Below are 56,323 nucleotides of genomic sequence, written 5' to 3' on the forward strand. Positions count from 1 at the left end.
CACACCGCGCCTAGTGCGGTGGCAGCCCTTGAGCCGGCTTGCGCTGTGCCGCCGGCGTCCCACGTTACGGACGGGAGCGTACGCCCGCGCCCACCCACCGGCCGACAATCGTGCACGACTGTTGAGTGCCTGTTACCCCTACGTAACCCTTCGGTGGGGCAGATCACTCTTCGTGCCGGTAGAGGCGCGCCCAGGCGTGGCGAAACGTCCGGTTCTGCGGACGTCGCCGCAAGCCTGACGTTACCGCCAGAAGACCGCCACCGCCGCGTTGACCAGGGTCAACCCGACAATTGCGAGGAAGTGACCCCGGTTGACGTCGGCCCGCTTACGGGAGAAGAAGACCATTACGAAGATCAGCACCGCGATGACGAACTTGGTAACAAGCTTTGCCGGCGCTGGCTCGTCCCCGTCGCGCAGCGGCGCGCTGAGCCCGATACCGGTCAGCAGCTGGATCACGGCGCCCCAGAGCATGGCCGCGTTGATCCGCAGCCGGCCGCTCGCGTACTGGGCGATCGAACCGCCCAGCAGCAACGCGAACCCGATGAGATGGACGTAGAGAAGGATCAGCCTCAGTGCTTCCACGGGCACCATCCTCCCCTATCAACGACACTTTGTAGTAGGGGGGCGGCGGGCGCGGCGAGCCGCAGCCCCGCCGAGCAGGGCACACCGCCGCCCGGCCTGCGGCACCGGCCGGTCAGCCCGCGGGCACCGCGGCACGCTCGGCCGCGGCCGGACCGCCGACCGCCGGCGCCGATCCGGCCCGGCGGGCGAGCAGCACCAGGAGCAACCCCGCCACGGCGTACCCGGCGAGGATCGCCACCGCCTGGCCGGCGCCGGCGCCACCGAAGAAGGCGGCGGAGCGCAGCGCGGTGCCGCCCGCGCCGACCGGCAGCCACTGCCCGATCTCGCCCCAGGGCTGCGGCAGCAGCTCGGGGGCGGCGGAGACCGCCGAGAGCGGGTTACCGACCAGGAAAACCAGCAGTGCGCCCAGCCCGATCCCCGGCCGGCCGAGCGCCGCACCCAGCCCGGCGACCGTGGCCCCGGCGGCGAGCGCGAAGAGCCCGATCACGCCTCCCTCGGCGAGCCGGTTCCCGCCGATCACGCCCAGCCAGTCATGCAGCACGACGACACCCGCCGCGCCGGCGAGCACGGCGTAGGCCGCCAGCCCGGCCAGCCGGGCGGCCCGCCCGCGCACCAACAGGGTCAGCAGCGCGCCGGCCAGCAGGCTGGTCATCGCGAACGGCAGGAAGCCGGCGGCGAACCCGGCGCCCCGGGGGTCGTCCGGGTCGGCGGGGACCACCGGCACCACCGGCACCGGCCGGCCGGCGGAGAGCTGCCCGGCCGCCTCGGCGAGCAGGGCGGCGACCGTCGGGCTGGCGGCGGGCGCGGTGTGCAGGGTGACGCCGTCCAGGCCGGCAACGAAGGCCGCGTAGACCTCGCGGTCGCGCAGCGCCCGGTCGGCCGCCTCGGCGTCCGGCAGGGTGGTCACCGCGAACGCGCCGGGCTGGGCCGCGGCGAGCCGGCCGGCCAGATCCCCGGCCACGGGTGCCGGCCCGGCGACGGCGATCGGCAGGTCGCGGGGGGCGAGATTGGCCGCCGGGGCGGCGAAGAGCGGTACGAGCAACGCCTGCACCGCCACCGCCAGGGCGGCGACCAGGAGGGCGAGCTTCAACGGCGAGCGGCTGCGGGTGGGCGAGGAGGACACGGCAATCTCCTAAAACGAACGCTCGTTCTCTGATACGAGCGTGAGCCCTGAGCCGTCGATGTGTCAAGAACGAACGTTCGCTTTACACTGTGTGGCGTGCCACGAGTCTCCGAAGAACACCGCGCCGCCCGCCGCCGGCAGATCGTCGAGGCCGCTCGCCGGTGCTTTCTGCGGGAGGGCTTCCACCGCACCTCGATGCAGGACGTGATCGCCGAGGCCGATCTCTCGGTGGGCGCGGTCTACCGCTACTTCCCGAGCAAGACCGACCTGATCAACGCGATCGCGGAGCAGGCGATCGGCGGGGCGGGTCAGGTGCTCACCGAGCTGACCCGGCAGGACCCGCCGCTGCCGCTGCTGGCGGTGCTCGACCGGGTGCTGGCGTACATCGAGACCCAGCTTGAGGACGACGGCGCGCTGCGCATCGCGATCCAGGTCTGGGGCGAGTCGCAGCGCGACCCCGCGCTGGCCGCCTTCGTTGCCGAGAAGTACGCCGGCTTCCGCGAGCACTTCACGGCCCTGGTCCGGCGGGCCCAGCGCTCCGGCGAACTGCCCGCCGACGCCGACCCGGAGGCCGCCGGCGCGGCGCTGTTCGGCCTGGTCCCGGGCTGGTTCATCCAGCGACTGCTGACCGGCGTCCCGGACCGCGCGACCTACCTGACCGGGGTGGCCGCCCTGCTCGGCGCGACCCCGCGGTCGGTCTGACCCCCGCCGAGGGAGGTCCGCACCGGCCAGCCGGAGCGCGCGTCCGGGCTCAGCTCAGCCGCCAGACCTGGAAGGTGGGGCCGTCGCCCGGCAGCGTCATCGCGCCGTCCCGGTCGGGCCGCAGCGCGGGCGCGCCGCCGTACAGGTTCTCGCCGACCGGAAGCCCGGTCAGCCGGACCGGCCCGGCGGCCGACCGTCGGGCCAGCACCAGCACCGAGCCCGCCGGTGACTCGCGCAGGAAGATCAGAGTGTCCGGGTCGGAATGCAGCCACCGCAGGCCGCCGTGGCGCAGCGCGGGCTCGGCGCGACGCAGCGCGAGCAGCGACCGGTACGCGGCGAAGGTCCCCGCGTCCCAGCTCTCCGGCCGGTGCCACGGCATCGGGGTACGCGAACCCTCACCGTTGACGCCGGGAAGGCCGAGTTCGTCCCCGGCAAAGATCATCGGAGTGCCCGGCATGGTGGCGAGCAGCCCGGCCGCCACCTCTTGCCGGGCGGCGGCGTCGCCGACCACGGTCCGGATCCGGGCCGAGTCGTGCGAGCCGAGCAGCTGCCACGAGTGGGTGTACGAGCGCCAGGAGACCAGCGACCGGAAGGCGTGCATGGTGGACAGCACCGCCTCGGCGTCCCGACGGCGCACCCCGCCCGGGGTGCCGAGGAAGTTCGGCACCGGCTGATCGCCGTGGCGCAGCCAGGACCAGACCGGGTCGGTGAAGCCGACGTAGTTCATGGTCCCGTGCCAGCCGTCGCGGTCCAGGTCACCGGTGTGGTCGTGACCGTGCTCGGCCATCACCAGGCCGTCCGGCCGGGTCTGCGTCACCACGGCCCGCAGCAGCGCGGCCACCTCGTGGGTGTACGCGTCGGCGCCCCGCCGACCGGTCATGTTCGCCACGTCCACCCGCCAGCCGTCCAACCGGTACGGCTCGCGAAGCCAGCGGCGCAGCAGCGAGTCGGGCGCGGTGGCGAAGCGGCGGCGCAGCTCGGCGCTGCCCCAGTTCAGCTTCGGCAGCGACCTGACGCCGTTCCAGGACTCGTAGTCGCCGGTCACCTCGTCGAAGTAGTACAGCTCCCGCTCGGCAGCGCCGACGTCGGCGGTGGCTGCGGTGAACCAACGGTGCGCGTCGCCGGTGTGGTTGCTGGTGATGTCGCCGAGCAGCCGCCAACCGCGGGCGTGCACCGCGTCGGCGAGCCGGGCCAGCGCGGCGTCCCCGCCGAGCAACGGGTCGACGGTGTCGAAGCTCGCCGCGTCGTAGCGGTGGTTGGATCGGGCCGGGAAGATCGGGGTCAGGTAGACGGTGTTCACCCCGAGCCGGTCCAGGTGGTCCAGCCGCTCGACGACGCCGTCCAGGTCGCCGCCGTAGAACTGGTGTGGTGTCTCAGGGCCGCGCCCGATCACCGGCGTCTCCCAGTCGCACGGGATCGCCCAGTCCGGCGGCACCCGGCCGTCCGCGCTCGCGGAACGGGCGAACCGGTCCGGAAAGATCTGATAGATCACCGCGTCCCGCGCCCAGGCCGGCGGCGGGGCGTGACTGACCAGCTTGAAGTCGCCGTGGTCCGGGATGTCGTGGCCGACCACCCCGGCGGCGTTCAGCCAGCGGTGGCCGCGGCCGCCGGTGAGCAGGAAGCGGTAGTTGCTGACCGGGTTGCGAACCTCGACCGGAGCACGCCACCAGACCTCGTCGCCGTCGACCCGGTCCACCACCGCCTCGGTGAACCGGGGTTCGCCGTCACCAGTGGTGCGGACGTGCACCTGCCGGACGTCGGCACCGGCCGGCGCCCGGACGAAGACGTCGACGGTGTCGCCGAGCGAGGGCTCCTGCTCGGGGACGTGAAGAGCGGAGCCGTCGTGGTGCGCGAACACGGCAGGGATCCTTCCGTTGCGGGGTGGGCTGGGCGGTGCGCCGCGGGCCGGCGGCGGCGGGCGACAGCGCGGCGGCGACCCGACCGGGCCGAGGCCGGGCTGGGCCGGAGGCCGGGCCGGGGCCGAGGCCGGGCTGGGCCGCGGCCGGTCCCCGTCGGGCACCTTTGCTCTGCTTCAGCCGAGGCAACGGCGACCGTCCGGATATCGGACGGTGGCCGTTGCCGTCGTTGAAGCAGAGCAAAGGATGCGACGGACGGTGGCGCGCCGGAGGGGCAACCCGGTGCCGAGTGGCAATCTCTCAGCCACCACTCCGATTCACCCCTTCACCGCTCCGGAGGTCAGGCCGGAGACGATGTAGCGCTGCAGGAGCTGGAAGACCAGCACCGTGGGGATCGCGGTGAGCAGGGTGGCCGCCGCGAACATCCCGAAGTTGTTGTTCCGCTCGCCGGCCACCATGCCGTACATGCCGACCGCGAGAGTCTTCGAATCGGTGTCGGTGAGGAACACGTTGGCGAGCATGAACTCGTTGATCGTGCCGATGAAGGAGAGCAGCGCGGTCACCGCCAGGATCGGCGCGACCAGCGGCAGCATGATCCGGAAGAAGACCTGGGCGTGCGTCGCGCCGTCCATGGTGGCCGACTCGTCCAACTCCCTCGGCAGGGTGTCGAAGAAACCCTTCATCAGCCAGGTGTTCACGCCCAGCGCGCCGCCCATGTAGAGCAGGAACAACCCCCAGGGCGTGTTGAAGCCGATCCCCGGCCACAGGTCGGTGATCGTTGTGAAGATGAGGAAGATCGCCACGACCGCCAGGAACTGCGGAAACATCTGGATCAGCAGCAGCGCGAGCAGCCCGATCCGGCGGCCCGCGAAGCGCATCCGGGAGAAGGCGTACGCCGCCAGCGCGGAGAGGAAGATCGACACCAGCGCGGCGAGACCGGCGACGAGCAGGCTGTTGGCGAACCAGCGGGCGAACGCGAACTGCGCGAAGAGGTTGCCGAAGTTCTCCACCGACACCCCGTCGGTCGGCACCAGCTCGGTGGACGAGAGCGTGCCGCGCGGGTTGAGCGCCGCGGAGAGCACGAACACGATCGGGAAGAGGCTGAAAACCACCGCCAGCACCCCGACCAGGTGCCGCCAGCCGACCTGGCGGAACCACCGGCCCCTCGACCCGCCGCGCGAGTTGCGGTTGACGACCGACGCGCCGCCGGCCGTGTCGCCTGCGGCCCGGACCCCGCTGAGGGTGCTCATGCCGGCACTCCGCTGCGCTCCGTGCCGCCGAGAGGGTTTGCTCGCTGACGCTCGCTCATGCGTACACCTCCTCCTGCTTGCGGGTACGTCGGAAGCTGATCGCCGAGACCGTCGCGACGATCGCGAAGATGAAGATCGAGACCGCAGCGGCCGTGCCGTACTCGGCGCCCTGGGCGCCGAAGGCCAGCCGGTAGGTGTAGGTGATCAGCAGGTCCGTCGCCCCGTTGCGCGGGTTGTCCGCCGGGAACGGGCCGCCCTCGGTGGTCAGCCAGATCGCGTTGATGTTGTTGAAGTTGTACGCGAACGACGCGATCAGCAGCGGAGAGAGCGCGACCAGCAGCAGCGGCAGGGTCACCGCGCGGAACGACTGCCAGGGTGACGCCCCGTCGACCGACGTCGCCTCGGTCAGCTCCGCGGGGATGGCCTGCAACGCGCCGGTGGCCACCAGGAACATGTACGGGTAGCCGAGCCAGAGCTGCACCAGCAACACCGCGGCCCGGGCCGACCAGTCCTGGCCGAACCAGTCGACGCCGAGCCCGAACAGGTTGTTGACCAGGCCGAAGTCGGTGTTGAACATGTCCCGCCAGACCAGCAGCATCGCGAACGACGGCATGGCGTACGGGAGGATCAGCAGCACCCGGTAGAGGTTGGTGCCGCGCACCCGCGGTGAGTGCAGCGCCAGCGCGATGGCCATGCCGAGCAGGAAGGTGAGCCCGGTGGAGCCGATCGCGAAGCCGAAGTTCCAGATCAGGGTGCCGAAGAACGGCCCGGAGATGTTCGGGTCGGTCAGTACCCGGCTGAAGTTCGAGAGCCCGACATTGACCTTCCAACCCTGGGCCAGCCGCTCACCGTCGGCGGCGACGAAGGAGCCGGTCTCCTCGTCCGCCGACCAGGACTTGCCGGTCTCGCTGTCCCGCACGCAGTCGCAGCCGGCGTCGTACGCCCGGACCGCCTTGCCCTCGTAGGCGCGGGTCAGCCCGGTGGACCGGATCGCGCCGCCGGCGGTCGGCACGACCAGGTCGGTGATCTCCTGACCGCGGGCGCCGGCCTGGCCGAAGTTCAGCACGGTGTAGCCGTCGGCGGCGGTGACCTTGCCGCCCGGTGCGACGGTGACGTCGGCCGGGTCGAGCTGGCGCAGCCCCTCGGCGTCGCCGACCGAGACGGCGCCGGTGCTCGGGTCGCTGACCAGGAAGACCAGCGGACCGGTGGCCGGGTCGCCCTTCGTGGCGATGGAGAGGGCGTACTCGACGGAGCCGGGCACCTGCTTGACCGAGGCGGTCTGGATGGCGACGACCGCGTCGTCCTTGGTGCCGCGGTGCCCGTCACCGAAGTTCGTGAAGGCGGTGCTCGCCGTGTAGAGCACCGGGAACACCTGGAACGCGATCAGGAAGAGCGTTCCCGGAACCAGGTACTTCGCCGGGATGTGCCGGGGGGTGAGGTAGAGGTAGAACAGGCCGGCCGTGGTCGCCGCCAGCAGGGCCAGCCCGACCCACTTCTCCGCCTCGACCAGCGGGAAGGCGGCCCAGGTGGCGATGCCGGCGGTCAGGCCGAGCAGGACCACCTTGACCGCCAGTCCGGTCAGGGTGGTCGGCGCGTGGTCACGCGCGGCGCGTTGCCCCGGGGGCCGGGAGCCGACGGGCTCCCGGCCCGGGGCCTGCTGGGCAGACCCCTGGCCGGACAGCGGCGCGTTCATTACTTGATCTGGCCAGCGATCGTCTTACCGGCCGCGGTGATCGTCTTGGCCGGGTCGGCGCCGCCGATGACGGCGGCCTCCGCCTTGCCGAACGGGTCCCAGATGGCGGCCATCGCCGGGATCGCCGGGAGCACCTGGCCGTTCTTGCCGGCCTCGGTGAACTTGGCCAGGTCAGGGTCGGTGCCCTTGACCTGGTCGAGCGCGGCGGTCAGCGCCGGCGGGCGGGGCTCGGCGTTGTAGAGCGCGACGGCCAGGTCCGGCTTGGTCACGTAGTTGGCCACGAACTCCTGCGCCAGCGCCTTGTTCTTGCCCTTCGACGCGACGTAGAAGGCCTGGACGCCCACGAACGGCTGGGCCTCCTTGCCGCCGGCGAAGCCGGGGACCGGGGAGATGTCGTACTTGATGCCGGCCTTCTTGGCGTCCGCGATGGCCCACGGGCCGGAGACCAGGAAGGCGCACTTCTTGGCGCCGAAGGTGGCGATCGAGTTCTCGCCGGTGATGGAGCGCTTCAACGCCCCCTCACCCTTCTCGCCGAGCGCGCCGATCTTCTTGAACGCCTCGATCGACTCCGGCTTGCCCACGCCCAGGTCCTTCGGGTCGTAGTCGCCGTTGGCCGCGGTGCCGAAGAGGTAGCCGCCGGCCGAGGTGTAGAGCGGGTAGATGTGGTACGCGTCGCCGTTCTGGCCGGACTGGAGGCAGAGGATCTCGCTGGCCTTCTTGTCCGCCTTGAGCTTCTTGCCGGTGGCGACCAGGTCCTCGATGGTCTTGGGCGCCTCGGGAGCCAGCTCGGTGTTGCGGATCAGGGCGAGGTTCTCCATCGCGTACGGCGCGCCGTAGAGCTGGCCGTTGAAGGTGACCGCCTTGACCGCGGTCTCGTTGAACGCGCTCTTCTGCTCGGCGGCGAGCTGCACCGGGTCGATGGCGCCGTTCTGCACCAGGTTGCCGATCCAGTCGTGCGCGCCGACCACGACGTCGGGTCCGCTGCCCTGCTGCGAGGCGGTCACGAAGTTGGTCTGCAGGTCCTTGGAGACGGCCTGCACCTCGACGGTGACGCCGTTCTCCTGGCCGAACTTCTCGGCGAACGGCTTGAGGGCGGCGGTCCGCTTGTCGTCGGCCCAGATCACCAGCTTGCCGCCGGCGGCCTTGGGGGATTCGTTCGTGGCCGGCTCGTCGCTGTCGCCGCCACAGCCCGAGGCGGCGAGCGCCAGGGCGAAGACGGCGACCACACCCGCGGTACGGATGCGCATCGGTACTCCTGTCGTCGTGGCGGGTCCGCCGGGGGAAGGGCGCCCGCCAGTGGGAACCTGAGAAAGTTCTTGCCAACCGGCGCACGGTTACGGCGCCGCTGCTGTCGCGTGTTGCGGGGACGTTAGCAAGGGGTTTCAAAGAATGGAAGACCTTGCAGAACCCGTACGCAAGAACTTGCCCTTGGGCTAAAGTGCCGCCATGCGCGCTCGACTGTCCGACATCGCCCAACAGGCCGAAGTCAGCGAGGCCACGGTGTCGCGGGTGCTCAACGACCGCCCCGGCGTGGCCCCGGAGACCCGCCAGGCCGTCCTCACCGCCCTCGACGTGTTGGGCTACGAGCGGCCGGCCCGGCTGCGCAAGCGCAGCGCCGGCCTGGTCGGCCTGGTGGTGCCGGAGCTGGACAACCCGATCTTTCCCGCCTTCGCGCAGGTCATCGAGTCGACCCTGGCGCAGAGCGGGTTCACCCCGGTGCTCTGCACCCAGACCCCGGGCGGGGTCACCGAGGACGAGTACGTCGAGATGCTGCTGGACCGGCAGGTCTCCGGGATCGTCTTCGTCTCCGGCCTGCACGCCGACACGGCCGCCAACCACGAGCGCTACCGCGCCCTGATCGCCCGGCCGCTGCCGGTCGTGATGATCAACGGGTACGTGCCGGACGTGGCGGCCCCCTTCGTCTCCTGCGACGACGGCGAGGCCGCCGAGCTGGCCGTGGCCCACCTGGTCGCACTCGGGCACCGGCGGATCGGCCTGATCACCGGCCCGGACCGGTTCGTGCCGGTGCAGCGCAAGGTGGCCGGCTGGCGCGACGCGATGCGCCGGATGGCCGGGCTGGCCGAGTCCGAACTGGACGAACTCGCCGAGCTCACCCTCTTCGGCGTCGAGGGTGGCGAGGCCGCCGCCGGTCGGTTGCTGGACCGCGGCGTCACCGGCGTCGTCTGCGGCTCGGACCTGATGGCGCTCGGCGCCGTCCGGGCGGCCCGGCAGCGCGGCCTCACGGTCCCCACCGACCTCTCCGTGGTCGGCTACGACGACTCGCCGCTGATGGCCTTCACCGACCCGCCGCTGACCACCATGCGACAGCCGGTGATCGCGATGGCAGTGGCCGCCGTCCGGGCCTTGGTCGACGAGATCAACGGGCATGCCGCGCCGCACTCCGAGTACCTGTTCCGCCCGGAGCTGGTGGTCCGGGGCTCCACCGCGGTCGCGCCGGCGAACCCGGCCCGCCCGGCGCCCGGTGGGTCGGCCCGGCGGCGCCCGACACCCCCCGCGCTGGCCGTACCGGCCTGACCCGGCCCGCCGGCCGGGGCTTTGCGGCCCGCAATAGCGATCATTTCTTGCGCAAGCGCTGCTTGACTCTTGCAGCGCCCGGCCGGCATTCTGCTCAGACACCCACCGCAACCAGACCACCGGGTGTCGACGTCACGCGCCCGAGAACGGACACGCCACCGATGACCGCCACCTCCGCCGCCCCGCCGACCGACGCCGCCGAGGACTGGTGGCGCTCCGCGGTCGTCTACCAGGTCTACGTCCGCAGCTTCGCCGACGCGAACGGCGACGGCATCGGTGACCTGCGGGGTCTCCGGGAGCGCCTGCCGTACCTGCGCGACCTCGGCGTGGACGCGCTCTGGCTGACCCCCTTCTACACCTCCCCGATGGTGGACGGCGGCTACGACGTGGCCGACTACCGCGACGTCGACCCGATGTTCGGCACCCTCGGCGACTTCGACGCGATGATCACCGAGGCGCACACCCTCGGGCTGCGGATCATCGTCGACCTGGTGCCGAACCACACCTCCAGCGCGCACCCCTGGTTCACCGCCGCGCTCGCCGCCGCCCCGGGCTCCCCGCAGCGGGCCCGCTACCTCTTCGCCGAGGGCCGGGGTGAGCACGGCGAGCTGCCACCCAACGACTGGGAGAGCATCTTCGGCGGCCCGGCCTGGACCCGGGTGCCGGACGGCCAGTGGTACCTGCACCTGTTCGACCCGGCCCAGCCGGACCTGAACTGGCGGCACCCCGAGGTCCGCGCCGAGTTCGAGGACGTACTGCGCTTCTGGCTGGACCGGGGCGTGGACGGCTTCCGGATCGACGTGGCGCACGGGATGATCAAGGCCGAAGGGCTGCCCGACGTCGGATTCAGCACGCTGACCACCGGCCAGCGCCAGGTCGAGCTGCTCGGCAAGGGCCGGCTCCCCTACTTCGACCAGGACGAGGTGCACGACATCTACCGCTCCTGGCGGCCGATCCTGGACAGCTACCCCGGCGGCCGGATGGCGGTGGCGGAGGCCTGGGCCGAGACGCCGCAGCGGCTGGCCCGCTACATCGGCCCGGACGAGCTGCACCAGGCGTTCAGCTTCGACTTCCTCGACGCGACCTGGTCGGCCGACTCGTTCCGCAAGGTCATCGACACCGCGCTGGCCGAGTCGACCATCGTCGGCGCGCCGACCACCTGGGTGCTCTCCAACCACGACAAGCAGCGGCACGTCACCCGCTACGGCGACGGGCCGGAGGGGCTGCGCCGGGCCCGCGCGGCCACCCTGCTGATGCTCGCCCTGCCCGGCTGCGCCTACCTCTACCAGGGCGAGGAGCTGGGCCTGCCGGAGGTGCTCGACCTGCCCGACGAGCTGCGCCAGGACCCGGCGTTCCTGCGCACCGGCGAGAGCCGGGACGGCTGCCGGGTCCCGATCCCGTGGAGCGGCGAACTCGCGCCGTACGGCTTCGGTCCGGCCGGCAGCGAGCTGAGCTGGCTGCCGGCCCCGGCCACCTGGCGTGCGCTCTCGGTCGCCGCCCAGACCGGTGACCCCGGTTCCACCCTGGAGCTCTACCGCGCCGCCCTGCGGATCCGACGCGAACACCCGGCGCTGGCGGCCGACGCCGGTCCGGTCACCTGGCTGGAGACCGGGCCCGGCGTGCTGGCCTTCACCCGGGCCGCGGGCGACGCCGTGCTGACCTGCGTGGTGAACATCAGCGGCGCCCCGGCGCTGATCGACGGGTACGGCGAGCCGCTGGCCGCCAGCGAACCGCTCACCGCGCAGGGCACCGGGCACCTGCTGCCGGTGGATGCCGCCGCCTGGTTCGATCGGAGCTGAACGGGTAAGCCCTCAGCAACCTGGTCGTCCGTTGTGCCCCGCGCCGACGGGCGACTGGGCTACCGGCCCCTTGTGGTGGGGGGTGAGGTGGCACCGGCGTCTCGCGGGGTCCGCCCCGCGGGGCGCCGGCGTCCGCCCGGAACCGGAAACCACAATGGTCGGTGCGGCTCACGTGTCGCCCCGTCGCCGCCCGGGTACCGCACCAGACGGAGGTGGTGCACATGGTGGCACGGGTGACGCAGTACACCCTCGACGTCGAGGACGTCGATCTGATGGTGACGTTCTGGTCCGGGGCGCTCGGCTACACCGTCGAGCAGGGCGATGACGGCAGCGCGAAGCTCTGGCCCGCCGACGGTGCGACCGGCCCCACGGTGTGGCTGCAGGGCTCCGGCACCGCGAAGCGGGGCAAGAACCGGCTGCACCTGGACCTGGTCAGCGACGGCGACCCGGGCGCGGAGATACAGCGGCTGATCGGGCTCGGCGCCCGGCACGCCGACGTCGGGCAGACCGGGGAGGAGCAGTTCGTGGTGCTCGCCGACCCGGAGGACAACGAGTTTTGCGTCCTGGACGCCCAGCCGACCCGGCAGTGACCCCTCGGCGGCCGGGCCCACGACAGCGCCCGGGCCGACCCGCGCCGGATGCCCGCCTGAGCCCTCCCGGGCCGGGCGGTCACGCCCCCTTGGCGGTGAGGATCTCGGCGATGCGGCGGAACCCGGCGCGCAGCTCGGCCTCGGTGGGCGGGACGGCCCGCTCACCGTGGCCGGCCTCGTCCGCCGCCGCGTCCAGCTCCTCGTCGATGGTGTCCTCGAAATCGCCGTAGAGGTCGGCCTGGTCGACCTGGGCGGCCTCGTCCGCCGCCGCAATCTGGGCGGCGGCGATCTCGCTGCGGATCTCCTCGGCGGAGAGCGCCGGCAGCAGCGGCTCGACGACGGCCATCAGCTGTTCGTCGGCCACCACCGCCTCGGCCAGGGCGAGCGCGTGCGGACGCTCGTAGGGGCCGCAGACCACCGGCTCCCACTCGTCGTCGTCGCCGAGCGGACCGAGCGTGATGATCCACGGCAGGCCGAGCATCGGCGAGTCGCTCGGCAGGTCCAACGTCACGAGTGCGCCCACCGGCCCATCATCGTCCGTCTCCCCCGAGCCTCGGGTGGCATTCGCCCGATCCGCCCTCCTCGGCGACCGTCAGGGGGCCGGTGGGAGCGCGGCGTGCCAGCGGCTGTTCCACTCGTCGCGGAGGCGGGCCGCGGCGTCGTCGTCCAGGCCGTAGCTGGTGACGGTGAGGCTCACCGGAGCCACCTCGCCCGCGTCGAGCGGCTGCTCGGCCAGGGCGGTCAGCAGCCTTCCGTCGCCGTCGACCACCATCCGCAGATACCCGCTCCGGTGCCACTGCTCCCCCGCTGGCAGGGCGGCGAGCAGTTGCGCGCCGGTGGCCGCGCCGGTCAGGTAGACGGTGCGCCGAGGCCCGACCGGTTGCCGTTCGAGCAGGAAGCGCAACTGCTCGAAGAAGGCCCGCCAGCCCTCCAGGATCAGGTTGAAGGCGTCGTCGCCGTCGCCGGGCATGACCACCCGCACCAGCGTCCGCCCGCCGTCGCCGGCGAGCACGATCTCCGACCCGTCGGCCATCGCCATCCGGTCGGGCGGGAAGCGCTCGGCGTGGTCGACGAAGATGTGGCGGATCTCGTCGGACAGGCCGTCGTAATCCCAGCCGAACCACCGCCGGATCTCGGCCGGCTCGGTCAACGCCGCCCAGACCCGGTCGATCGGCGCGGCCACCGCGACCTCGACCGTCAGCGCCTCCGGTTCGATCACCGATGCTCCCCTCGTCGTTCAGATGTCATCCCGGCCGCGTCGCCTCTAGGGCCGCGCGGACCAGGGCGAGCGCCGCAGCGGGCGGCACGCCGAGCCGGCGCGCCTCGGTCGCGTAGTCGGCGGCCACCCGGTGCAACCGGTCCATCGCATCGTCGCGGCCGGGTGCGACGAAAGTGCCGTGCCGGCCCCGGGTCTGCAGCAGGCCGGCCGATTCCAGCTCCCGGTACGCCCGGGCGACCGTGTTCGCGGCCAGGTTCAGGTCGGCGGCGAGCTGCCGGACGGTGGGCAACCGGGTGCCGACCGGCAACCGGCCGTCCCCGATCATCTCGGCGAGCTGCCCGCGCAGTTGCTCGTACGGCGGCACGGACGACCCCGCGTCGACCGAGATCAGCAACGCCCGCTCCCCTCTGGTCACACCGCACCGCCCGGGGTGCCGGGCCCGGCTTCGTCGTCGATGTCGTCCGGCGCCGGGCCCTCCGCCAGGTCGACCACCCGGCCGCGGGTGCTGGTCGCGGCGAGCGCCGCGCCGAAGAGCACCAACTGGTTGAGCAGATAGAGGTAGAGCAGCAGGCCCACCGCGCCGGCCACCACCGTGTACGCCGGATTCCGCTCGGTACGCACCACGTAGTAGCGCCCGACCGTGTTGAGCAGCGTGATGCCGAGCGCGACCAGCCACACCACCGGGCGCAGCCGGGCCCGGCTCATCCGCAGCCGGGGAATCGCGACCAGCAGCAGCACCGCGAGCACCGCGTTGACCAGGATGCTGAGCAGCGCGCTCAGCGTGGTCAGGCCGAGTGAACCGGTGCTGCGCAGCAACCAGCGCAGCACCGACTCCAGCGCGTCGACCGCGGCCACCGACCCGCCGAGCAGCACGAAGACGACGACCATGACGCCGATGTCGACCAGCCGGCGGATCACCAGGTTGCCGGGCTGCTGGTTAAGCCCGTACATCAGCCGCTGCGAGGAGCGGATCGCCTCGATCCAGCCGATCCCGGTGAAGGCCAGGATGATCAGGCCGACCACGCCTACCGTGCCGCTGCTGTCGGCGATCTGCACCGGGTCGAGGAACGGCAGATTGTCCCGGAGGAAGTCGGCCGCGGCGGAGCTGACCTCGTCGTTGTCGTCCAGGATCGCGCCGAAGATGGCGTACGCGACCAGGGCCAGGGCGAAGACCGCGAAGAAACCGTAGTAGGCGATCGCGGCGGCCAGCCGGCCGCCGAGCACCTCGGCGTAGAGCGCGCCGGCCCGCCACACGTGGTCGAAGACCGGCGATCGACGGCGGGCGGCGCTCACCCGGCGGTCGATGGCCGCCTCGACCCGACCGATCACGTTCACGCCGTCATCCTCGCCGATGTGGGCGGGTCGTGGGGGTAACCGCCGCCGGGCGCGCCCCCACCCCGGTCGTCAGCCGCCGAGCCGGAAGTCCCGGCGCGGCTGCCACCGGGTCTGCCCATGGGAGAAGAGGGTGAACCCGGCCACCTCGAACACGGCGGAGAAGTCGGCCAGGTCCTCGTACGCCTTGTCCAGCGCCTCCGGCGCGACGTCCTGCGCCACGGTGACGTGCGGGTGGTACGGGAAGCGCGCCTCCCGGCGCAGTTCCGGTGCGGCGTTGATCGCGGCGGCGAGCAGTTCGCACTCGCTGATCCCGGCGGCCACCGCCACGAAGACCACCTGGGTCACCGGCCGGAACGTCCCGGTGCCGCGCAGGTGCAGGGTGAACGGCAGATGGGCGGCGGCGACCGTGGCCAGGTGCCGCTCCACGGCGGGCAGCGCGGTCGCCGGAATCTCGGTCGGCCCGAGCAACGTCACGTGCGCGGGGACCGCCAGCGGATCGCCGGCCTCGACCCGCCGCTGGGTGAGCACGCTGCCCCACGGCTCGGGGATGTCGACGGCGATGCCGATCTGGAGGGCGTCACCGGCCTCCGGCGACCCGTCCCTGCGGTCCACGCTGCGCGCCACCTCTCCGGCCACCGGCCCCTTCATCCCGTCCCGCGTCGCGCCGCGGCGCTACTCGCCGCGCACCGGCGGAAAGAAGCCCACCCGCTCGTACACCTCGCGCAGCGTCGGCGCGGCCACCGCACGGGCCTTCTCGGCGCCGGCGGCGAGCAGCTTGTCCAGCTGGGCCGGGTCGTCCAGGTAGGCCCGGGTGCGCTCCTGGATCGGCCGGACGAACTCGGACACCACCTCGGCCAGGTCCTTCTTCAGATCGCCGTAGCCCTTGCCGGCGTACGCGCCGACCAGCTCGTCGATGGTGCGGCCGCTCAGGGCGGAGTGGATGGTCAGCAGGTTGGAGATGCCGGGCTTGCCCTCGGCGTCGAAGACGATCTCCCGCCCGGTGTCGGTGACCGCGGAGCGGATCTTCTTGGCCGAGCGGGCGGGATCGTCCAGCAGGTCGATGATGCCGGCCGGCGAGGACGACGACTTGGACATCTTCGCGGTCGGTTCCTGCAGGTCGGTGATCTTCGCGGTGTCCTTCACGATGTGCGGCGCGGGCACGGTGAAGGTCTTGCCGAACAGCGAGTTGAACCGCTGCGCCAGGTCGCGGGAGAGCTCCAGGTGCTGACGCTGGTCCTCGCCGACCGGCACCGCGTGCGCCTGGTAGAGCAGGATGTCGGCGGCCTGCAGGATCGGGTAGGTGAAGAGGCCGACGCTGGAGCGCTCGCTGCCCTGCTTCTGCGACTTGTCCTTGAACTGGGTCATCCGGCTGGCCTCACCGAAGCCGGTGATGCAGCCGAGCACCCAGGCCAGCTGCGGGTGCTCGGGCACCTGCGACTGGACGAAGAGGGTGCTGCGCTCCGGGTCGAGGCCGACGGCGAAGAGCTGGGCGGCGGCCACCCGGGACCGCTGCTTGAGCACCTTCGGGTCGTGTCCGGCGGTGATCGCGTGCAGGTCGACCACGCAGTAGAACGCGTCGTGGGTCTCCTGCAACGCCACCCAGTGCCGCACCGCGCCCAGGTAGTTGCCGAGGTGGAACGAGTCGGCCGTCGGCTGGATGCCGGAGAAGACGCGGGGGCGGGCGGGAACGTCGGACATGCCGGCAATTCTGTCAGCAAGCCCGGGCGGGCGTCATGACGGGCCGGCGGGTCGGCCGCCGCTCGCCGCCGTCGGCGCCGTGACCTCACGTCGCTGCTCGGGCAGGCGCACGGCGGAGACGGCGAGCCGCGCCACCCGCCGCCCGTCCAGTGCCAGCACCCGCAGCAGCCAACCGCCGGCGGGGCCGCCGGGCTCCGGGGCGGCGGCGGCGTCGGCCGGCCCGGGCGGCACCGGCACCTCGTCGCCGACGACCGGCAGCCGGCCCAGCGCCGCCATCACGAACCCGCCCACCGTCTCGTACGGCCCGGGCGGCAGCGTCACGCCGGTACGTTCGGCGAAGTCGGCCAGGTTGAGCCGACCGTCGACCACCGCGGGCGACCCGGCGGGTACCGGGTCAGGCGCGTCGTCGTACTCGTCGTGGATCTCGCCGACCAGCTCCTCGATCAGGTCTTCGAGGGTGACGATGCCGGCGGTGCCGCCGTACTCGTCGACCACCACCGCCAGGTGGTGCCCCTCCCGGCGCATCTCGGTCAGCGCGGCGAGCACCCGCTTGCTGCCGGGGAGCCGCTTCACCTCCCGGGTCAGCTCGCCGACCGTGCCGCACCGGTCGGTCTCCGGGCGGAGCAGCACGTCGCGCAGGTGAACGAAGCCGACCACGTCGTCGTGGGTGCCGTCGGTGACCGGGTACCGGGTGTGCGGCTCGGCCCGGACCAGGCGGGCCGCCTCGTCGATGGGGAGCCCCGCAGGCAGGAACACCACCTCGGTGCGGGGCATCATCACCTCACGGACCAGGCTCGCCCCGGCGACGAGCACCTCGTCGATGATCCGACGCTCGTCCGGATCGAGCAGGGTGTTCGCGGCGACCAGGTCGCGCAGCTCGGCCTCGCTGATCCGCTCCCGGCCGGCCGCCGGGCTCGCGCCGAGCAGGTCGGTGACGAGGCGGGTGGCGGCGTCGGCGGCCCGGACGACCACGCGGGCGACAGCTCGGGCGACCGGGCCCGGGTCAGGGCGGGGCGGCCGCCGCACGCGTCGCCGGTGCTCGGGACCGCCCGCTTCCCGCATGCCAGAGATGGTAGACACCTCCGGCCTCCCGGCACCGGCTTTCCGGCCGGCTCGGGCCGCCGGCTTCCCGCCGGCCGGGCATGTTCAACTCTGTTGAATCATGAGAGTTTATGATGGAATCAGGATGACCGCAGGCACGGCCGGGCTCCGGCCACCACCGTAGGGTGATCACCGAAGGGCCGCGTCCCGGGCCGGCCAGGCAGGAGGCAACGACGTGAAACTGCTCGTCACCGGCGGTGCCGGGTTCATCGGCAGCGTGGTGACCCGGATGCTGCTCGACGCCGGCCACGAGGTGGTCGTCCTCGACGACCTGCGCACCGGGCACCGCGAGGCGCTCGCCCCCGACGCCACCCACGTCGACGCGTCCATCCACGACGCCGCCCGGGTGCTCACCCCGCAGGCCGGCTTCGACGGCGTGCTGCACTTCGCCGCCCTCATCGCCGCCGGCGAGTCGATGGTCAAGCCGGAGCTCTACTGGCGCACCAACACGATCGGTTCGCTCGCCCTGCTCGACGCCGTCCGGGCCGCCGGGGTGCCCCGGCTGGTCTTCTCCTCCACCGCTGCGGTCTACGGCAACCCCACCGAGCTGCCGATCCCGGAGACCGCGGTGAAGGCCCCCACCAACACGTACGGGGCCACGAAGCTCGCCGTCGACATGGCCCTGACCTCCGAGGCGATCGGGCACGGGCTGGCCGCCGTCTCGCTGCGCTACTTCAACGTCGCCGGCGCGCACCTCGAGGGCGACGTCGCGCTCGGCGAGCGCCACGACCCGGAGACCCACCTGATCCCGATCGCGCTGGAGGTCGCCGCCGGCCGGCGGGAGAAGCTCCAGCTCTTCGGCGACGACTACCCCACCGTCGACGGCACCTGCGTGCGCGACTACATCCACGTGGCCGACCTGGCCCGGGCCCACCTGCTCGCGCTGGACGCGGCCACCGCCGGCCAGCACCGGATCTACAACCTCGGCAACGGCAGCGGGTTCACCAACCGGCAGGTGGTCGACGTGGTCCGCGAGGTCACCGGGCACCCGCTGCCGGTCGAGGTCGCGCCGCGGCGCGAGGGCGACCCGTCCGAGCTGGTCGCCTCCTCCCGGCTGGCCCGCGAGGAGCTGGGCTGGGTGCCGCGCAAGCCGACCCTGCACGACATGGTCGGCGACGCCTGGGCCTTCTACCGCACGCACATCCTGGAGCAGGCATGACCGACGTCGCCGACCGCGCCATCGCGGGCTTCCAGCGGGAGTACGGCGCCGCGCCGGCCGGCCGTTGGGCGGCACCGGGCCGGGTCAACCTGATCGGCGAGCACACCGACTACAACGACGGCTTCGTGCTGCCCTTCGCGCTGCCGCTGCGGACGGTGGCCGCCGCCGACCGGCAGGACGGCCAGCGCTGGACGGTCTGGTCCGAGCTCTCCGGCGAGACGATCACGTTCGACGCCGACGACGTCGCCGAGCCCGGCCGGGTCGCCGGCTGGGGCGCGTACGTCGCCGGGGTGGTCTGGGCGCTGCGCGACGCCGGTCACGCCGTACCCGGGGCCCGGCTGGCGATCGCCTCCGACGTGCCGCTCGGCGCCGGGCTCTCCTCCTCGGCCGCGCTGGAGGCGGCGGTGCTGACCGCCCTGGTCGACCTGGGCGGCCTGGACCTGCCCGCCGCCCGGCAGCCCCGGCTCGCCCAGCGCGCCGAGAACGCCTACGTCGGCGCGCCGACCGGAATCATGGACCAGTCGGCCGCGATCCGCTGCCGGGACGGTCACGCGCTCTTCCTCGACTGCCGGACGGAGGAGGTCGAGCACATCCCGTTCGACCTGCACGCCGCCGGGCTCGCCATGCTGGTCGTCGACAGCCGGGCACCGCACCGGCACGCCGACGGCGAGTACGCGGCCCGCCGGAAGTCCTGCGAGGCCGCGGCCGACCGGCTCGGCGTGGCCGCGCTGCGCGACGTCAGCGTGGACCAGCTCGACTCCGCGCTCGCCCGGCTCGACGACGACGAGACCCGGCGCCGGGTCCGGCACGTGGTCACCGAGGACCAGCGGGTGCTCGACACCGTGGTGCTGCTGCGCGCCGGCCGGGTCGGCGAGATCGGCCCGCTGCTGACCGCGTCGCACGCCTCGATGCGCGACGACTTCGAGATCACCGTGCCGGAGATCGACACCGCGGTCGAGGCCGCGCTCGCCGCCGGCGCGCTCGGTGCCCGGATGACCGGCGGCGGCTTCGGCGGCTGCGTGCTGGCCCTGGTCGAGGCGGACGCCGCCGACGCGGTCGCCGAGGCCGTCACCGCCGCCTACGCCGAGCGCGGCTTCCAGACCCCCGCCCACGTCACCGTGCTCCCGGCCCCCGGCGCCACCCGCCTGAGCTGAGCCCCCGCCCCGCCCTATCCCCACCGAGTTGATCAAGAGGTTTGCGTCAGGATCCGGCCGGGATCTGACGCAAACCTCTTGATCACCGGGAACGGGGGCGGGGGGGGTGGGAGGGGTCAGGAGGCTTCGACGATCATGCCGGCGCCGACGGTGCGGTTGGTGGTCTCGTCGATGACGACGAATCCGCCGGTGGTGCGGTTGCGGCGATATTCGTCGGCCAGCAGCGGGACGGTGGTCCGCAGCCGCACCCGGCCGATCTCGTTGAGGCGCAGCTCGCCCGCCGACTCGTCGCGGTGCAGCGAGTTGATGTCCAACCGGTAGTGCAGGCCGCGCACGATCGCCCGGGCCGAACGGGTGGTGTGCTTGATCGCGTACTTGCCGCCCACCTGCAACGGGCGGGTCTCGTCCATCCAGCAGATCATGGCCTCGATGTCCTGGGCCACCGCTGGCGCGTTGTTCGGCCGGCAGATCAGGTCGCCTCGGGAGATGTCGATCTCGTCGGCCAGCCGTACCGTCACCGACATCGGCGGGAACGCCTCGGCGACCGGCCCGTCGGCGGTCTCCACCGCGGCGATCCGGCTGGTGAACCCGGACGGCAGCACCATCACCTCGTCACCCGGCTTCAGCACGCCCGAGGCGACCTGGCCGGCGTACCCGCGGTAGTCGGTGACCGTGGTCGACTGCGGACGGATCACGTACTGCACCGGGAAGCGGACGTCGACCAGGTTGCGGTCCGAGGCGATGTGCACCCGCTCCAGGTGGTGAAGCAGCGACGGCCCCTCGTACCAGGGCATGTTCGCCGAGCGGCTGACGATGTTGTCGCCCTTCAGCGCGGAGACCGGCACCACGGTCAGGTCGGGCACCTCGAGCTTCGCGGCGAAGGCGGTGAACTCGTCGGCGATCCGCTCGAAGACCTCCTGCGAGTAGTCGACCAGGTCCATCTTGTTGACGCAGAGCACCAGGTGCGGCACCCGCAGCAGCGAGCAGAGGAACGCGTGCCGGCGGGACTGCTCCACCAACCCCTTGCGGGCGTCCACCAGGATCAGCGCCAGGTCGGCCGTCGAGGCGCCGGTGACCATGTTCCGGGTGTACTGGATGTGCCCGGGGGTGTCGGCGATGATGAACTTCCGCCGTGGGGTGGCGAAGTACCGGTACGCCACGTCGATGGTGATGCCCTGCTCCCGCTCCGCCCGCAGGCCGTCGGTGAGCAGCGCCAGGTTGGTGTACTCGTCGCCGCGCGCCGCGCTGACCGCCTCGACCGCGGCCAACTGGTCGGTGAAGAGCGACTTGGTGTCGTAGAGCAGCCGCCCGATCAGCGTGGACTTGCCGTCGTCCACGCTGCCCGCGGTGGCGAACCGGAGCAGGTCCATCGGCCGCGCCTCCGGTGCGGCGCCGGCAGCCGGGGTGTCCGTTGCGTCCGCGCCGGCCGGCGCGACGGTCTCGGCGGTCATCAGAAGTAGCCCTCCCGCTTGCGGTCCTCCATGGCGGCCTCACTGACCCGGTCGTCACCGCGGGTCGCGCCACGCTCGGTGAGCCGGGTCGCCGCCACCTCCTCGATGACCTTCTCCACCGTGTCGGCGTCGGAGCGCACGGCCGCGGTGAGGGACGCGTCGCCCACCGTGCGGTAGCGCACCCGCGCCTTGAACCGCTCCTCGCCGGCCCGCGGGCGGAAGTACTCGTTGACCGCGTAGAGCATCCCGTCGCGGTCGATCACCTCACGCTCGTGCGCGTAGTAGATCGACGGCAGCGCGATCCGCTCCCGGGCGATGTAGTGCCAGACGTCCAGCTCGGTCCAGTTGGAGAGCGGGAAGACCCGGATCGACTCGCCCGGGTGGTGCCGGCCGTTGTAGAGCGACCAGAGCTCCGGGCGCTGGTTCTTCGGGTCCCACTGGCCGAACTCGTCGCGGAAGCTGAACACCCGCTCCTTGGCCCGGGCCTTCTCCTCGTCCCGACGGGCGCCGCCGAAGAGCGCGTCGAAGCGGTGCTTCTCGACCGCGTCGAGCAGCACCGGGGTCTGGATGCGGTTGCGCGTCCCGTCGGCCGGCTCGCGCACCAGGCCACTCGTCAGGGCCTCGGGCACGCTCGCCACCACCAGCTGCAACCCCAGCTCGGCGACGCGCCGGTCGCGGTACTCCATGACCTCGGGGAAGTTGTGCCCGGTGTCGACGTGCATCACCGGAAAGGGGATGTTCGCCGGGGCGAACGCCTTCTGCGCCAGCCGGAGCATCACGATCGAGTCCTTGCCGCCGGAGAAGAGCAGCACCGGACGCTCCATCTCGGCCACCACCTCGCGCATCACGAAGATGCTCTCCGCCTCCAGGGCGGCCAGGTGCGAGACCTGGTAGGCGGCGGGGGCGGTCACGACCGGGCCTCGAATCGCTCGCTCATCCGGTTTCCAGACCTTTCAGGTCGGGGAAGTCAAGAAGTGCCTCAGGCTACCCGGAATGGCGCTGCAACGCTGCAAGCAGCCGGGGGGCGAGATCCTTGCGGCAGACCAACAGGTCGGGCAGGCGCGGATCCGCTTCGTTGTATTTCAGCGCAGAACCATCGATCCGGGAAGCGTGCAGTCCGGTGGCCGTCGCCACAGCCACCGGCGCCGCCGAGTCCCACTCGTACTGCCCGCCGGCGTGGATGTACGCGTCCACCTCGCCGGTCACGACGGCGGCGATCTTCGCGCCGGCCGAACCCATCGGCACCAGGTGCGCCCCCACATCCTCGGCCAGGTCGGTGAGGAACACCGGGGGACGGCTCCGGCTCGCCGCGAGTCGGATGATCCGCCCGCCGGCGGTCGCCGCCTCCAACGTCATCGGCGGGTACGCTGGCGGATAGTCGGTGCCGAGCACCCGGTGCTGCGCGGGCAACCCCACCGCGCCGGCGATCAGTCCGTGCGGGCTCGGCGCGGTGCGGGCCCAGAGCGCCACGTGCACCGCCCAGTCCGTCCGCCCGTCCTCGGCGAACTCCCGGGTGCCGTCGAGCGGGTCGACGATCCACACCCGGTCCGCGGTCAACCGGGACACCGCCCCGGCGTTCACCTCCGCCGCCCAGGCCAGCCGCGACCCCTCGTCCTCCTCGGAGAGCACCGCGTCGCCCGGGCGCCACTTGGCCAGCTCGGTGCGGATCAGGTCGTGCGAGACCTTGTCCCCGGCCGACTTCAGCGCCCCCGGGTCGGCGAAGCCCATCTCCGCGCGCAGCCCGAGCAGCGCCTGCCCGGCCCGGCCCGCCAGCCAGCGGGCGAACGCGCCGTCGATCATCGGAGGACTGCCCATGACTACCGCTCCCGTCGCCTCGCCACGGCCCGGGTCGTCCGCCGGACCGTCCCGCCGCGACCCGCGTCGCCGGTCGCGCCACGCCGAAAGGCGCAGACTACCGGCCCGGTGCGCCCGATCCGGTGTGCCCCGCCCGGTGTCAGCCGCCGTGGTACAGGTTCTGCGTCGGCTCCACGCCCCGGGCGATGACCGACTCCACCACATCGGCCGCCCGGTCCACCAGGAACTCCAACTCCTTGCGCTCGACCGCGCCGAAATCCGACAGTACGTAGTCCGCCGGATCCTGCCGGCCCGGCGGCCGGCCGATGCCGAACCGGACCCGCACGTACTCCTTGGTGCCGAGCGACTTCGACATCGAGCGCAGCCCGTTGTGCCCGCCCTCGCCGCCGCCGCACTTCACCCGCACCTGCCCGTAGCCGATGTCCAGCTCGTCGTGCACCGCGATCACCTGACCCGGGGCCACCTTGTAGAACTGGGCCAACGCGGCCACCGGCCCGCCGGAGAGGTTCATGTAGGTCAGCGGCTTCACCAGCACCAGTCGGGGCCCGCCGAAGCCCAGCCGCCCCTCGGCGACCTCCGCCACGGCGCGCCGGTGCCGGCCGAACTTCGCGCCGACCCGCCCGGCCAACAGGTCAGCCACCAGGAAGCCGACGTTGTGCCGGTTACCGGCGTACTCCCGGCCCGGGTTGCCCAGACCGACCACCAGCCACGGCCCTGCCTCGTCCGTCACGACCCGCCCTTCCCGCCGTCGAACTCACCCGATACGCCGACAGGCGCCCCCGAACGCTCGGGGACGCCTGTCGCACGGTACGAACCGATCAGGCCTCGGTACGGGCCTCGGTGTTCTCGGCGCCCTCGGCGGCCGGGGCGGCGTCCGCGCCCTCGGAGCCCTCGGTGACCTCGCCGACCTCGGCCTCGGCCTCCTCGGTGGCCTCCTCGACCTCGGGCAGCGTCGCCTCGAGCTGCTCGGCGGTCGGCGCGGCGGTCACCGCGGCGACCGGCAGCTCCTGGTCGACGGCCAGCTCGACGCCGGACGGCAGCGTCACGTCGCCGGCGGTCACCTGGGAGCCCGCCTCCAGGCCCTCGATCGAGGCCTCCAGGTGGTCGGGGACCTTGGTGGCGTCGGCGGTCACCGAGAGGGTGTCGTGGTCGTGCACGATCAGGGTGTCCTTCGCGGCCTCGCCGGTCAGCTGGACCGGGACCTCGACGGTGACCTTCTCGCCCCGGCGGACCAGCAGCAGGTCCACGTGCTCGAAGGTGTCCTTGATCGGGTCACGCTGGATCGCCTTCGGCAGCGCCAGCACCTGGGTGCCGTCGGTGATGTCGATCGCGAACAGCTGGTTGGCGCCACCCTTGCGGATCGCGGCCGCGAACTCACGGGACGGCAGCGCGATGTGCTTGGGCTTCTCGCCGTGGCCGTACAGCACGGCGGGCACCTTGCCGGCCCGGCGGGTACGACGGGCACCACCCTTGCCGAACTCGGTACGGGGCTCGGCGCTGATCTTTACCTCGGACACGGCGAAACTCCTGATGCTTTTTGCGCGGCGGCTTGTCGACTTGCGGTGCTGGGGCGAGGGGCTCGCTGGGGCTCATGCGTCATGAACGACTGCCCGGAGCACCGCGTCGATGACGGTGCCTCCGTGCGGCGCTTCGTCAGCGGCCCGCAGGGCACCCTCGCCGTGGCAACCGCACCAGTCTACCCGAGGGAATTCCCGACTCTCCGCCAGTCCCCACATCGCCGTTCCCGCCGGTGCTCGGCACCGGCGGGAACGGCGGAAAAGGTCAGCTCAGGCCACCGAAGAGGGTGGTCACCGAGCCGTCGTCGAAGACCTCTCGGATCGCCCGGGCCAGCAGCGGCGCGATCGACAGCACGGTGATCTTGTCGAGCTGCTTCTCGGGTGGCAGCGGCAGCGTGTTGGTGACCACGACCTCGCTGATCGGGCTGTTCTTCAACCGCTCCGTCGCCGGGTCCGAGAGCAGCGCGTGGGTGGACGCGACGATCACGTCGGCCGCGCCGGACTCCTTGAGGATGTCCGCCGCCCGGCAGATCGTGCCGCCGGTGTCGATCATGTCGTCGACGATCAGGCAGACCCGACCCTCCACGTCGCCGACGACCCGGTTCGCCACCACCTGGTTCGGCTTCATCGGGTCCCGGGTCTTGTGGATGAACGCCAGCGGGCAGCCGCCGAGCCGGTCGGTCCACCGCTCGGCCACCCGCACCCGGCCCGAATCGGGTGCCACCACGGTCATCGGCCGGCCGGCGTACTTGTGCTCCACGTACTCGGCGAGGATGTCCATCGCGAAGAGGTGGTCGACGGGGCCGTCGAAGAAGCCCTGGATCTGCGCGGTGTGCAGGTCGACGGTGAGGATGCGGTTGGCCCCGGCCGTCTTCAACAGGTCGGCGATCAGCCGGGCCGAGATCGGCTCCCGGCCGCGGTGCTTCTTGTCCTGCCGCGCGTACGGGTAGAACGGCAGTACCACGGTGATCCGCTTGGCCGACCCGCGCTTCAGCGCGTCGATCATGATCAGGGTCTCCATGACCCAGGTGTTCACCCCGTGCGTGACGGACTGCACCACGAAGGCGTCCGAACCACGCACCGAGTCCCTGAACCGTACGAAGATCTCGCCGTTGGCGAACTCGTACGCGTCGGCCGGCGTCGGCGCGACGCCGAGCACCTCACCGATCTCCTTGGCCAACTCCGGAAAACCACGCCCGGTGAAGAGCATCAGACTCTTGCGGTTTTCGGCGACGATGCTGCCCATGGGCCCGTCTGCTCCCGTTGGTCGGTGTGACCCGGCACTGCACGGTGGTGGTGGGCCGGGACTATTCGGTTGCAGTATCTCCCGTGGCGGACGCACCGCCCACCGTCTCGGCATCCCCGTGGATTGCCTCACTGTCACTTGCCAGCCGTGCCCCGTCCGGCGCACCCTCGGCGGCCCGCAGGGCCCGCTCGGCCGCGGCCGCCGAGACCGTTCCCGGCCGCTTGCGAGCCACCCAGCCCTCGACGTTGCGCTGCGACGCCCGGGTCACGCCCAGCGCCCCCGGCGGTACGTCCTGGGTGATCGCGCTCCCGGCCGCCACGTAGGCCCCGGCGCCCACCTCGACCGGGGCGATCAGGCTGGTGTCGCAGCCGATGAACGCCCCCTCGCCGACGATGGTCCGGTTCTTGTTCACCCCGTCGTAGTTCACCACGATCGTCGCCGCGCCGATGTTCGCCTTCGCCCCGATCGTCGCGTCGCCCACGTACGACAGGTGTGGCACCTTCGCACCCGGGCCGACCTCGGAGTTCTTCACCTCGACGAACGTGCCGACCTTCGACTTCTCGGCGAGCCGCGCGTCCGGCCGCAGGTAGGCGTACGGGCCCACGCTGGCGCCCGGGCCGACCTCGGCGCCCACCGCGTGGCTGCGCAGCACGGTCGCGCCGGCGCCGACCACCGTGTCGATCAGCGTCACGTCCGGGCCGACGACCGCGCCGGTGCCGACCACCGTGCCGCCGCGCAGCTGGGTGTTCTGGTCGATCACGGCGTCCCGGTCCAGTGCCACGGTCACGTCGATCCAGGTGGTCTCCGGGTCGAGCAGGCTCACCCCGGTACGCATCCAGCCCTCGTTGATCCGGTCACGCAGCAGCCGGCGCAGCGCCGCCAGCTCGACCCGGTCGTTGCAGCCCAGCGTCTCCACGTGGTCCGCCGCGACGTGCACGGTCACCGGCTCGCCCGCCGAGCCGAGCAGGCCGAAGACGTCGGTCAGGTACTCCTCGCCCTGGTCGTTGTCGGTGGAGAGCTTGCCCAGCGCGTTGCGCAGCCGCGCCACGTCGAACGCGTAGATGCCGGCGTTGATCTCCCGGATGGCGCGTTGCGTCGCGGTGGCGTCCCGCTCCTCGACGATCTGCTCCAACTGGCCGTCGGCGGCCCGGACGATCCGACCGAGGCCGGTCGGGTCGGGCACCTCCGCGGCGAGCACCGTGGCCGCCGCGCCGGCCTGCTCGTGGGCCTGCACGAGAGCGCTCACCGTCTCCGGGCGGAGCAGCGGCACGTCTCCGTTGATCACGATCACGGTGCCGGTGGCGTCCGGCACGGCGTCCAGCGCGATGCGTACCGCGTGACCGGTGCCGAGCTGCTCGGCCTGGAGCACTCCGGTGGCGTCCGGGGCGATCTCGGCGAGGTGCGCGCGGACCTGGTCCGCGCCGTGGCCGACCACCACCACGGTGCGATCCGCGGCCAGCGGCCCCGCCGCGCTCAGCACGTGGCCGAGCAGCGTACGACCGAGCAGCGGGTGCAGCACCTTGGGCAGCGCCGACTTCATCCGCTTGCCCTCACCGGCGGCGAGCACGACAACGGTGCGGGGGTGAGGCTGGGACACGACGTGGGCTCCCGTCGGCAGGCGGACACTCTCGCGGCCATGCTAACCAGAGGGTGTGGGGGGATTGTCCGATACCCCGTGCGCGGGAAGTCCTGAGAAAGCTCGGCCGCCAGGATTCGAACCTGAAACTCAAGAGCCAAAATCTTGGGTGTTGCCAATTACACCACGGCCGATCAGCGACGCGAGAAGTCTGCCGCCCGCGGGTCTGGGTCGCCCCGCCGCTACACCTTAGCGTCCCGGCCCGGCGGCGCCATCGCTCATTCCCACCATGATCCCTCCGCGTCCCGCACCCCGGGCGGACAGCGTTTCGGCGGCGCCGCCGATCTCATCCGTGCGGAACGGGTTTACGCAGCTCAGCCGCGGGCTAGCCGGGTACGACGAAGCTGCTTCGCGAACTTCCCCGTGCGATCTACGGTCCCGTAAGTTACGGTGACGTAGGCGTAGCTTCGTTGATCTTCCCCTTCCCCTCTTCCTGCGAGGTGCCATGACGACCGCTCTGCTCGAACCCAAGGCTCCCGGACCAAAGCCGCTCACCGAAGGCTCTCAGTCACCCGGCATCCTGGTCGCCCTCTGGGCGTTCGTGGTGATCCCCTTCGTGGCCCTGATCGCCGCCATCCCGATGGCCTGGGGTGGCTGGCTGAGCTGGACCGACGTCGGCATCGCCGGTTTCTGGTACGTGATCTCGGGGCTCGGCATCACGGTCGGCTACCACCGCTACTTCACCCACGGCTCGTTCAAGGCCAAGCGCTGGCTGCGGGTCGCGCTGGCGGTCTCCGGCTCGTTCGCGGCACAGGGCGACATCATCCAGTGGGTCGCCGACCACCGCCGCCACCACGCCTTCTCCGATCTGGAGGGCGACCCGCACTCGCCGTGGCGGTTCGGCGAGAGCGTCTGGGGCCTGACCCGTGGCCTGTTCCACGCGCACGTGGGCTGGCTCTTCGGCAGGGAACTCTCCAACCGGGAGCGCTTCGCGCCGGATCTGATGGCCGACAAGGACATCAGCCGGGTCGCCAAGCTCTTCCCGGCGCTGGTGGCAGCCTCGGTGCTCGGCCCGGCGCTGATGGGCGGCCTGCTGACCTGGTCCTGGCAGGGTGCGCTGACCGCGCTCTTCTGGGGCGGCCTGGTCCGCATCGCGCTGCTGCACCACGTGACCTGGTCGATCAACTCGGTCTGCCATGTCTACGGCGAGCGCCCGTTCGTCATGCGCCAGGGCGACCGGGCGGCCAACTTCTGGCCGCTGGCGATCCTGTCCTTCGGCGAGAGCTGGCACAACCTGCACCACGCCGACCCGACCTCGGCCCGGCACGGCGTGCTGCGCGGCCAGGTGGACATCTCGGCCCGGGTGATCTGGTTCTTCGAGAAGATCGGCTCGGCGTACGACGTCCGCTGGCCGAAGCCGGAGCGGGTCGCGGCGAAGATGGTCGAGCCGGCGGCCAGGTAATCCGGGCGATGGCGCTGGAGGTTACCTGGCAGTATGGCCAGGTGACCGAACCAGGCGGGGGGCGCGCCGGAGGGTCCGGCGGTACAGGGGCCGGGCCCGCGGCGGACACGGTCGGGTGGCGCGACAGCGCCGTCCGACCGAACGCCAGTGAGGCGGCGACGTGAGCGGGCACAGCGGAGACACCATCCCACGGCAGGGCGTCACCGAGCGCCAGCGAGGTGACGAGATGCCGGATGTCCCAGGCAATGACAGTGGCACGGGCCAACGACGGGCGGTACCCGCGGCGGGCGGCAAGCGCGCCTCGCGGGTACGCATGCCGGCGGCCCAGCGCCGCGAGCAACTGATTTTGATCGGTCGGCAACTCTTCGCCGAGCGCGGGTTCGACGCCACCTCCATCGAGGAGGTGGCGGCCCGGGCAAAGGTCTCCAAGCCGGTGGTCTACGAGCACTTCGGCGGCAAGGAGGGGCTCTACGCGGTGGTGGTGGACCGGGAGGTCCGGGCGCTGCTGGACCGGATCACCACGGCGCTGACCGCCGGCCACCCGCGGGAGTTGCTGGAGCAGGCCGCGATGGCCCTGCTGGGCTACATCGAGGAGGAGACCAGCGGCTTCCGGGTGCTGGTCCGCGAGTCGCCGCTGATGTCGGCGACGGGCAACTTCAGCAGCGTGCTCAACGACATCGCCCACCAGGTCGAACACATCCTTGGCGCGGAGTACAAGAGCCGCGGCTACGACCCGAAGCTCGCCGAGCTCTACGCCCAGGCGCTGGTCGGCATGGTGGCGTTGACCGGCCGGTGGTGGCTGGAGGTCCGCAAGCCGCGCAAGGAGACGGTGGCGGCGCACCTGGTCAACCTGGCCTGGAACGGACTGTCCCACCTGGAGTCGAAGCCGGGGCTGATCACCTCCCGGCCGCGCTGAGCCCAGCGGGTCAGCGGGTGTGCGCCTCGGAGACCGGGTGCTTGCGGTTGTTCCGCTCCGCCTCGGCATGCTCCGGCGGGCCGACCTTGTCGTAGAGGCCGGTGCCGAGCAGCACCAGGCCGAAGAGCATCGAGACGATGACCGTCGACATCGAGAAGTTCAGGAAGTTCGCCTCGGTCTGCAGCACGGACATCATCAGGATGCTGGTGACCAGGAAGATCGTCCCGGCGGTCAGATTCATGTAGTGGCCGAGGTTGCTACGTCGCGAGGCGCCGACCAACAGGACGACGCCGAACACCACCGAGGCCAGCGAGAACGCCAGGTTGGTGCGCAGACCGAGCACCCAGTGGCTGTCGCGACCGAAGAGCGGGCTCCCGGCGGTCTCCGCGACCCCCCAGACGCCGAAGACCAGGATGTAGAGCCCGATGAGCCCGGAGAGGATCCGGTAGATCGGCCGCGCCGGATGGTTCACCGGAAAGTGCGGCATGGTGCCCTCCTCCGCCCGAGATGACCTTTTCCGGAGGATTGTCACCCGAATCCGTGGAGGATGTGCGGCAAACGGGTTTCGCCGGAGCCCGAGTGGCCGGTGGTCGGGGACGACCACCGGAGGCACAGCTCGGACCCCGGCGAAACCGGAGCGCGATCGACGAGCTCAGAGCACCAGGCGAGCCTTCTGCCAGGCCTCCTTCTCGTCGTCGGTGCCGACCTTGCCGTACATGCCGACCATCAGCAGGACCAGACCGACCGTCATGACCACGATGACCGTGGCGATGCTGAAGTTGAAGATGTTCGCGTCGGTCCGGATGAAGGCGAGCCCGCCGAGGCTGACCACCATGAGGAGGTACGCCAGCCACTGGTTGATCACCACGTCGACGTTGCGGCCGAGCGCGGTGCCGGCCAGCACGATCAGGCCGAGCAGGACGCTGAGCAGCGAGAAGCCGAGATTCGTCCCCTGACCAAGGATCTGGGTGTCGTCCTGGGCGAAGAACTCGCCGCCAGCGCTCGCGATGCTGCCGAGCACACCGAAGACCACCAGGTACAGACCGGTCAGCCCGCCGATCGCCCGGTAGATCGGCCGCGCGGGGTGGTTGACGGGGGTGTGGGCCATGTCAGAGTCTCCAACGCCGTTCGGGTGAGGGTCGCCGACGATTCTCCCGCATGTCGGGGTGTGACGCCGCACACGGGCCCCCTGCCTGACCAGCCCGGCAACCGTCAGTCCGCCGGCAGCTCCTCGGCCAGGGTCAGCCACGTCTCCTCGGTGCGCTCCCGCTCGGCGCGTACGTCCTTGAGCTGGCCGTCCAGCTCGGCGACCCGCGCGTAGTCGGTGGCGTTCGCGGCGAGCTGGTCGAGCAACGCCGCCTCACGCTGGTCCAACTTGCTGATCTGCCGCTCCAGCCGGGTCAGTTCCTTGCGGGCCTGCCGCACCTCGGCGGCGGACATGCCGGTACGGGCCGGCGCCTCCGGCGAGGCCGCCGGGACCGCTTCGGCGCGGGCGGACCCGGGCCGGGACGCGGCGCGGCTCAGGTACTCGTCCACCCCGCCGGGCAGATGCACCAGCCGGCCGTCACCGAACATGCCGTACACGGAATCGGTGACCCGCTCGATCAGGTAGCGGTCGTGGCTGGCCACGATCACCGTGCCGGGCCACGAGTCGAGCAGATCCTCGAGCGCGGCGAGGGTGTCGGTGTCCAGGTCGTTGGTGGGCTCGTCGAAGAGGAGCACGTTCGGCTCAGCGGCGAGCAGCCGGAGCATCTGCAGCCGGCGGCGCTCGCCACCGGAGAGGTCGCTGACCGGGGTCCAGAGCCGCCGGTCGTCGAAGCCGAAGACCTCGGCGAGCTGGGCGGCCGAGATCTCCCGGTCGCCGAGCTGCACCCGCCGGGCCACCTCCTCGACCGCCTCCAGCACGCGCAGCTGGCCGGGCAGCTCGGCCAGTTCCTGGGAGAGGAACGCGGGCCGCACGGTGGAGCCGGTGACGAACCGGCCGCCGTGCGAATGGGTGACGCCGGCGAGCATCCGCAGCAGGGTGGTCTTGCCGGCGCCGTTGGCGCCCAGGATGGCGATCCGATCGCCGGGGCCGACCTGCCAGCTGACGTCGTGCAGGATCTCCTTCGGGCCGGCGTGCAGGGTGACCTGCTCCAGGTCGTACACCTGCTTGCCGAGCCGGGCGGTGGCGAGCCGTTGCAGCGACATGGTGTCCCGCGCCGGCGGCACGTCGGCGATCAGCGCGTTGGCCGCGTCGATGCGGAACCGCGGCTTGGAGGTCCGGGCCGGCGGGCCCCGCCGCAGCCAGGCGATCTCCTTGCGGAGCAGGTTCTGCCGGCGGGCCTCGGTGGCCGCGGCGACCCGCTCGCGCTCGACCCGGGCGAGCGTCCAGGCGGCGAAGCCCCCCTCGTACGCCCGGACGGTCTGGTCGGCGACCTCCCAGGTGGTGGTGCAGACGGCGTCGAGGAACCAGCGGTCGTGGGTGACCACGACGAGCGCGCCCTTGCGACCGAGCAGGTGCCGGGCCAGCCAGTCCACGCCGCCCACGTCGAGGTGGTTCGTGGGCTCGTCGAGGATGAGCAGGTCGGAGTCGCGGACCAGCAGCGCGGCGAGAGCCACCCGGCGGCGCTCGCCGCCGGACATCGGGCCGACCGGCTGATCGAGGCCGAGGTGGGGCATGCCGAGGCCGTCGAGGATGGCCCGCACCCCCGCGTCGCCGGCCCACTCGTGCTCGGCGCCCATGCTCTCGTCGAGCCACTCGGTGCCGAGCACCACGTCCCGGACGGTGGCGTCCGGGGCGAGGGTGAGGTTCTGCGGCAGCCAGGCGACCCGCAGGTCCCGGCGGTGCGTGACGCGGCCGTCGTCCGGCTCCTCGGTGCGGGTGAGCAGCCGGAGCAGGGTCGACTTACCGGCGCCGTTGAGGCCGACGACGCCGATCCGGTCGGCGTCGTCGAGGCCGAGCGAGACGTCGGTGAGCAGCGGCCCGGCGGCCCCGTAGCCCTTGGACACGCGGTCCAGGTTGACGATGTTGGCCACGACCTACCTTCCATGATCAAAGCGTCCCGGTGCCGGCTGGCACGGGACGCCTGGCCTCCCAGCGTACGCGGACGCCCCGCGCGCCGGCACGGCCGCCGCCCGGGTGTCCGCTGTCCGGGTCGGCGTCGTGGCGGCGCCCCGAGCCGGCGGAAGCCCGCCCCGGCCATGGCCGGACCGACCACGCCGCCGCGGGCGAGGGTCGACCGCGTCGCGGAGCCTGGTGAGGATCCTGCCCGCCTCGGCACACCGCCGATCGGCACCGGCGGAGCCTCAGACGACCCGGGCGCCCGCCATCGGCCCGTGGGCGACCCGGACCTCGCGGCACACCTCGGCCGCGGTGAGCTCGGCGGCGATCCGCCCGGCGTGCGCCTCGTCGGCGGCGAGGAAGACGCAGGTCGGCCCGGAGCCGGAGACGAGGCCGGCCAGCGCGCCGGCCGCCTCGCCGGCCTTCAGGGTGTCGGCGAGCGCGGGACGCATGGCGAGCGCAGCGTCCTGCAGGTCGTTGCCGAGGGCGGCGGCGAGCACCCGCGGATCGCGCTGCCGCAACGCGGCGAGCAACCGGTCGGTGCTGCCCAGCGGCGGTCCGGCGGTGCCGGCCTCGCGGAGCCGGTCGAGTTCGGCGTAGGCGGCCGGGGTGGAGAGACCGCCGTCGGCGATGCCGACCACCCAGTGCCAGGAGGTGGGGCGGGCCAGCACCGGGCTGACCGCCTCGCCCCGCCCGGTGCCGAGTGCGGTGCCGCCGTGGATGAGGAACGGCACGTCCGAGCCGAGGTCGGCGGCGATGCCGGCCAGCTCGTCGCGGGAGAGCCCGGTGCCCCACAGCGCGTCGCAGGCGACCAGGGCGGCGGCCGCGTCAGCGCTGCCACCGGCCAGCCCGCCGGCGAGCGGGATCTGCTTGCGCAGGTGCAGCCGGGCGTGCGGGAGCACGCCTGCGTAACCGGCGAGCGCGTGCGCGGCCCGGATCACCAGGTTGGAGTCGTCCAGGGCCAACTCCCCGGCGCCCTCGCCCTCCATGGTCAGCGTGAGGGTGTCGCCCCGGCGGGCCGTGAGCTCGTCGTGGATGGAGATGGCGTGGTAGACGGTGTTCAGCTCGTGGTAGCCGTCGCGGCGCAGCGGCCCCACCCCGAGGTGCAGGTTGACCTTGGCGGGCACCCGGACCTTCACCGGGCCGCTGGCCCCGCGCCGCTCGTCGTCCGGTCGCCAGGCCTCGGTCACGGGGTGACGTCCCACAGCCGCAGGCGGATGTCGAACGGCTTCTCCACGATCAGCTCCTCGGCGGCGTCGGCGGCCGGCCCCTGCCGACCCCCGACCAGGTCGTACGCGTACACGGGCAGCGGATGCTGCGCGTCCTCGGCGGGCACCGCGCCAGCCTACTGCCCGCTGGGCGCGGCGGCCGGAGCCGACGCGGCGATCGCGGCGAACTGCTCGACGGTCAACGACTCGCCGCGGGCACCCGGGTCCACACCGGCCGCGACGAGCGCGGCGGCGGCCCGGTCCGCGCCGCCCGCCCAGCCGGCAAGGGCCGCCCGGAGGGTCTTGCGGCGCTGGGCGAATGCCGCGTCCACCACCGAGAAGACCCGCTCCCGGGGAACCTCGGGGCGGGGCGGTTCCCGCCGGGTGAAGGCGACCAGGCCGGAGTCGACGTTCGGCACCGGCCAGAAGACGTTCGGCGGCACCTTGCCGGCGGCCCGGGACCGGGCGTACCAGGCGAGCTTGACCGATGGGATGCCGTACACCTTCGAGCCGGGGCCGGCGACCAGCCGGTCGGCGACCTCCTTCTGCACCATCACCAGGCCGTGCCGCAGGCTGGGCAGCTCGGCGAGCAGGTGCAGCACCACCGGCACGGCGACGTTGTACGGCAGGTTGGCGACCAGCGCGGTCGGGGTGGGGTCGCCGAGCTGGGCGGCGGTGATCCGCAGCGCGTCGGCGCGGTGCACGGTGAGCCGGTCGGCGTCCGGGCCGGCGTGCCGGGCCGCGGTCTCCGGCAGCGCCCCGGCGAGCACCGGGTCGATCTCCACGGCGTGCACGTGCGCGGCGACCGGCAGCAGGGCCAGGGTGAGCGAGCCGAGCCCGGGGCCGACCTCCACCGCCACGTCGTCCGGGGTGAGCCCGGCCGTGGTCACGATCCGCCGCACCGTGTTCGGGTCGTGCACGAAGTTCTGGCCGAGCTTCTTGGTGGGCGCGACGCCCAGCCGGGCGGCCAGCTCCCGGATCTCCGCCGGGCCGAGGAGACCGGTCATGGCAGCAGCGTAGGCCGGCCGACCGGCAGACCTCGCGCGCACCCCGGGCCCGGTCCACGCCGGGTCAGGCCGGTCACCACGGCCCGAAGACCCGCTCGCCGGTGGCGGAGATGGCGGCGCAGAGTTCGTCGAGGTCCGCGCCGGTGGTGGCGGCGAGCGACCGGACGGTCAACGGGATGAGGTACGACGCGTTGGGCCGCCCCCGGTGCGGCATCGGGGTGAGATAGGGCGCGTCGGTCTCCACCAGGATCTGGTCGAGCGGGGTCAGCGCGGCGGCCTCGCGTAGCGCGGCGGCGCTGCCGAAGGTGACCGTGCCGGCGAAGCTGAGCAGGTGGCCCCGACGTACGCACTCGGCGGCGAAGTCGGCGTCGCCGGAGAAGCAGTGCAGCACCACGGTCTCCGGCGCGCCCTCGTCGTCGAGGATGCGCAGCACGTCGGCGTGCGCGTCCCGGTCGTGGATGACCAGCGCCTTGCGGTACCGCTTGGCGATGGCGATGTGGGCCCGGAAGCTCGCCTCCTGGGCGGCGCGCCCCTCGTCGCCGGTGCGGAAGAAGTCCATGCCGGTCTCGCCGATGCCGCGGACCCGGTCCCGGGCGGCGAGCGCCTCGATCTCGCGCAGCGCCTCGTCGAGGTCGGGCAGGCGGGGGGCCTCGTTCGGGTGCAGCGCCACGGTGGCCAGCACCGCCGGGTACTTCTCGGCGGTCTCGGCACCCCAGCGCGACGAGGCGACGTCCACCCCGACCTGCACCAGCCGGTCGACCCCGACCTGCGCGGCGACCGCGACGGCCGCCGCGACCGGGTCGTCGGCGGAACCGCCGCCGGGGACGCCGGCCTCGCTGACCGTGATGTCCAGGTGGGTGTGGCTGTCGAGCACCGGGCGGGGCAGCGGCTCGGGCGCGGGCGGGAACTCGCCGGCCCGCCGGGCCGCCCGGGCGCGGCGCGATTCAGCGGGCCCGGTCATCTGTTCGGTTGGCTCGGTCATCCACCAAAGGATCACACACTGGCCGGTCCACCTGCCCGTCACCCGCAGTTCACCTTGACTACTCAGGGCGACTCTACGGTCGCCAGGTGAGCGAGCGAGCCGGCAGGCCGGCATGAGCGTCACTCCTCAGGCCAGCGGCGATGCCGGCGAGCGGACCGGGCTGCGGGTGGCGTACGGCGGCGGCGTCTACCCGGCGGAGGAGATCGCCCGGGGCGCCGCGTACGAGCTGTTCAGCGCCGACGAGGTGGCCGGTTTCGAGTGGGCGCCCCGAACCGGCTCGGCCCTGCCCTGGCGCCGCTTCGTGCACGTCACCGAGGTGACCGCGGTGCACGGCGCAGCGGAACCGGCCGAGGATCCGGACACCCCAGTGATGATGCCGGCGCACCGGGAGCGGGGCTGGGCGCAGCTGCACCAGCTCAGCCAGCGGCCGGACGCGGCCGGCGACCCGATGCTCACCGCGGCGCGCAGCTCGGCGGTGATCCGGCGGGGCACCCGAATGGTGAAGGTGCTCTCCCCGCGCCAGCTCGCCGGGTACGTGCGCGGTTGGCTGCCGCACGGCTTCTGCTACCGGGAGCACGACGTCGCGCACCTGCGTACGCCGGCGGCCACGACGCTGCTGCGGACCGACGGCGAGGTGAGCCGGGACGGCCTGGACGTGGCGTACGCGCTGCGCTGGCGGGCCTCCGACCCGGGCGACTACGACGTGCCGGTGGGCGAGGCGCACCGGGGGCTGAGCACGTTGCCGCCCCGGGACCGGCTGGGCGCGCCGGTGCTGGGCACCGGCTTCGTACCCAGCAACAGCCAACTGATCCCGGAGTTCGTCACCCGGGACTTCGCCGACCTGCCGATGCCGGCGAACGCCACCCTGCTCGCCTATCCGGCGGAGGGGGTGGAGGTGGTGCTCTACAGCTACCAGGCGGAGCAGCGGGGCTGGCTGCGGATGGTCGGACCGCAGTGGCGGCATCTGCTCGCCGCGGTGCCCGGCCTCTCTCCCGACCAGGAGTACGTGCCGACCGGCGACGCGCCGCGCTCCACCCAGCTGGTGGGGGCGTACGCCGGCAGCGAGTACGAGGCGGTCGCCGACCTGCCCGGCGGTTTCCGGGTGCTGGCGATGACCCGGGCGGCCCGCTACCCGGTCGAGACGGTGGCCCGCCGGCTGCGCTACGCGCACTGGCGCGGGGTGCCCTGCCTGGTGCTGCGCGAGGAGGCGGGCTGGCTGCGGCTGCGGCTGTGCCGGCCCGATCCCGAGACGGTCGCGACCACCGCTGCCCAGTGCCACGACCGGGGCGTCTACGAGACGTGGGCACCGGGGGCAGAGGTGACGGACGACCAGGTCACGGACCTTCCGTACACGTTGTAGGCGGCGGTCGGCGGAACGGCGGCGACCGGCCGGTGCCGCATATCAACGGTTGGGACGGGAATGCGCCGGGCGAGGAGACAACCGAGCCCGACATCAGGAGAAGAGCATGCCGTTCATCACCGTGGGTACGGAAAACTCCGCGCCCATCGACCTGTACTACGAGGATCACGGCTCCGGTCAGCCGATCGTCCTGATCCACGGCTTCCCGTTCAACGGGGCGACCTGGGAGAAGGAAGCCATTCCGCTGCTCAACGCTGGATATCGGGTGATCACCTACGATCGTCGCGGTTACGGCAACTCGGCGCAGCCGACCATGGGGTACGACTACGACACCTTCGCCGCCGACCTGGACGTCCTGATGACCGAGCTGGACCTGCGCAACGCGGTCCTGGTCGGCCACTCCATGGGCACCGGCGAGGTGACCCGCTACCTCGGCGCGTACGGCTCGGAGCGGGTGAGCCAGGCGGTGCTGCTGTCCCCGCTGGCGCCGTTCCTGCTGCAGACCGCGGACAACCCGGAGGGCGTTCCGAAGAGCCTCTTCGACGGCTTCCAGCAGGCGATCATCCAAGATCGGTTCGCCTACCTCACCCAGTTCTGCGATGCCTTCTTCAACTACAGCGAGAACAAGGGCAAGTGGGTCAGCGAGGAGGCGTACCGGGCGCACTGGGAGATCGGCGCACGCGCCTCGGCGAAGGGCACCCACGACTCCGTGGACGCCTGGCTGAGCGACTTCCGGGGTGACCTGCCGCAGATCGACGTGCCGGTGCTGATCGTGCAGGGCGACAAGGACAACGTGCTGCCGTATGCGAAGACCGGGCAGCGGCTGCAGCCGATGCTCGCCGGCAGCCAGTTGGTCACCCTGAAGGGCGCGCCGCACGGCATTCCGTGGACGCACCCCACCGAGGTCAACAAGGCGATCATGGACTTCATCGGCGCGCCTTCGATGGCCCGCGCCTGACGCCGACTCCCGTCCGGCGCCCGGTGCGGGCGCCGGACGGGTGGTCCGTCGGCCACGCGGCCGGCCGAGAAAGGTCGCGGCCCCGGGGATGCCCCGGGGCCGCTTCGTCGTACCGGTTCAGCCGGCCAGCCGGGCCAGCTCCTCGTCCACGATGGACGGGTCGAGCTTGCGGAACACCGGCTTGGGCGCGGCGAGCGCCCGGCCCACCACCAGGGGTACGGACTCCCAGCGCGCGCCCTGCGTGTAGTCGCCGGTCAGCACCGGGTACCCGGGACCGCCGTCGAGGTCCTCGACCTCCATGATCGACGGCATCGGCGCGTGTACGCCGGTGCCGCCGAGCAGCTCGTGGACCCGCTGCGCGGAGTGCGGCAGGAACGGGGTGAGCAGCGTGTTGGCGTCGCTAACCACCTGGAGGGCGACGTGCAGGATGGTGCCCATCCGGGGCTTGTCGGCCTCGTCCTTGAGCTTCCACGGGGCCTGCTCGGAGAGGTACCTGTTGGCCTCGGCGACCACCTTCATCGCCTCACCGATCGCCTGCTTCTGCCGGTGCCGGCCGATCAGGTCGCCCACCGTCGTGAAGCCGGCCCGGGCGGTGGCGAGCAGCGCCTCGTCGGCCTCGGTGAGCCCGGCCGGGTCGACCGGCGGGATCGCGCCGAAGTTCTTCGCCGCCATCGAGATGGACCGGTTGACCAGGTTGCCCCAGCCCGCGACCAGCTCGTCGTTGTTGCGGCGGAGGAACTCGGCCCAGGTGAAGTCGGTGTCGTTGCTCTCCGGACCGGCCGCGGCGATGAAGTAGCGCAGCGCGTCGGCGTCGTAGCGCTCCAGGAAGTCGCGGACGTAGATGACCACCCGGCGGGACGAGGAGAACTTCCGCCCCTCCATGGTGAGGTATTCGCTGGAGACCACCTCGGTGGGCAGGTTCAGCCGGCCCAGCTCGCCCGGCTCGCCGTCGCGCGACCCCTCGCCGGAGTAGCCGGCCAGCAGCGCCGGCCAGATCACCGAGTGGAAGACGATGTTGTCCTTGCCCATGAAGTAGTACGTCCGGGCGTCCTTGCCCTCCCCGTCGGTGGACCACCACCTGCGCCACGCCTCCGGGTCGCCGGAGCGGCGGGCCCACTCGATCGAGGCGGACAGGTAGCCGATCACCGCGTCGAACCAGACGTAGATCCGCTTGTCGGACCGGTCGCGCCAGCCGTCCAGCGGGATCGGCACACCCCACTCGAGGTCCCGGGTGATCGCCCGGGGCTGCAGGTCGTCGAGGAGGTTCCGGGAGAAGCGGAGCACGTTGGGCCGCCAGCCCTCCCGGCCGTCGAGCCACTGCCGCAGCACGTCGGCGAGGGCGGGCAGGTCCAGGAAGAAGTGCTCGGTCTCCACGAACTCCGGCGTCTCGCCGTTGATCTTGGACTTCGGGTTGATCAGGTCGATCGGGTCGAGCTGGTTGCCGCAGTTGTCGCACTGGTCGCCGCGCGCGCTGCCGTAGCCGCAGATCGGGCAGGTGCCCTCGATGTAACGGTCGGGCAGGGTGCGGCCGGTGGACGGGGAGATCGCGCCCATGGTGGTCTTGGGCACGATGTAGCCGTTGCGGTACATCCCCTCGAACAGCTCCTGCACCACGGCGTAGTGGTTGCGGGTGGTGGTGCGGGTGAACAGGTCGTAGGAGAGGCCGAGCCCGTGCAGGTCCTCGACGATCACCCGGTTGTACCGGTCGGCCAGCTCGCGGGGGGTGACCCCCTCGGCGTCGGCCTGCACCTGGATGGGGGTGCCGTGCTCGTCGGTGCCGGAGACCATGAGCACGTCGTGGCCGGCCATCCGCATGTACCGGCTGAAGACGTCGGAGGGAACGCCGAAACCGGAGACGTGGCCGATGTGGCGCGGGCCGTTGGCGTACGGCCAGGCAACCGCCGCGAGAACGTGACTCATGACCAGCAAGCCTAGTGACCCGCTACGGCAAGCCGCGAACCAATAGGGGTGCCGGGGGCGTCGCCGGGTCGGCGGACCGGTGGAACCCCCTCGGCTTTTGGTCCGATTTGTCGCCGACACGCGGCTGAGCTGCCCGATCCTCCCCCGGCTCCGGTGTGCAATGAACGTCGTGACTGGCAGACGAGCGGCCCGGAAGCAGGACGACCGCCCTTCGGGGGCGACGGTCGCCGAGAGTTCCGACCCGCCCGACACGGCGGGCGGCGGGGCGACCCCGGACGGCTCGACAGCCGGTGCGGGGACGTCAGCGGGCGGCGGCCCAAGCACCGGCGGCTCGGAGCCCGCCGACGCCCGCCCGGGTGATCCGCCCCGTGCCCGGTCGGGCCGGGCGGCGACGGTCGCCCCACAGCCCCGCCCGGTGCCCGGCGCCGACGCCGCACCGCCGGCCCGGTCAGCCGCACCGCCGGCCCGGCCACCGGCACCGCCGGCCCAGGCGGGCGCACCGTCGGACCGGCCAGCCGCACCGGCGCAGCCGAAGATCTCGAAGCGGGCCACGCGCGCGGCGCGGGCCACCACCACACCGGCCCAGGCCACCACCACAGCGGCGCAGACCACCACCGCACCGGCGCAGGCCGGCGCGCCGCCGGCCGGTGCGCCGCCGGCCGGTGCGCCCGGGCCGGGCCCGTCGGTGCCGACCCCCGCGCCACCGCCGCCGAGCCCGACCCGCCCTCGCCCGATGCCCACCCCGATCCGGCCCGGTCCGCCGCGCGCCGGCCCGGCGCCCACCGACGTTGGCCCGACGCCCACCGACGTTGGCCCGGCTCCGGCGCCCGCCGAGAGCGACCCGGCCCCGACCGAGGGCACCCGGGCGGGCGGGCCGGACCGGTCCGACCCGGCGCGCCCGCACCAGCGGGGGGCATCCCGGCGGGCCCGGGCACCGCAGACCACGGCCGACCAGCCCGAGGCCTCGGTCGAGCTGGAACCGACCACCGGGGCGCCGGTGGACGCGGTGCCGCGCCGGGTGCCGGTACGACAGCCGAAGCGCTGGCGGCGGGTCGCCCGAACGGGGGCGAGCGGCGCGCCGGACGACGCCGACTCAGCGGACTGGGCACCGATCGAGGAGGTGCACTGGGACGGCACCCCGATCCGGGAGGAGACGCGCCAGCCGGACCGGGAGACCCGGGACGGCCGGGTCCGGCGCCGGCGGACCAGAGCCGCGATCCATCCGCCCGACCCGCTGCGCGGCCTCGCCGTGCTGCTGGCGCTGAGCCTGCTCGCCGCCTTCTTCGCCTGGGTCAGCGCCGGCCCGCTCTGGGTCGCGGTGGGCCACAGCACGAGCGGCACGGTGGTGATCGGCGACTGCACCGGCGGCGGGCTCACCCAGCGCTGCCGCGGAATCTTCGCCGCCGAGGCCGGGCGCTTCGTCGCGCACGGGGTACGGGTCAGCGGGGTGCCGGCCGAGCGGACCGCGACCGGCACGACGCTGCCGGCCAGGATGACCGGGCCGCACGGCGGGACCGCCTACGTCGACACCGGGATCGCCCGGCACCTGCGCTGGGTGCTCGGTCTGCTGGCGGTGGCCGGCTGCGGCGCCGGGATCGCCCGGTGGACCGGTTCCACGATGCTGACCGGGCGACGGGCCCGGCGCTGGGCGATCGGCGTCTCCTTCGCCGGGCCCGGACTGATCGCGCTGGGCTTCCTCGTCGCCGCCTGGTGACCCGGGAGCCCGCTCAGCTGTGCACGACGGCGTAGACGTCCCGCCGGCGCAGGCCGTAGCTGGTGGCGACGTCACTGATCGCATCGCGGCGGGAGAGCCCGGCGGCCTCCCGGTCGGCCACCGCGGCGCGCAGCGTGTCGTCGTCGGGGCGCTCCGGCGGAGTCGCCAGGGCGCCCGCCACCACCAGCGTGATCTCACCCCGGGGCTCGCCCTCGGCAGCCCACCGGGCCAGCTCGCCGAGCGGACGGCGGAGCACCTCCTCGTACGTCTTGGTGAGCTCACGGCAGAGCGCGGCCGGCCGGTCGGCGCCGAACGCGTCGGCCAGGTCGGCCAGCGCCGCGGTGACCCGGTGCGGCGCCTCGAAGAGGACCAGGGTGCGCTCCTCGGCGGCGAGAGCCCGCAGCCGGGACCGCCGGGCGCCGGGCGAGCGGGGCAGGAACCCCTCGAAGCAGAACCGGTCGCAGGGCAGCCCGGAGAGGGCGAGGGCGGTGGTGACGGCGCTCGGGCCGGGTGCCGCCGTGACCGGTGCCCCGACGTCGAGCGCGGCCCGGACCAGCCGGTAGCCCGGGTCGGAGACGCTCGGCATGCCGCCGTCGGTCACCAGCGCGACGAGGTAGCCGGCCTGGATCACCTCGACCAGCTCCGGGGTGCGCCGCTCCTCGTTGCCCTCGAAGTACGAGACGATCCGGCCGGGGATGGTGACGTCGAGGTCCCGGGCCAGCCGGGTCAGCCGGCGGGTGTCCTCGGCGGCGACCACGTCGGCGGTGGCCAAAACCTCCCGGAATCGGGCGGAGGCGTCGGCCGGGTTGCCGAGCGGCGCGCCGAGCAGGACCAGTCGCCCGACATCCGACATATCACCCACAGGTTGTGCTCCTGAATCTTCAGCGGTTCCGGTATCGGAGACGACGGGCGCCACCGGCCACCTTCGCAGCCTACGATCGCCGGGTGACGAGTGCGTCGACAGCGCAGAGCGCGAGCGCGGGCCAGGCGGGGCCGGACGGGTCGGCCGACGAAGGGTCGGCCGAGGCGAGCGCCGCCGTGCCCCCGGGCGGCGGCAGCGGGATGCCCGGCGTCATCCGTCGGCGGCTGGCCACCGTCGAGGCCCGCCTCGACGGGTGGTCGTGGCTGGCCACCGGCGCGGTGGTGCTGATCGCCGGCATCCTGCGCTTCGTCGGCCTCTCCGGCCCCGGCGGCAAGATCTTCGACGAGGTCTACTACGCCCGCGACGCGTACGGCCTGATCGACCGCGGCGTCGAGTGGAACTACAAGGACGGCAACGCGTCGTACGTGGTGCACCCGCCGCTGGGCAAGTGGCTCATCGGGCTCGGCGAGTGGGCCTTCGGCTACCAGGACGCCGAGGGCCGCATCTCGGTGCCGGGGCACCTGGTCACCACCGCGCCGGAGTTCGGCTGGCGGTTCTCGGCGGCCGTCGTGGGCACCCTCTCGGTGCTCCTGCTGGTACGCATCGGCCGACGGCTGTTCCGCTCCACCGCGCTCGGGTGCGCCGCCGGCCTGCTGCTCGCCCTGGACGGGTTCCACCTGGTGCTCTCCCGCACGGCGCTGCTCGACATCTTCCTGCTCTTCTTCGTGCTGGCGGCGTTCGGCGCGCTGGTGCTCGACCGGGACGCGCGACGCCGGCGCTGGGCGCGGGCGCTGGACGCCGGGCTGGATCCGGCCCAGCCGGGCCGGGCCGGGCGGCCGGCGGGCGGCTGGCGGAGCTGGCCGTGGTGGCGGCTGGCCGCCGGGGTGCTGCTCGGTTGTGCCTGCGCGGTGAAGTGGAGCGCGCTCTACTTCGTGCCGGCGTTCGCGCTGCTGGTGCTCTTCTGGGAGGTCGGGGTGCGCCGGTCGGCCGGGGTACGCCGGCCGTGGCGGGACACCCTGCTCGACGAGACGGCGTGGCTGGTGGCGGCCGGTGGGTTGCTGCTGGTCACCTACGTCGCCACCTGGTCCGGCTGGCTGCTCGGCGACGAGGGCTACTACCGGCTCGCCACGAACTACCCCGGCGCCCCGCTCAGCGACGCCCCGGTCATCGGGCCGCTGATCAACCTGTTCGAGTACCACAAGGCGGCCTACGGCTTCCACACCGGGCTGGAGACCCCGCACAAGTACCAGTCCTGGCCGTGGCAGTGGCTGCTGCTCGGCCGCCCGGTGGCGTTCTACTGGACCGGCGAGGGCGCCTGCGGGGCGCCGAGCTGCGCCTCGGAGATCCTCCTGCTGGGCACGCCGCTGCTCTGGTGGTCGTTCCTGCCGGCCCTGGTGGGGCTGGCCTGGCTCGGCGCGGCCCGGCGCGACTGGCGGGCCGGGGCGATCCTGCTCAGCGTGGCGGCCGGTCTGCTGCCCTGGTTCTGGTTCGCCCTGGACGGCCGGACGATGTTCTCCTTCTACGCCGCCCCGGCGCTGCCCTTCCTGGTGCTGGCGGTGGTCTACGTGCTCGGCGCGATCGTCTCCCCCGCGCCGGCCGCCGGCACCGGCGAGGCCCGGGCGCCCGCCACCGGTGACACCGGCTACGACCGCCGCCTGATCGGCGGTGTGGTGGCGGGCGCGTACGTGCTGCTGGTCGCGCTCTGCTTCGCGTACTTCTATCCGATCTTCGTCGGACAGCTGCTGCCGTACGCGGACTGGTCGGCGCGGATGTGGCTGGACGGCCGCTGGATCTGATCCGCGCGACGGCGCCGGACGGCGGCCGTCGGGGAGCGGCGGGAAAACGACAGCGGGCCCGCACGTTTGCACGTGCGGGCCCGGTCGACATAGGTGCGCGCCCCGATCGCCTGCCACGGGGGAAGCGGGCGATTGGGGCGCGCAAGAGAAGCTTAACCACCGCGCACCACCGGCACAACGGGTCGACTTGGGTCAGATTTCTGACCGATGCCCGCCCGATAACCCGGCAGATCCGGCAGTTGACCCACGGTTACCGGTTACCGGCCTCACACCGTCCCGACTGGACGCTGCAGGACACCGATCCGCCGGCTGACCCGACCTAGGATCAGGTGACGGCCGAGCATGGGAGGTGCGCGAATGCAGCTGCTCGACCGGGTCCGCGCGAGCTGCCTGGCCCTGCCGGAGGTCACCGAACGGCCCAGCCACGGCTCGCCGACGTGGTTCGTCGGGGCAAAGAGCGTCTTCGTCACGCTGCACGCCGACGGCCACCACCGGAACGGCTTCGCGCACCTCTGGTGCGCAGCGCCGCCGGGCGCGCAGGAGGAGCTGATCCTCGCCGACCCCGCCCGGTTCTTCCGGCCGCCCTACGTGGGCTCTCGCGGCTGGCTGGGCGTACGGCTCGACGGCGAGGTGGACTGGGCCGAGATCGACGAGTTGTGCCGGGACGCGTACCGCGAAGTGGCCCGAAACGGCTGGCGGCCCTGCTCGACGCCGAGCCGCCCCGACCCGCCGGCTGAGCGGCACGCGCCGCGGCACCAGCCCGCCGATTTGAGGAAGCAGGCCATCGGCCGCGGGTGATCGACCGCGGGTGATCGGCCGGCCGACCCCGATGATCATCCTAAGTGGATCACTCCTACACTTCGCCGGTGATCAACTCAAGACGATCCGGCACCGTCCTCGCCGGACTGGTGCTGGTCTCCGCGCTGCTCGGGCCGGCGCCCGCCGCGGCCGACGAGCCGACACCCCCCGAACCACCCCGGGTCGAGCTGGTGCTCGACGTCAGTGGCTCGATGCGGGCCCGGGACATCGACGGCCGCAGCCGGATCTCCGTCGCCCAGCAGGCCTTCAACGAGGTCGTCGACGCGCTGCCGGCGGAGACCCAGCTCGGCATCCGGGTGCTCGGCGCGACCTACCGGGGCAAGGACAAGAAGGTCGGCTGCCAGGACACCCAGCAGATCGTGCCGGTGGGCCCGGTCGACCGGACCGAGGCGAAGGCGGCGGTGGCCACCCTGCGGCCGACCGGATTCACCCCGGTCGGGCTCGCCCTGCGCGCCGCCGCCCAGGACCTCGGCACCGGCGCCACCGCCCGGCGGATCGTGCTGATCACCGACGGCGAGGACACCTGCGCCCCGCCGGACCCGTGCGACGTTGCCCGCGAACTGGCCGCCCAGGGCACCCGGCTGGTGGTCGACACGCTGGGGCTGGCCCCCGACGAGAAGGTACGGCGACAGCTGCTCTGCATCGCCGGCGCGACCGGCGGCACCTACACGGCGGCCCAGAGCACCGAGGAGCTGACCGACCGGATCAAGCAGTTGGTCGAGCGGGCCGGCGAGACGTACACCCGGACGCCGACGGCCGTCGGCGGCGGCACCGGTTGCCCGGGCGCGCCGCTGCTCGGCCCCGGCGTCTACACCGACCGGGAGATGTTCTCCGAGCACCGCTGGTACCGGGTGCCGGTACGGCCCGGTCAGGAGCTGCGCGCCTCGGTCAGCGTGGCGCTGGACCGCCCGGTCAACCGGGACTACGGCGTCCTGCTGCGGGCGGTCGCCGAGGACGGCCGCGAGCTGGTCCGGGGCGCGGACGCCGGCAGCGGACGGGCCGACGTCATCTCCGCCGGGCTGCGCTGGTCCGGTGACGACCCCGACGAGCGCGAACCCGACGAGCGCGACGGCGCCGACGCCGACCAGTCGCCGCCGGCGACCACGGTCTGCCTGGTGGTCAGCAACTCGTTCGCACCCCGCCCGGGCACCGGGGTGAACCCGGGAATGCCGGTCGAGCTGACCGTCGACGTGGTGGCCGCCGCGCCGGACCCACGGGGACCGGACCTCGGCCGGGGTTGGGTGCTGCTGGCGCTGCTGACCGTGGCCGGCCTGCTCACCGGCCTGGTGACCGGGCTGCTCACCCGCTGGTGGGTGGCCACGTGGAGGGAGAAGTGAGCGTGCGTACCGCATTGATCCGGTCGCTGGCGGCCCTGGTGGCCGCCGCCGGTCCCGCGCTGCTGCCCACCGCGGCGCTCGCCGACCCGAGCACCCCGCCCACCCCGTCACCCGGGGCCACGACGGTGACCCGGGCGGGCACCTCGTTCCTCACCGCCACCGCCATCACCGCCGGCCAGCCGGTCCGGGTCGCCGCCTCCACCGGCGACCACCTCTACTGGTCCTTCCCGGCCACCGCCGGGCAGGTGCACGACATCACCGCCGCCGTGGCCTTCCCCAGGAACCGCAGCGGCGCCGCCACCTGGACCCTCGACGTCTTCGACGGGCTGCGTCGCCGGCAGGCGTGCACGGCCGGGGCGCAGACGCCGACCGTCGACGCCACGGCCGCCCGGGTGGCGCTCGGCTGCACGCTGCGCGAGGTACGGCCGTGGGCCGAGCCCTGGTCGGCCGACCCGCTGCCCGGCACCTACTTCGTCCGGCTCTCGGTCGTCGACGTGCCGGAACCGGATCTCGGCGCGCCGATCGAGGTGGAGCTGCTGATCAGTGCCGACGGCGACGGTGGCGCCCCGGCCGACGACGGCGAACTGGCGGCGCCGCTGGTGCCGAACACCCAGGCCGGGGCGGTGCTGACCGACGACGCGCTCGCCGCCCCCGCCGACGACGCGGCCGAGGAGAGCGGCGGGCTGGACGAGCTGCTGCCGGCCCTCGGTTCGCGGTGGATCTGGACCACCGCCGGCGGCATCCTGGCGGCGGTGGCCGGGGTGGTCGGCTTCGCGCTGACCCGCCGACCCCGGCGCGGCTGAGCACAGGGGTGGTCGGCGTCGACCGGGCGCCGACCACCCGGCCGGAGCCGTGGACCACCGCGGCGATCAGGCGTTGCGCGGACCTCGGGGCAGCCAACCGATGAACCGGTCCTGAAGGGACGTCACCGGTGCGGCGCGCAGGTCCTCGGTGGCGGCGGCGAGGCAGGAGCCCAGGTAGACGCTGAGCATCGCGCGGTCCCCGTACTCCTGCAGAAGCCGGCTGCGCCGCGTCGCGCACGGCCACTCGTCGCCGCAGGAGCCACAGCTCCAGCCCGGCGGCACTGGGGCATGTTCGTCGCTGCGCGGGCTGGACGGATCCGCACCACCGGTCATCGCACTCCCTCTCCGGTTCCTCACAGGGGCGGGCGACTGCCCGGGCCCGGATCGACCGCCATCGCGGCCGATCACCGCCGCAACAGCGCTACGGAACCATCCGCCGTTACATCGTTGCGGTATTTTCGGCATTCGTGGCAGTCAGAAACCTGACGATTGACCCGGCGCCGGCCCGGCGGGCTCGGCGGCCCCTGCGGAACCGCGGGGTCGGCGATGCGTGACCTGCTGCCGCCCGAGGTCGCGGTTGCCGTTGCCGGTCCTCACGACTGGAACGGGCAACTGCTCGCGGCGGAGCTGGCCTGTCTCAGTGAGCGGGCGGTGGAGAGCCGGCGGCGGGACTTCACCGCCGGGCGCGTCTGCGCCCGGCGGGCGATGGCCACGCTCGGGCTCCCGCCGGCGCCCGTGCCCTCGGCCGACGACCGGGCGCCCGTCTGGCCGGCCGGCGTGGTCGGCACCATCACCCACACCCGCGGATACTGTGCGGCCGCCGCGGCCCGCAGCACCGCCGTGCGCTCGGTCGGAATGGACGCCGAGCAGCACCGACCGCTCAACCCGGGGGTACGCCGGATGATCTGCCTGCCCGAGGAGGAGGAGCGGCTGGCCGCGCTGCCGGCCGGCATCTCCTGGGCGGCAGTGCTGTTCAGCGCGAAGGAGACGGTCTACAAGGTCTGGCACCCGGTGGTCGGCACCTGGCTGGACTTCGCCGACGCCCTGGTGGCGCTCGACCCGGACGCCGGCACGTTCACCGCCCGGATCGCACCGGCCCGGGTCGACGCCGCGCCGGTCGACGCTCCACCGAGGACGGTGAGCGGCCGGTTCGTGGTGGCGGACGGTCTGGTCCGCACTGCCGCCGTGCTCCCGCAGCCCTGACCGTCACCGTCCGGGGGCGCGAGGCCGGCCACGCGGGGGACAGACCGGGCCGCCGGCTCACGGTAGCGTCGGCGAATTGCCGACCCGCCCACGTCATCGAGGAGTACGGTGAGCCACCCCGAGCCGCCCGCCGGGCCGCACGACCCCGACCAGCCGCAGCCGGAGCCGCCCACCGAGGCGTTCCCGACGGCCCCGATGTCGCCGGTACCGGGCGAGCCGGCAACCGTGCCGCACCCGCCGGTTCCCGGTGGCCCGCAACCACCGGCGCCGGGCGAGCCCGGGTCGGCGCCCACGCTCCCCCAGCAGCCGGTCTCCGCCGCGCCCCAGGCGGGCGGGGAACCGTGGTCCGCACCGACCGTGTCCCCGATGCCGCCGACGGAACCGTGGGCGCCGCACCCGCCGATGCCGGCCGCCCCGGCCGAGCCGTGGACCCCACCGACCGCGGCAATGCCGCCGGTTTCCGGTGCGCCCCAGCAGCCGTACCCGACCGCGCCCTATCCCCCGGTGTCCGGCGTCCCGCAGCCGACCACCCCGTTCCCGGCGGCGCCCGGTGCTCCGCAGCAGCCATACCCGCCGGTTACCGGAGTACCGCAGCAGCCCTACCCGCCGGTTTCCGGTGCAGGGCAGCAGCCCTACCCGGGCACGCCCTACCCGCCGGTGCCCGGCGCGCCGCAACAGCCGTACCCCGGCGGCGGCTACCCGCCCAGCGCGCCGCTGCCGCCCCCCGGCGTCGGCTACCCGCCCGGCGCGCTGCCGGCCACCGCGCCCGCGAAGTCCCGGAAGACCCTGCTGATCGTCGTCGTGGCCGTGGCCGTGCTGGCCCTGCTCTGCTGCGTCGGCGGCATCGTCGCGGTGCTCATCGGCGCGAACCGGGCGGCGGACGACGTGGCCGACGCGCTGCCCACCCCCGGGGTGACCAGCGGCGTGGGTGACCGCCAGAGCGGCCGGCCGTCCGCCGCCGCCCCGTCCACCGGCGAGACCCGCAACATGGCCGCCGGGGAGACCCTGGTGATGGCGGACGACGACGGCACCATCGAGATCACCGTGACCACGTTCCGGACCTCGACCAAGGCGTGCGAGTCGTTCGCGCTGGACCCGGAGGAGGGCATGTACCTGATCGCGGAGGTGACCGCGGTGGTCACCAAGGGAACGGGTTCGGTCAACCCGCTCTTCTTCCAGTGGGTGGCCGCGGACGGCACCGAGACGAACGCGATCGCCGGGGCCTTCTCCGGCTGCGGCAAGCCGCTCCCGGCAGGCAACCTCTCCGCCGGGAGCGAGCGGAGCGGCACGGTCGTCTTCGACGTGCCCGACAAGGACGGCGCGTTGGAGTACCTGCACCGCTTCGAGCCGGCGGGCTCCTGGCGGCCGTAGCACCGACCGGTGGGTGGGCGGTCACACCACGCAGAACTTGTTGCCCTCCGCCGATCAGGACCAGCCGCCTCGGCGCGCCAGGCCGGATGCGTGGCCGATTCCGATATTCTTGCCCGAATCGGGCAGGTCCCTCGCGGAAGACGAAGTGGGGAGCGGTATGCGAAAGCTGGTGGTCTACACGCTGCTGTCCCTCGACGGCGTCGCGGAGTCCCCCGATCGCTACCTCTTCAATTTTGACGAGGAGATGTACGCCAACCTCAGCCGGGTCATCGACGCCCAGGACACCGTGCTGCTCGGCCGCCGAATGTACGACGAGTGGGCCCCCTACTGGACGACCTCGACCGACGAGCCGTTCGCCAGCTTCATCAACGGCGTCCGGAAGTACGTCATCACGTCGACCGAGCCGACGCAGCCGTGGGCCAACACCACCGTCGTCAGCGGCCCGCTCACACCATTCGTCCAGGATCTCAAGGCGCGGCCCGGCCGCGACATCGGCGTCCACGGCAGCATCCAGCTCGCCCGTTCCCTGTTCGACGCGAATCTCGTGGACGAGCTGCGGCTCCTGATCGCCCCGGCGGTCGCCGGGGCCGGCCGGAAGCTCTTCAGCGACGACACCAGCCTGCGCAAGCTGAGCCTGCTGCGCGCCGCCAAGACCTCATCGGGTGGCCTGCTCGTCGACTACGAGGTGCTGAACCCGGCGTAGCGGCGGAAGCCTTACACATCCTCGGCAGGGCCGGGCATCGATGGCTACGGTCGTGGATGCCGAGTTTCCCGACCGCTCGAGGAGTGATCGCATGCCCGCCTCCCCCTCCCGCCTCTTCTCGGAGATAGCAACGGCGCAACGGCCGACCGAGGCCAGAGTGGTCATGCGTCGTGCGGTGGTGCTCGGCGGCAGCGTCGCCGGCCTGATGGCGGCGCGGGTGCTCAGCGACCACGCCGAGGAAGTGCTGATCATCGAGCGGGACCCGTCCGATGTGGATGCCGGGCCTCGGCCGGGAGTGCCGCAGGGCAGCCAGGTGCACGCCCTCCTGCCGGCCGGCCAGATCCAGTTGGAGCGGTGGTTTCCCGGCATCGTCGACGAGGCGTTGGCGCTCGGCGCCCCGCCGCCGAGCGAGGAGGTGCCGGCGAAGATCTTCGTGAACGGCGTACTCGGGCTGCCACCGGCACCGGCCACCACCGGCCCGATGCTGATCACCACGCGACCGTTCCTGGAGGCGCTGGTCCGGCGGCGGACCCTCGCCGTCGACAACATCCGGATCGCGTACGGCCGGGCGGACGGCCTCGTCTTCGCCGACCGGCGGGTCACCGGCGCGCGGTACGTGCCCGAGGGCGGTACCGAGCCGGTCGTGGAAGCGGCGGACCTGGTGGTCGACGCGATGGGGCGGTCCAGCCGGTTGAGCGACTGGCTCGCCGACAACGGGTGGCCACGCCCACCCATGCAGCGGATGCCGATCAAACTGAACTACGCGACCGCGCTCTTCAAGCGGGACGAGAAGGTCAGCGATACGTGGGTGGTGGTCTACCACACCATGGCCGGCAAGGGCCGTACCGCGCGGATCGGCGGGATCAACTCGGTCGAGGGCGACCGCTGGATCATGCTGGTCGCCGGTTACGACGACGACCGGCCCAGCCGCGACGTCGCCGACTTCACGGCCCGCTGCCGGGAGCACTATCCGCAGATGTTCGGCGACATCGCCGAGCGCGGGGAGATGCTCGGCGGGGTGGTCACGTACCACCAGGCCGACAGTCGACGCCGCGACTTCCACCGGCTCGACCGGCTGCCCGCCGGGCTGGTCGCCGCCGGGGACGCGATCGCCTCGTTCAATCCGGTGTACGGCCAGGGTATGACCTCCGCGACCCTGCACGCGTCCTGCCTCTCCGCGTACCTGCGGTCGGGCCCGAAGCTGCACGACGAGCCGGCGTGGGCGTACTTCGACCAGGTCCGGGTGATCGTCGACGCTGCCTGGCAGATCTCCACCTCCGCCGACATCGAGCTGCCGCACGTCGGCGGGCCGTATCCGCGCGGGTACCGGGTCACCAAGTGGTTCGGTGATCTGGTCTTCCGGGCGTCGCTGACCGATCAGGTGCTCAGCGACCGACTCAGCCGGGTGACCACCATGGTCGACCACCCGGCGACGCTCAGCCGGCCCGGCACCCTGCTGCGGGCGCTCCGGCTCGGCCTGCTCCGGGGCAGGGGTGCCCCGACACGACCGGAAGACCGCCCCTAGCCTCGGGCGCGGGAGTGCTGGTGACCGCGGGCCGGTCACGGCTGCCGGCTGGTGACCGCGGGCCGGTCACGGCCGCCGGCTGGTCACGGCCGCGGGCCGTCGGTTTCCGCGTTCGCGCTGAGGCGGTCCCGGATCAGCCCGATCACGGTGTCAGCGGTCCGGTCGAGGTGACTGCGGCCATCGGGTAGCCGCGCCCCCGGGCTGACGTAGCTGAGCGGACCGACGTGGGTGGCCGGATCGAGCCGGTGCACCGTGATCTTTCCTTCGCGGTCCGCCCGGTTCCATCCGCTGCGGCGGAACAGCCGCCACCGCTGCGGAAACATCACGGTGCCGACCCGCTCGATCCAGTCGCCGGCACTGGTGAGCTGGGAGAGGTGCTGGGCGTGGGTGACGTCGTTGGCCCCGTTGTGGAACCCGCCGAGCGTGATCACCCAGAGCGGCGGGCGCAACTGGGCCCACAGTTCGTTCACCGCGCCGGTGGCGACCTGGGCGCCGCCGCTGTAGGAGAGCAGTACCACCGGGATACCGCTGTCCGGCTGGTAGCCGGCGAGCCGGAGCTGAGCGGCGATCTGCGAGCCGACGGCGCGGTTGTAGAGGGGACGGTACCGACGGTCGGCGGCGACGAAGATCTGCACCACGTTGTGCAGGAACAGCACCAGCCCGATCCGGCGGCGCAGCCAGATCCACACCGGCCGGTTGGCGAGCGGGTCGGCCAGCGGCGAGTAGGGCTGCACCTGACCCAGCACCCTGAGCTCCGGCGCCTTGGCGATCAGGGACTTGACCAGTCGCCCACCGTCGCGGGTGTCGTGGAAGCGGCGTTTACCGATGCCGTCCAGATAGACCAAATAGGCGTCCGGAGGGCGGTCCGGGTCCGCGCCCCGGGCGTACGGCATGCCCGTCGGGAGTTCCGTGGTGGGAGTCCGCCAGCCCGCGGCATAGGCCAGCACCTCGTAGCGGGCGAGCAGAGCTTCCGCGAGCAGGACCGGTCCGAGCCCGCCGAGCAGCAGCAGGAGCGCAAACTCGATCATGCGCGTCGCTCCGGCGCTCTTCTCGTGTTGAGCCGCACGACCAGGCGGCGGACGCCCTCGACGGCAACGCCCAGCCCGACTCCCGCCACGGCTACGCAGCCAGCGGCCTGCCACCAACCGAGTCCGGCCACCGTGGCGAGTTCAGCGGTGAGGCCGGCCCCCACCCCCACCATGAGCACCAGATGCAGCAGCGGCCCGAGCAGCGGGAACGCGAGGACAGCGGCGAGCAGCAGCGGGGCGGCCAGGCCTGGCGTCCAGGCCAGCGCGGCTCCGTCGGACGCCGAGGCGGGCAGCACCAGCTCGGCAAGGGTCCACGCGGACAGTGGCCAGAGCGCGAACACCGCGCCGTCGACGATCGCGCCGGCCAGCATCAGCCCGACCACCCGGGCGCGCGACGCGCCGGAGAGCCGTGCCACCACGGGCAGGAGACGGCCGGCGGCCTCGGACAGCCCGGCGAGCAGCAGCAGAACGGTGACGAAGGGGGACATCGGTCAGTCCTGCGGTGGCTGGTCGGCAGAGACCGGCTGGGTGACCGGCCGGGTCTGCTGCACATGGCGCTCGAGTTCGTCGGCGGCGCGCGAATAGCCGCCCGCCTCACGCTGGGCGACCCGCAGGGCGTCCGCACCGGCCCGGAACCGGGGCTCGTCGAGCAGGCGCTGGGCGAGGCCGCGTACGACCTCCACGTTGACGTCCTCGGTGCGGATCGAGAGGCCGGCATCGAGTTCGACGACCCGGGACGCCACCAACGACTGGTCGGCGCCCTGCGGGATCACCAGCATCGGGACGCCGGCGTACAGGGCCTCGTTGACGCTGTTCACCCCGCCGTGCGTGATGAAGAGCGCTGCGCGGGCCAGCACCTCCGGCTGGGGTACGGAGCGGTGGGCGATCACGTTGGCCGGCAGCGCGCCGAGCGCGGCGGGATCGGTGTGTCCGGTCGAGACGATCACGGTGCCACCCAGCGGGGCGAGCGCCTCGGCGAAGCTGCGCAGCAGCCGCGGGCCGGCTTCGAACACCGTGCCCAGCGAGGCGTACAGTACCGGGTCCCGCAGCTGGTCGACCGGGAACGACGAGTCGACCGGTCGGGCGCCGATGCTCGCTCCGACGAACCGGTAGGACCGGTCGAAGCTGTCGGCCGCGGGGTGGAACGCCCGCGAGGTGTAGACCAGGTTGAGCGGCTGACGGATGTTCGCCAGGTCGACCAGGGGCAGCGCGCCCGTGTCGTACCGGCGGCGCAGCTCCCAGCGCGACCTCAGGTACGCCACGGTGTGGCGGGGCAGGGCCGCCGCCGCGGCGAGCAGTTCCCAGGAACCGTGGGTGGGGCTGCGCACCTGTCGGTTGAACGCGAACGTGGTGAACGACGACGCAGCCGGCACGTCGAGTTCGCTGCCGGCCACCGGCCCCCACGGGCAGAGGGAGTCGTGCACGATCAGATCGGGCCGGGTGCCGCGCAGGTCGTCGAGGACGCCGGGCAGCACGCGTACGGCGGTGCGCACCAGCTGAGTCAGCAGCGTGACCGGTGTCGGCGGGCCGGCGAGCGGCAGGTCGTCGCCGGAGTAGCGGAGCACGCGCGCGCCGGTGGCCGCGACCTCGTCGGCGTACGCGGGCGCCGCGTGGTAGGTCACGGCGTGACCGCGGCGAACCAGCTCGGCCACGACCGGCAGCGTCGGATTGATGTGGCCGTGCATGCCGATGTTGAGGAAGGCGAACGCGCTCATCGGCCGATCCCAGGCGGGGAAGGAGTCAGCGCCCGGCACCCTGTAGCGATCATGTTCCGCCTTCCTCACCCCGACGCAGCTTCGCGTCCGTCCGCGCCTGTTACGGCAGCCGTCCAGGGATCTTGGTGGGGGCCGACAAGCGCAGCGCAGCCACCGCGTGGGCTCTGTGTTTGGACAACAGTCGCCTGTTGCGGTGGCCGCTGGTCACAGCGTAGACGTTGCCGGTTCGCAGCACCTCGCGGACCAGGCGCAACCACCCAGCCGTCGTTCGCAGGGTCGACGCTGCCGACCCCTGCTGCACAAAATCGAAAAAGGCCGTTCCCGACGAGCGGAAACGGCCTTTGACCTGGGGTGGAGCTGAGGGGATTTGAACCCCTGACCCCCTCGATGCGAACGAGGTGCGCTACCAGTCTGCGCCACAGCCCCTCCACCGGCGAACCGGCTTCGGTCCCACCCGGCTTTCACCGGGCGGGCCGGCGACAAGGCTAACAGGTCGGCTCCCTCCACCGCGAATCAGCCCCGGCGGGGCGCGCCGATGATCGACTCGGGCTCCGTGAAGGCGGCGTATCCACGCAGGCGGGACAGCCCGACTTCCAGGAACCCGGGCGGGCCGCCCGGACTCACCGCCCGGGACCGGGGCAAGCGGGGACCAGGGAACGGACAAAACGCCCGAGCGTCAGGCGGTGTGGGAGCCGGGGCCGGTCTGGTAGGGGCGGCCGCGGAGGCCGCCGGACCGCCGGTAGGAGACGGAGCCGCCGTTCGCCACGGCGGGCAGGTCGGCGGGGCGGTCCAGGCCCATCGCCGCGCGGCGTACCACCTCGCGCTGGGCCGCCAGCCGGCGCTGCGCCTCCCGGCGAGCCGCCGCCCGGCGGGCCTGCTCCCGCCGGACCTCGGCCTGCCGGGCGGCCAGCCAGGCCGCCTCGCGGGCCCGCGCCCGCCGGCGCCGGCGATCCGCCACCGCACGCTGCCGCAGGTGTACGACGTACGCGACGAGCAGCGTGCCGGTAACCGAGACGCTGATCCAGAACCCGGGACCGACCACGATCACGCCGACCAGCTCGACGACGTTGAGCAGCAGTAGTGCGGCGAGCACCCGGCGGCGGCGGTAGATGGCCGGAGTGTGCGGCCGGCGCGGCGGCGGGCGGCGGCGGGCGCGGCGCTGGGAGGGCGGCACCGCGCGCAGCCGGCCC

At 72.9% G+C, this 56,323-nt stretch carries 53 protein-coding genes and 2 tRNA genes (1 of these 55 running past the window's edge); 19 read left to right on the plus strand and 36 right to left on the minus strand.

Annotated elements, in window-relative coordinates; all coding sequences use genetic code 11:
* Positions 1-240: 240 nt before the first annotated feature.
* On the minus strand, positions 241-582 hold the full coding sequence (locus ACIBBA_RS19685; RefSeq protein WP_357048330.1) for a hypothetical protein: 342 nt from the start codon (positions 580-582) through the stop codon (positions 241-243).
* A 112-nt stretch (positions 583-694) separates the two neighbouring features.
* Positions 695-1,705 (minus strand): hypothetical protein, encoded by a 1,011-nt coding sequence (locus ACIBBA_RS19690; protein ID WP_396699041.1) that lies wholly within the window; start codon positions 1,703-1,705, stop codon positions 695-697.
* A gap of 96 nt (positions 1,706-1,801) precedes the next feature.
* Between ACIBBA_RS19690 and ACIBBA_RS19695 the strand changes: the two genes are divergently transcribed.
* The gene (locus ACIBBA_RS19695; RefSeq protein WP_350867456.1) at positions 1,802-2,407 is read left to right on the plus strand and encodes a TetR/AcrR family transcriptional regulator; all 606 of its coding nucleotides are present in this window, start codon (positions 1,802-1,804) and stop codon (positions 2,405-2,407) included.
* Between the two features lie 49 nt (positions 2,408-2,456).
* Here the strand turns inward: ACIBBA_RS19695 and ACIBBA_RS19700 are convergent, their stop codons facing one another.
* The 4 genes from ACIBBA_RS19700 to ACIBBA_RS19715 form a co-directional block, all read right to left on the minus strand.
* Complete coding sequence (locus tag ACIBBA_RS19700) at positions 2,457-4,265, minus strand: glycoside hydrolase family 13 protein (protein ID WP_396699043.1); 1,809 nt, start codon at positions 4,263-4,265, stop codon at positions 2,457-2,459.
* A 315-nt stretch (positions 4,266-4,580) separates the two neighbouring features.
* Positions 4,581-5,513 (minus strand): sugar ABC transporter permease, encoded by a 933-nt coding sequence (locus ACIBBA_RS19705; protein ID WP_396699045.1) that lies wholly within the window; start codon positions 5,511-5,513, stop codon positions 4,581-4,583.
* Between the two features lie 55 nt (positions 5,514-5,568).
* Positions 5,569-7,206 (minus strand): ABC transporter permease subunit, encoded by a 1,638-nt coding sequence (locus tag ACIBBA_RS19710; protein WP_396699047.1) that lies wholly within the window; start codon positions 7,204-7,206, stop codon positions 5,569-5,571.
* Entirely contained in the window at positions 7,206-8,453 is a 1,248-nt protein-coding gene (locus tag ACIBBA_RS19715) for a maltose ABC transporter substrate-binding protein (protein ID WP_350867463.1), read from the minus strand. The genes ACIBBA_RS19710 and ACIBBA_RS19715 overlap by 1 nt, the downstream gene beginning before the upstream one ends.
* 199 nt (positions 8,454-8,652) lie before the next feature.
* Here ACIBBA_RS19715 and ACIBBA_RS19720 point away from each other — a divergent pair, with 199 nt between their 5' ends.
* The 3 genes from ACIBBA_RS19720 (at position 8,653) to ACIBBA_RS19730 (ending at position 12,130) form a co-directional block, all read left to right on the plus strand.
* Positions 8,653-9,741, plus strand: coding sequence for a LacI family DNA-binding transcriptional regulator (locus ACIBBA_RS19720; RefSeq protein WP_396699049.1), 1,089 nt, complete (start codon positions 8,653-8,655; stop codon positions 9,739-9,741).
* A 161-nt stretch (positions 9,742-9,902) separates the two neighbouring features.
* The gene (locus ACIBBA_RS19725; RefSeq protein WP_396699051.1) at positions 9,903-11,540 is read left to right on the plus strand and encodes a glycoside hydrolase family 13 protein; all 1,638 of its coding nucleotides are present in this window, start codon (positions 9,903-9,905) and stop codon (positions 11,538-11,540) included.
* Between the two features lie 221 nt (positions 11,541-11,761).
* Positions 11,762-12,130 (plus strand): VOC family protein, encoded by a 369-nt coding sequence (locus tag ACIBBA_RS19730; RefSeq protein ID WP_396699053.1) that lies wholly within the window; start codon positions 11,762-11,764, stop codon positions 12,128-12,130.
* Positions 12,131-12,209: 79 nt separating this feature from the next.
* Here the strand turns inward: ACIBBA_RS19730 and ACIBBA_RS19735 are convergent, their stop codons facing one another.
* From ACIBBA_RS19735 to ACIBBA_RS19765, 7 genes are all read right to left on the minus strand, one after another.
* On the minus strand, positions 12,210-12,653 hold the full coding sequence (locus ACIBBA_RS19735) for a hypothetical protein (protein ID WP_357048303.1): 444 nt from the start codon (positions 12,651-12,653) through the stop codon (positions 12,210-12,212).
* 69 nt (positions 12,654-12,722) lie between these two features.
* Positions 12,723-13,349: an SRPBCC domain-containing protein gene (locus ACIBBA_RS19740; protein WP_396699055.1), complete on the minus strand. Its 627-nt coding sequence runs from the start codon at positions 13,347-13,349 to the stop codon at positions 12,723-12,725.
* A 25-nt stretch (positions 13,350-13,374) separates the two neighbouring features.
* Positions 13,375-13,764, minus strand: coding sequence for a GntR family transcriptional regulator (locus tag ACIBBA_RS19745; protein ID WP_396699057.1), 390 nt, complete (start codon positions 13,762-13,764; stop codon positions 13,375-13,377).
* Complete coding sequence (locus tag ACIBBA_RS19750; RefSeq protein ID WP_396699059.1) at positions 13,761-14,684, minus strand: YihY/virulence factor BrkB family protein; 924 nt, start codon at positions 14,682-14,684, stop codon at positions 13,761-13,763. Before ACIBBA_RS19750 ends, ACIBBA_RS19745 begins: the two co-directional genes overlap by 4 nt.
* Positions 14,685-14,753: 69 nt before the next feature.
* Positions 14,754-15,332 carry a 2'-5' RNA ligase family protein gene (locus ACIBBA_RS19755; RefSeq protein ID WP_396699061.1) on the minus strand — a complete coding sequence of 193 codons (579 nt, stop codon included), beginning with the start codon at positions 15,330-15,332 and terminating at the stop codon, positions 14,754-14,756.
* A 24-nt stretch (positions 15,333-15,356) separates the two neighbouring features.
* The gene (gene trpS / locus ACIBBA_RS19760; protein WP_396699063.1) at positions 15,357-16,382 is read right to left on the minus strand and encodes a tryptophan--tRNA ligase; all 1,026 of its coding nucleotides are present in this window, start codon (positions 16,380-16,382) and stop codon (positions 15,357-15,359) included.
* Between the two features lie 33 nt (positions 16,383-16,415).
* Positions 16,416-17,444 carry a hemolysin family protein gene (locus ACIBBA_RS19765; protein ID WP_396699065.1) on the minus strand — a complete coding sequence of 343 codons (1,029 nt, stop codon included), beginning with the start codon at positions 17,442-17,444 and terminating at the stop codon, positions 16,416-16,418.
* A gap of 214 nt (positions 17,445-17,658) precedes the next feature.
* Between ACIBBA_RS19765 and galE the strand changes: the two genes are divergently transcribed.
* Both galE and galK read left to right on the plus strand, forming a co-directional pair.
* Positions 17,659-18,642, plus strand: coding sequence for a UDP-glucose 4-epimerase GalE (gene galE / locus ACIBBA_RS19770; RefSeq protein ID WP_396699067.1), 984 nt, complete (start codon positions 17,659-17,661; stop codon positions 18,640-18,642).
* Positions 18,639-19,796 carry a galactokinase gene (gene galK, locus ACIBBA_RS19775; protein WP_396699068.1) on the plus strand — a complete coding sequence of 386 codons (1,158 nt, stop codon included), beginning with the start codon at positions 18,639-18,641 and terminating at the stop codon, positions 19,794-19,796. Before galE ends, galK begins: the two co-directional genes overlap by 4 nt.
* Before the next feature lie 116 nt (positions 19,797-19,912).
* On the opposite strand, the gene cysN is transcribed toward galK, so the two are convergent.
* The 8 genes from cysN to ACIBBA_RS19815 all read right to left on the minus strand — a co-directional run bounded on the left by cysN (position 19,913) and on the right by ACIBBA_RS19815 (position 27,595).
* Positions 19,913-21,247 carry a sulfate adenylyltransferase subunit CysN gene (cysN, locus tag ACIBBA_RS19780; RefSeq protein WP_396699070.1) on the minus strand — a complete coding sequence of 445 codons (1,335 nt, stop codon included), beginning with the start codon at positions 21,245-21,247 and terminating at the stop codon, positions 19,913-19,915.
* Positions 21,247-22,158: a sulfate adenylyltransferase subunit CysD gene (gene cysD, locus ACIBBA_RS19785; RefSeq protein WP_350867484.1), complete on the minus strand. Its 912-nt coding sequence runs from the start codon at positions 22,156-22,158 to the stop codon at positions 21,247-21,249. Before cysD ends, cysN begins: the two co-directional genes overlap by 1 nt.
* Before the next feature lie 73 nt (positions 22,159-22,231).
* Entirely contained in the window at positions 22,232-23,062 is an 831-nt protein-coding gene (locus ACIBBA_RS19790) for an inositol monophosphatase family protein (RefSeq protein WP_350867486.1), read from the minus strand.
* Positions 23,063-23,201: 139 nt separating this feature from the next.
* Entirely contained in the window at positions 23,202-23,792 is a 591-nt protein-coding gene (gene pth, locus ACIBBA_RS19795; protein WP_396699073.1) for an aminoacyl-tRNA hydrolase, read from the minus strand.
* Positions 23,793-23,880: 88 nt separating this feature from the next.
* Positions 23,881-24,579, minus strand: a complete 699-nt coding sequence (locus ACIBBA_RS19800; protein WP_357048268.1) for a 50S ribosomal protein L25/general stress protein Ctc — start codon at positions 24,577-24,579, stop codon at positions 23,881-23,883.
* A gap of 265 nt (positions 24,580-24,844) precedes the next feature.
* Complete coding sequence (locus ACIBBA_RS19805; protein ID WP_350867491.1) at positions 24,845-25,825, minus strand: ribose-phosphate diphosphokinase; 981 nt, start codon at positions 25,823-25,825, stop codon at positions 24,845-24,847.
* 61 nt (positions 25,826-25,886) lie between these two features.
* Positions 25,887-27,422, minus strand: coding sequence for a bifunctional UDP-N-acetylglucosamine diphosphorylase/glucosamine-1-phosphate N-acetyltransferase GlmU (gene glmU / locus ACIBBA_RS19810; protein WP_396699075.1), 1,536 nt, complete (start codon positions 27,420-27,422; stop codon positions 25,887-25,889).
* 101 nt (positions 27,423-27,523) lie between these two features.
* Positions 27,524-27,595, minus strand: a tRNA-Gln gene (locus ACIBBA_RS19815).
* 311 nt (positions 27,596-27,906) lie between these two features.
* Between ACIBBA_RS19815 and ACIBBA_RS19820 the strand changes: the two genes are divergently transcribed.
* Positions 27,907-28,863: an acyl-CoA desaturase gene (locus ACIBBA_RS19820; protein ID WP_396699077.1), complete on the plus strand. Its 957-nt coding sequence runs from the start codon at positions 27,907-27,909 to the stop codon at positions 28,861-28,863.
* 226 nt (positions 28,864-29,089) lie between these two features.
* Positions 29,090-29,779, plus strand: coding sequence for a TetR family transcriptional regulator (locus tag ACIBBA_RS19825; protein ID WP_396699079.1), 690 nt, complete (start codon positions 29,090-29,092; stop codon positions 29,777-29,779).
* Between the two features lie 10 nt (positions 29,780-29,789).
* Here ACIBBA_RS19825 and ACIBBA_RS19830 read toward each other — a convergent pair whose 3' ends face one another.
* The 7 genes from ACIBBA_RS19830 to ACIBBA_RS19860 form a co-directional block, all read right to left on the minus strand.
* Positions 29,790-30,266, minus strand: a complete 477-nt coding sequence (locus ACIBBA_RS19830) for a DUF4383 domain-containing protein (protein ID WP_396699081.1) — start codon at positions 30,264-30,266, stop codon at positions 29,790-29,792.
* A 165-nt stretch (positions 30,267-30,431) separates the two neighbouring features.
* Entirely contained in the window at positions 30,432-30,887 is a 456-nt protein-coding gene (locus tag ACIBBA_RS19835) for a DUF4383 domain-containing protein (protein ID WP_396699083.1), read from the minus strand.
* 104 nt (positions 30,888-30,991) lie between these two features.
* Positions 30,992-32,797 (minus strand): ABC-F family ATP-binding cassette domain-containing protein, encoded by a 1,806-nt coding sequence (locus ACIBBA_RS19840; protein WP_396699085.1) that lies wholly within the window; start codon positions 32,795-32,797, stop codon positions 30,992-30,994.
* Between the two features lie 270 nt (positions 32,798-33,067).
* Positions 33,068-34,012: a 4-(cytidine 5'-diphospho)-2-C-methyl-D-erythritol kinase gene (locus ACIBBA_RS19845; protein ID WP_396699087.1), complete on the minus strand. Its 945-nt coding sequence runs from the start codon at positions 34,010-34,012 to the stop codon at positions 33,068-33,070.
* Positions 34,009-34,158 carry a hypothetical protein gene (locus tag ACIBBA_RS19850; RefSeq protein WP_396699089.1) on the minus strand — a complete coding sequence of 50 codons (150 nt, stop codon included), beginning with the start codon at positions 34,156-34,158 and terminating at the stop codon, positions 34,009-34,011. The genes ACIBBA_RS19845 and ACIBBA_RS19850 overlap by 4 nt, the downstream gene beginning before the upstream one ends.
* 9 nt (positions 34,159-34,167) lie before the next feature.
* Entirely contained in the window at positions 34,168-35,037 is an 870-nt protein-coding gene (rsmA, locus tag ACIBBA_RS19855; RefSeq protein ID WP_396699091.1) for a 16S rRNA (adenine(1518)-N(6)/adenine(1519)-N(6))-dimethyltransferase RsmA, read from the minus strand.
* 73 nt (positions 35,038-35,110) lie between these two features.
* Positions 35,111-36,019 (minus strand): TatD family hydrolase, encoded by a 909-nt coding sequence (locus ACIBBA_RS19860; protein WP_396699093.1) that lies wholly within the window; start codon positions 36,017-36,019, stop codon positions 35,111-35,113.
* A gap of 112 nt (positions 36,020-36,131) precedes the next feature.
* On the opposite strand from ACIBBA_RS19860, the gene ACIBBA_RS19865 reads away from it, so the two are divergent.
* Both ACIBBA_RS19865 and ACIBBA_RS19870 read left to right on the plus strand, forming a co-directional pair.
* Positions 36,132-37,379 (plus strand): hypothetical protein, encoded by a 1,248-nt coding sequence (locus ACIBBA_RS19865; RefSeq protein ID WP_396699095.1) that lies wholly within the window; start codon positions 36,132-36,134, stop codon positions 37,377-37,379.
* Between the two features lie 106 nt (positions 37,380-37,485).
* Positions 37,486-38,337 (plus strand): alpha/beta fold hydrolase, encoded by an 852-nt coding sequence (locus ACIBBA_RS19870; RefSeq protein ID WP_396699097.1) that lies wholly within the window; start codon positions 37,486-37,488, stop codon positions 38,335-38,337.
* Between the two features lie 117 nt (positions 38,338-38,454).
* On the opposite strand, the gene metG is transcribed toward ACIBBA_RS19870, so the two are convergent.
* Complete coding sequence (gene metG, locus ACIBBA_RS19875; protein WP_396699099.1) at positions 38,455-40,257, minus strand: methionine--tRNA ligase; 1,803 nt, start codon at positions 40,255-40,257, stop codon at positions 38,455-38,457.
* Positions 40,258-40,672: 415 nt separating this feature from the next.
* Between metG and ACIBBA_RS19880 the strand changes: the two genes are divergently transcribed.
* The gene (locus tag ACIBBA_RS19880; protein ID WP_396699101.1) at positions 40,673-41,971 is read left to right on the plus strand and encodes a hypothetical protein; all 1,299 of its coding nucleotides are present in this window, start codon (positions 40,673-40,675) and stop codon (positions 41,969-41,971) included.
* Positions 41,972-41,984: 13 nt separating this feature from the next.
* Here ACIBBA_RS19880 and rsmI read toward each other — a convergent pair whose 3' ends face one another.
* Positions 41,985-42,824 (minus strand): 16S rRNA (cytidine(1402)-2'-O)-methyltransferase, encoded by an 840-nt coding sequence (gene rsmI, locus ACIBBA_RS19885; RefSeq protein WP_396699170.1) that lies wholly within the window; start codon positions 42,822-42,824, stop codon positions 41,985-41,987.
* 92 nt (positions 42,825-42,916) lie between these two features.
* Between rsmI and ACIBBA_RS19890 the strand changes: the two genes are divergently transcribed.
* From ACIBBA_RS19890 to ACIBBA_RS19905, 4 genes are all read left to right on the plus strand, one after another.
* Positions 42,917-44,629, plus strand: coding sequence for a dolichyl-phosphate-mannose--protein mannosyltransferase (locus ACIBBA_RS19890; protein WP_396699103.1), 1,713 nt, complete (start codon positions 42,917-42,919; stop codon positions 44,627-44,629).
* Between the two features lie 357 nt (positions 44,630-44,986).
* A complete protein-coding gene (locus ACIBBA_RS19895; protein WP_396699105.1) occupies positions 44,987-45,427 on the plus strand; it encodes an MmcQ/YjbR family DNA-binding protein in 441 nt (146 codons plus the stop codon).
* 68 nt (positions 45,428-45,495) lie between these two features.
* On the plus strand, positions 45,496-46,785 hold the full coding sequence (locus ACIBBA_RS19900) for a VWA domain-containing protein (protein WP_396699107.1): 1,290 nt from the start codon (positions 45,496-45,498) through the stop codon (positions 46,783-46,785).
* A gap of 2 nt (positions 46,786-46,787) precedes the next feature.
* On the plus strand, positions 46,788-47,588 hold the full coding sequence (locus ACIBBA_RS19905) for a peptidase (RefSeq protein ID WP_396699109.1): 801 nt from the start codon (positions 46,788-46,790) through the stop codon (positions 47,586-47,588).
* A gap of 66 nt (positions 47,589-47,654) precedes the next feature.
* Here ACIBBA_RS19905 and ACIBBA_RS19910 read toward each other — a convergent pair whose 3' ends face one another.
* A complete protein-coding gene (locus ACIBBA_RS19910; RefSeq protein ID WP_350867522.1) occupies positions 47,655-47,921 on the minus strand; it encodes a hypothetical protein in 267 nt (88 codons plus the stop codon).
* Positions 47,922-48,134: 213 nt separating this feature from the next.
* On the opposite strand from ACIBBA_RS19910, the gene ACIBBA_RS19915 reads away from it, so the two are divergent.
* From ACIBBA_RS19915 to ACIBBA_RS19930, 4 genes are all read left to right on the plus strand, one after another.
* A complete protein-coding gene (locus ACIBBA_RS19915; protein WP_396699111.1) occupies positions 48,135-48,791 on the plus strand; it encodes a 4'-phosphopantetheinyl transferase in 657 nt (218 codons plus the stop codon).
* A 108-nt stretch (positions 48,792-48,899) separates the two neighbouring features.
* The gene (locus tag ACIBBA_RS19920; RefSeq protein ID WP_396699113.1) at positions 48,900-50,162 is read left to right on the plus strand and encodes a DUF4352 domain-containing protein; all 1,263 of its coding nucleotides are present in this window, start codon (positions 48,900-48,902) and stop codon (positions 50,160-50,162) included.
* A gap of 157 nt (positions 50,163-50,319) precedes the next feature.
* Positions 50,320-50,865 carry a dihydrofolate reductase family protein gene (locus ACIBBA_RS19925; RefSeq protein WP_396699115.1) on the plus strand — a complete coding sequence of 182 codons (546 nt, stop codon included), beginning with the start codon at positions 50,320-50,322 and terminating at the stop codon, positions 50,863-50,865.
* A 91-nt stretch (positions 50,866-50,956) separates the two neighbouring features.
* Positions 50,957-52,390 (plus strand): FAD-dependent oxidoreductase, encoded by a 1,434-nt coding sequence (locus ACIBBA_RS19930; protein WP_396699117.1) that lies wholly within the window; start codon positions 50,957-50,959, stop codon positions 52,388-52,390.
* Between the two features lie 83 nt (positions 52,391-52,473).
* Here ACIBBA_RS19930 and ACIBBA_RS19935 read toward each other — a convergent pair whose 3' ends face one another.
* The 5 genes from ACIBBA_RS19935 to ACIBBA_RS19955 all read right to left on the minus strand — a co-directional run.
* Entirely contained in the window at positions 52,474-53,418 is a 945-nt protein-coding gene (locus ACIBBA_RS19935; RefSeq protein WP_396699119.1) for a hypothetical protein, read from the minus strand.
* Positions 53,415-53,906 (minus strand): hypothetical protein, encoded by a 492-nt coding sequence (locus ACIBBA_RS19940; RefSeq protein ID WP_396699121.1) that lies wholly within the window; start codon positions 53,904-53,906, stop codon positions 53,415-53,417. Before ACIBBA_RS19940 ends, ACIBBA_RS19935 begins: the two co-directional genes overlap by 4 nt.
* A 3-nt stretch (positions 53,907-53,909) precedes the next feature.
* Positions 53,910-55,133 carry a macrolide family glycosyltransferase gene (locus ACIBBA_RS19945; protein ID WP_396699123.1) on the minus strand — a complete coding sequence of 408 codons (1,224 nt, stop codon included), beginning with the start codon at positions 55,131-55,133 and terminating at the stop codon, positions 53,910-53,912.
* Positions 55,134-55,485: 352 nt separating this feature from the next.
* A tRNA-Ala gene (locus ACIBBA_RS19950) sits at positions 55,486-55,559 on the minus strand.
* 250 nt (positions 55,560-55,809) lie between these two features.
* Positions 55,810-56,323 carry the 3' portion of a hypothetical protein gene (locus ACIBBA_RS19955; RefSeq protein ID WP_396699125.1) on the minus strand. It continues 281 nt past the right edge of the window, so the window shows 514 of its 795 coding nt (coding positions 282-795); its start codon lies off the right edge, out of view; it ends in the stop codon at positions 55,810-55,812.

Source organism: Micromonospora sp. NPDC051006 (genome assembly GCF_044456245.1).
Lineage (GTDB): Bacteria > Actinomycetota > Actinomycetes > Mycobacteriales > Micromonosporaceae > Micromonospora.

What these genes read in the sequence shown, in the direction of transcription:
- ACIBBA_RS19705 (WP_396699045.1), bottom strand. Translation starts at nt 5,513, where the DNA reads ATGAGCACCCTCAGCGGGGTCCGGGCCGCAGGCGACACGGCCGGCGGC.
- ACIBBA_RS19710 (WP_396699047.1), bottom strand. Translation starts at nt 7,206, where the DNA reads ATGAACGCGCCGCTGTCCGGCCAGGGGTCTGCCCAGCAGGCCCCGGGC.
- ACIBBA_RS19715 (WP_350867463.1), bottom strand. Translation starts at nt 8,453, where the DNA reads ATGCGCATCCGTACCGCGGGTGTGGTCGCCGTCTTCGCCCTGGCGCTC.
- ACIBBA_RS19720 (WP_396699049.1), top strand. Translation starts at nt 8,653, where the DNA reads ATGCGCGCTCGACTGTCCGACATCGCCCAACAGGCCGAAGTCAGCGAG.
- ACIBBA_RS19725 (WP_396699051.1), top strand. Translation starts at nt 9,903, where the DNA reads ATGACCGCCACCTCCGCCGCCCCGCCGACCGACGCCGCCGAGGACTGG.
- ACIBBA_RS19730 (WP_396699053.1), top strand. Translation starts at nt 11,762, where the DNA reads ATGGTGGCACGGGTGACGCAGTACACCCTCGACGTCGAGGACGTCGAT.
- ACIBBA_RS19755 (WP_396699061.1), bottom strand. Translation starts at nt 15,332, where the DNA reads ATGAAGGGGCCGGTGGCCGGAGAGGTGGCGCGCAGCGTGGACCGCAGG.
- trpS (WP_396699063.1), bottom strand. Translation starts at nt 16,382, where the DNA reads ATGTCCGACGTTCCCGCCCGCCCCCGCGTCTTCTCCGGCATCCAGCCG.
- ACIBBA_RS19765 (WP_396699065.1), bottom strand. Translation starts at nt 17,444, where the DNA reads ATGCGGGAAGCGGGCGGTCCCGAGCACCGGCGACGCGTGCGGCGGCCG.
- galK (WP_396699068.1), top strand. Translation starts at nt 18,639, where the DNA reads ATGACCGACGTCGCCGACCGCGCCATCGCGGGCTTCCAGCGGGAGTAC.
- cysN (WP_396699070.1), bottom strand. Translation starts at nt 21,247, where the DNA reads ATGACCGCCGAGACCGTCGCGCCGGCCGGCGCGGACGCAACGGACACC.
- ACIBBA_RS19790 (WP_350867486.1), bottom strand. Translation starts at nt 23,062, where the DNA reads ATGGGCAGTCCTCCGATGATCGACGGCGCGTTCGCCCGCTGGCTGGCG.
- ACIBBA_RS19805 (WP_350867491.1), bottom strand. Translation starts at nt 25,825, where the DNA reads ATGGGCAGCATCGTCGCCGAAAACCGCAAGAGTCTGATGCTCTTCACC.
- ACIBBA_RS19820 (WP_396699077.1), top strand. Translation starts at nt 27,907, where the DNA reads ATGACGACCGCTCTGCTCGAACCCAAGGCTCCCGGACCAAAGCCGCTC.
- ACIBBA_RS19825 (WP_396699079.1), top strand. Translation starts at nt 29,090, where the DNA reads ATGCCGGATGTCCCAGGCAATGACAGTGGCACGGGCCAACGACGGGCG.
- ACIBBA_RS19830 (WP_396699081.1), bottom strand. Translation starts at nt 30,266, where the DNA reads ATGCCGCACTTTCCGGTGAACCATCCGGCGCGGCCGATCTACCGGATC.
- ACIBBA_RS19835 (WP_396699083.1), bottom strand. Translation starts at nt 30,887, where the DNA reads ATGGCCCACACCCCCGTCAACCACCCCGCGCGGCCGATCTACCGGGCG.
- rsmA (WP_396699091.1), bottom strand. Translation starts at nt 35,037, where the DNA reads ATGACCGGTCTCCTCGGCCCGGCGGAGATCCGGGAGCTGGCCGCCCGG.
- ACIBBA_RS19860 (WP_396699093.1), bottom strand. Translation starts at nt 36,019, where the DNA reads ATGACCGAGCCAACCGAACAGATGACCGGGCCCGCTGAATCGCGCCGC.
- ACIBBA_RS19865 (WP_396699095.1), top strand. Translation starts at nt 36,132, where the DNA reads ATGAGCGTCACTCCTCAGGCCAGCGGCGATGCCGGCGAGCGGACCGGG.
- ACIBBA_RS19870 (WP_396699097.1), top strand. Translation starts at nt 37,486, where the DNA reads ATGCCGTTCATCACCGTGGGTACGGAAAACTCCGCGCCCATCGACCTG.
- metG (WP_396699099.1), bottom strand. Translation starts at nt 40,257, where the DNA reads ATGAGTCACGTTCTCGCGGCGGTTGCCTGGCCGTACGCCAACGGCCCG.
- rsmI (WP_396699170.1), bottom strand. Translation starts at nt 42,824, where the DNA reads ATGTCGGATGTCGGGCGACTGGTCCTGCTCGGCGCGCCGCTCGGCAAC.
- ACIBBA_RS19895 (WP_396699105.1), top strand. Translation starts at nt 44,987, where the DNA reads ATGCAGCTGCTCGACCGGGTCCGCGCGAGCTGCCTGGCCCTGCCGGAG.
- ACIBBA_RS19910 (WP_350867522.1), bottom strand. Translation starts at nt 47,921, where the DNA reads ATGACCGGTGGTGCGGATCCGTCCAGCCCGCGCAGCGACGAACATGCC.
- ACIBBA_RS19915 (WP_396699111.1), top strand. Translation starts at nt 48,135, where the DNA reads ATGCGTGACCTGCTGCCGCCCGAGGTCGCGGTTGCCGTTGCCGGTCCT.
- ACIBBA_RS19925 (WP_396699115.1), top strand. Translation starts at nt 50,320, where the DNA reads ATGCGAAAGCTGGTGGTCTACACGCTGCTGTCCCTCGACGGCGTCGCG.
- ACIBBA_RS19930 (WP_396699117.1), top strand. Translation starts at nt 50,957, where the DNA reads ATGCCCGCCTCCCCCTCCCGCCTCTTCTCGGAGATAGCAACGGCGCAA.
- ACIBBA_RS19935 (WP_396699119.1), bottom strand. Translation starts at nt 53,418, where the DNA reads ATGATCGAGTTTGCGCTCCTGCTGCTGCTCGGCGGGCTCGGACCGGTC.
- ACIBBA_RS19940 (WP_396699121.1), bottom strand. Translation starts at nt 53,906, where the DNA reads ATGTCCCCCTTCGTCACCGTTCTGCTGCTGCTCGCCGGGCTGTCCGAG.
- ACIBBA_RS19945 (WP_396699123.1), bottom strand. Translation starts at nt 55,133, where the DNA reads ATGAGCGCGTTCGCCTTCCTCAACATCGGCATGCACGGCCACATCAAT.